This is a genomic window from Franconibacter helveticus LMG 23732 (genome assembly GCF_000463115.2).
Lineage (GTDB): Bacteria > Pseudomonadota > Gammaproteobacteria > Enterobacterales > Enterobacteriaceae > Franconibacter > Franconibacter helveticus.
The window spans coordinates 316,342-371,521 of the sequence record NZ_AWFX01000042.1 but is presented as its reverse complement, the minus strand read 5'-3'; the positions used below and the strand labels follow the sequence as shown (position 1 = coordinate 371,521).

Below are 55,180 nucleotides of genomic sequence, written 5' to 3'. Positions count from 1 at the left end.
TGTATTCCCAGGTCATGTCGACCTGTTTGTTGATCATCGCGTTGCGGGAAATCACCGTTGCGATGTTGGTTTGCGGTTCAACCTGAAAACCTTTCTTTTGCAGGTATTGCACCGTCATGGCGGAAAGAATGTGCTGTTCGGTAAAGCTTTTTGTCGCCAGCACCAGCGGACGGGCGGACGCCGCGCTGCTAAAGAGCATGGTGGCCGCCAGCAGGGCGCACAAACGGGGGAATTTCATCTTAACGCTCCTTATTATCAGGCGGTGTGCGGGCTGAGCAGGCGGCCCAGCGCGGCCAGCGCCATATCCAGAATCAGGGCGAACAGGGCGGTGGCCGCCGCGCCGAGGATAAGCGTCGGGAAATCGTTCAGGTAGATGCCTGGAAAGATAAGTTCGCCGTAGCTGCTTGCGCCAATAAGAAAGGCGAGCGGGGCGGTGCCGACGTTAATGGCGGTGGCGATGCGCACGCCGGAAAGGATCACCGGCCAGGCATTAGGCAACTCGACTTGCAGCAGACGCTGGCGCTTTGTCATGCCGATGCCGTTGGCCGCCTCAATGAGCGACCCGGGTACGGCGCAAAGCCCCGCGTAGGTATTGCGCACGATGGGCAGCAGCGAGGCCAGGAACAGCGCGACGATAGCGGGCTTTTCGCCGATGCCGATAACCACCATCGCCAGCGCCAGCACAGCCAGCGGCGGCAGGGTATTGCCGACGTTAAAAATTTGCATCACATATTCCGCAGAGCGGCGTGCCGCAGGCCGGCTTAGCGCAATCCCGCTTGGAATACCCACCAGCAGCGCGAGCGCCATAGAACTAAAGACCAGTAGCAGATGCTGTTTACCCAGATAAAACAGATCTTCCTGGCGGGTTTTAATCACCTCCGGACCAATGCCCCAGACCAGTAATCCAACAGCGATAAGTAGCCCCGCAACAGCGAGAACCGTACGTTTAGCAAGTGAAGCCGTTTGCATGGCGCGCTCCCTAAAGGCTTATTTATGGCAAAGTGAACGTTGCCTGTTGTTATGCCGTGTTTCACGACGGTGTAAAGTGCTATAGCAACGGGGCGGGAAGGATTCCAGTCAGAGCGGGAGCGGTCCAGGCGCATATTCTTTATGGGAATAAAGGTTATGCCTTACGCCGTCTCGCTTATTTACCCGCAGGGAGAATTATCTTAAAAACGTTTTCCTAAAGTGACACCGTAACAACGACAAAAAAATCGTTTAGATAAGCGATGATAAAGTTGCGGAATAAATGTACAGGAGACAGATTGACGGGCGAATGAAGCAACCCTCTGGAAAGGCTTTCGTTTTCCTGGCGGACGCCGAATATGGTAGTTTCATTTCTCTTACCAATTCGGGCCGGGAAACAGGGCATGGGATTATTAATAAAAGCGGTGCTGGGCGCGGCGGTGGTCGTGCTTATCGGCATACTGGCGAAAACGAAAAATTACTATATCGCCGGATTGATTCCGCTCTTTCCTACCTTCGCGCTTATAGCGCATTACATTGTCGTGACCGAGCGCGGGGTTGAGGCGCTGCGCGCGACGGTGATTTTCGGTATGTGGTCGATTATTCCCTATTTTGTCTATCTGGCTTCGCTGTGGGTTTTCAGCGCAATGATGCGGGTGCCGCTGGCGCTGGGCGCTGCCGTCGCGCTCTGGTGCCTTAGCGCCTGGGTATTAATAGCGCTCTGGACGCGCTTTCATTGATGCGCAGCGAAAACGGCGGGTGGCGTTTATCCGGCATCGTTTAGCGTGCCGGTCCGCCGCCCGCCATGCGTTCAGCGATAAAGCTGCTTTTGCGCCACGGGCATCACTAACTGTTCGCGCCAGTAAGCCAGCGTCTGGCGGGTTAATCTGCCCAGCGAAACGTAAAAAGGGTGCCCGGCGTTTTCAGTGAACACCTCCAGGAAACGATCGGCCCAGGGCAGCAGATGCCACGCCAGCAGTTGCTCAAGCGCGCACGCTTTGCCCGATTCCGCAAGCCACGCGGCCATCAGCAACAGCATGCCGATATGATCTTCCGGCTCGCTGGCGGACGTTTCAAGGGTAATGGCGTTGTCGCGCATCCACTGGCGCAGCGCCAGCGTGGAATCGCCAAATAATACGCTTTCACGATCGAGCCAGACCGAACCCCAGGGCGGCGCGGGAAGCGCCCACGGCCCAATGAACAGCCGCTGCCAGGCCTGCTCCAGCGTCTCTTCGCCATCCGGCTCGCGAAACCCGGCCTGGGTTTGTTCATCTACAGGCAGGGTTTGCGGCCACTGGCCGCGCCACGCTTCCTCGCGAAGCGCCTTAACAAGCGGCGCGGCTTCCGGCGCGCATGGAGAATAGTAAAAAAGCGCGCCGAGCACGCGCGCGCAAAGGGCGATGTCGTTTAGCTTACTGGTCAATTTTAAAGTCCCTTAAGGCAGCGTAAGGGAAAGAAGAATACCGTTTTCGTCGGATGAGGCGTTATCAGCGGTCAAAGAAGGCGCAGTAAAAAGGGCGCTTATGCGCCCGTGGCGGATTATTGCGGTTCGCTGTGCGAGCCATCCTGCGCGGAGTCTGAAGCGGAAGAGGCATTAGCGCTGCTGGTGCGCGTATAAAGGATCTTTTGCGTATCATTAGCGCAGTGTCCGACCACCTGGGCGTCCGGCTTATCCGCCTGATCGTTGGGTACGATGGAAAGCGTAAAGCCCGACTCCGGCACGCCGTTGTTAAGAATACGCTGCTGGATCTCATCCCGCACACGTTCGCAGGAATTTTGCTGCGCCAGCGCAGGCACGGCGGCGAGAAGCAGAAAAGTGCTGACCAGTACAGGGCGTTTCATATTACGTTCCTTTTCTCCTGAACAGATAAACTAAGGATAGCAGACAGAACGTAAATCCTTGTATTAACATGTATGTAACACTAAGGACCTATGGACATTCGCGTGAAAAAAGCCCTGATGACGCTCCCAGCCCTCTGGCTGCTGGCAGGCTGCGACGGCGCATCCGCCCCGCAAGCCTTTACTCCAGAGATGGCGAGCTTTTCTAATGAATTTGATTTCGACCCGCTGCGCGGCCCGGTGAAAGATTTCAGCCAGACGCTGATGAATGAAAAAGGCGAGGTAGCGAAAAGGATAACCGGCACGGTCTCTGAGGAAGGCTGTTTTGATACGCTGGAATTTCATAATCTGGAAGATAACTCCGGCGCCGCGCTGGTGCTGAACGCGAATTTTTATCTGGATGCCGCTTCGCAGGAGAAACGGGTGAAATTACAGGGCAAATGCCAGCTGGCGGAACTGCCTGCGGCAGGGATTACCTACGACACCAACGACAGCGGTTTTGTTGTTAAAGCGCGGGGCAAAGACGCGACGATAGATTATCGCTACGACGCCGAAGGCTATCCGTTGGGTAAAGTCACGGTGGCGGGCCAGACGAAAATGACCGTGCTCGCCACCGTTGCCGACAATCGCAAAAAGCTGGATTACACGGCGGTCAGCACCCTTAACGATAAAACCCTGGGGCGCGTGAAGCAAAGTTGCGATTACGACAGGCATTTCAACCCGGTGAGCTGCAAGCTGGAGATAACGGACGAGAGCGCCAGCCCGCCGGTGCATCACAATTACACCATCAAAAACACCATTGATTATTATTGATACGGCTGGCTCTGCGTGCAGGCAGGCAGCAACAGGCTACCCGCCGCAATAACGCCGCCTTTACTGCGCGGTGGGTTTAAGCAGGCTGCTGCCAGGGGTTTTATGCTCCGCCAGATACTGATGCTGGAAGATACACATGCGGATGGTGGTGCGGTATTCGCCGTTGATAAAGAACTCGTCGATAAGCTCGCCTTCAACCTGAAAACCCAGCTTGCGATAAATATGAATCGCTTTCTCGTTTTCTTTATCGACGATTAAATAGAGCTTGTAGAGATTAAGCACCGTGAAACCGTAATCCATGGCAAGCTTCGCGGCGCGCGACGCCAGCCCCCGGCCCTGGTGATCGGGCGAGATAATTATCTGGAACTCAGCGCGGCGATGCACATGGTTAATCTCAACAAGTTCTACCAGGCCCGCTTTCTCGCCGTTGCATTCCACAACAAAACGTCTTTCGCTCTGATCGTGGATATGTTTGTCATACAGGTCAGAAAGCTCGACAAACGCTTCATACGGCTCTTCAAACCAGTAGCGCATAACGCTGGCGTTGTTATCAAGCTGGTGGACGAAACGAAGATCTTCGCGCTCAAGCGGGCGCAGTTTTACAGTCAGTTCAGACATGACAAATCCTTTGTAGCGAAGAAAAAGGCTTCCGGCGCGGAAGCCTTTGGAAGGAGCGGATTAGGGCGCGACGACGCGGCCGGTGCGGCGGTCAAGACAGCGCAGCGTGTTCGGCTCCCAGTAGGCGTTAAGGTTGGCGCTCTGTTCGCACTTATCGCGGCTGTCGAAAGCGACATCGGCTTTATCCCACTCTTTTTCGGCGCGGGTATTCACTTTATGGCGTAAAGAACGGGTGTCATTCCATTGCTCTTTGTCCATCGCGGCATTCTGGCGGCTTTGCGCGCTGTCACCGGACTCGATAATCAGCTTGCTGGTTTCCGCCTGCGCCGGTAACGCCAGGCTGAATGCGCCAGCGACCAGCGCCATCAGCAGGGTGTGGCGAAGGAGAGTTTTCATTGCGATTTCCTTTAATGTGAAGCAACACTTGCCGGTTAACCGACAGGCTTTACTATATCACCGCCTTTTTAGCGCGCACAGCGCACGACGATGCTCTAATTATCCACGATGGACCTCAATATGATCAAAACGACGCTGCTTTTTTTCGCCACTGCGCTTGCTGAAATCGTGGGCTGTTTTTTGCCCTGGCTGTGGCTGAAAAAAAACGGTACGCCGCTGCTTCTGGTGCCCGCGGCGCTGTCGCTTGCCCTGTTTGTCTGGCTGCTGACGCTGCATCCGGTAGCAAGCGGGCGCGTTTATGCGGCTTACGGCGGCGTTTATGTCATGACGGCGCTGCTGTGGTTGCGGGTGGTGGATGGCGTAAAGCTCAGCCTGTATGACTGGCTGGGCGCAGGCGTGGCACTCTGCGGCATGCTGATTATCGTGGCGGGCTGGGGGCGCGCCTGAGAATAACTCCCCGCAGCCGTTAACGGCATGACCGCCAGCCCGCCTTTTTACTTTGTGAGCCGGGGCGCATTTTTTTGCTTGTTCAACTTGTATGGTAGTTAGGTCAGTTGATTACTATGCATTCAGAAATGTACTGAATACGAAAAAAGAGAAGGATGTGTTCATGAGAATCAGCAAAGCGGAAGTCTTTGTCACCTGTCCGGGCCGAAACTTCGTTACCCTTAAAATCACCACGGAAGAGGGCCTGACCGGGCTTGGCGACGCCACCCTCAACGGGCGTGAGCTCTCTGTGGCGAGCTACCTGCGCGACCATCTCTGCCCGCAACTGGTCGGGCGCGATGCGCAGCGCATTGAGGATATCTGGCAGTTCTTTTACAAAGGCGCTTACTGGCGCCGCGGCCCGGTAACCATGTCGGCCATTTCCGCCATCGACATGGCGCTGTGGGATATCAAAGCCAAAGCCGCCGGTATGCCGCTTTACCAGCTGCTTGGCGGCGCTTCGCGCGAAGGGGTGATGGTGTACTGCCACACCACCGGCCACAGCATTGATGAAGTGCTTGACGACTACGCGCGCCATAAAGAGATGGGCTTTAAAGCGATTCGCGTGCAGTGCGGCGTACCGGGAATGAAAACCACTTACGGTATGGCGAAAGGCAAGGGGCAGGCTTATGAACCCGCCACCAAAGGCGAATGGCCGGAAGAGCAGCTGTGGTCTACGGAGAAATACCTCGATTTCACGCCAAAACTTTTTGACGCGGTGCGTAACAAGTTCGGTTATCACGAACATTTGCTGCACGACATGCATCACCGCCTGACGCCCATTGAGGCCGCGCGCTTTGGCAAAAGCATTGAAGACTATCGCCTGTTCTGGATGGAAGATCCGACGCCTGCGGAAAACCAAGCCTGCTTTCGCCTTATTCGTCAGCACACCGTCACGCCAATTGCGGTGGGAGAGGTGTTTAACAGTATCTGGGATTGCAAGCAGCTGATTGAAGAGCAGCTTATCGATTATATCCGCACCACCATAACGCACGCGGGCGGTATTACCGGCATGCGCCGCATCGCGGATTTCGCCTCGCTCTATCAGGTTCGCACCGGCTCCCACGGGCCGTCAGATTTGTCGCCCATCTGCCACGCCGCCGCGCTCCATTTCGACCTCTGGGTGCCTAATTTCGGCGTGCAGGAATATATGGGGTATTCGGAACAGATGCTGGAAGTTTTCCCGCACAGCTGGCGCTTTGACAACGGTTATATGCATCCGGGCGAAAAGCCGGGACTGGGCATCGAATTTGATGAAAAGCTGGCGGCGAAATACCCCTACGATCCGGCTTATTTACCGGTCGCCCGTCTTGAAGACGGTACGCTGTGGAACTGGTAAACCAATAAACCCTACATCCTGACATCATTTTGAATCTGACACAGGTAGAACATTATGGTTAGCACAACAGATATTAAGAATAATGTTGATAACACCCCAATAATAAAGCGGGTAGCTTCTGCCTCTGCCATAGGCACTGCCGCGGAATATTATGATTTTTTCGCCTATGGCACCGCGGCCGTGCTCTTTTTTGGCCATCTCTTTTTCCCGAGCAGCGATCCGCTTATTAGCACGCTCGCCGCATTCGCCACTTATGCGGTCGGTTTTTTAGCCCGTCCTCTGGGCGGGATCGTTTTTGGTCATATTGGCGATAAGGTCGGGCGTAAAAAAGCGCTGGTTATTACGATCCTGATCGTCGGGCTGGGCACATTCTGTATCGGCCTGTTGCCAACGTATGAAAAGATCGGCATCTGGGCGCCCGTATTATTAATTTTAATCAGGGTATTACAGGGGTTTGGCGTAGGCGGCGAGCAGGCGGGCGCGGTGCTCATGACGGCCGAATACTCCATGCCGGAGCGGCGCGGCTTCTTTTCAAGCTGGGTGCAGATTGGCGCGCCGGCAGGCTTTCTTTTACCCATGGCGCTGTTCGCCTTGTTGAACAGTTTTCTCTCGCCAGAGGCCATGATGGATTACGGCTGGCGCATACCGTTTTTACTCAGCGCGCTGCTGGTGATCGTTGGGTTGTTTATTCGGCTGCGCATTGATGAATCCCCCGTCTTTGCCCAGATAAGAGAAACCAAAGCAGCAGAATCGCGACCGGTTATTGAAGTCATCCGTAATTATCCCGGTATTGTGGTTAAAGGCGTCTGCGCAAAATTAATTGAAGCCTGCACGTTCGCCATGTTTACCGTTATCGTGCTGGCTTACGGCAAAGCAAATAACCTGGACGCCACGATTTTAATGGACAGCATGATCGTTGCGGTCCTGCTGGAAATTATCGCTATTCCGGCGATGGGCGCGTTAAGCGACAGAATAGGGCGCAAGCCTGTTTATATTGCTGGCGCGCTGCTTCAGGTCATCGCCATCATTCCTTTCTTTATGGCTATTAATCAGGATATTTACTGGCTGACGCAAATCGCGATGATTGTCGTTATTACGCTTGGGCATAGCATGTGTTATGCGCCGCAAGCGTCTTACTTTCCTGAACTCTTCCCGACCCATATTCGCTGTAGCGGCATTGCGCTTATCTGGCAAATCGGCTCGCTGGTGGGCAGCGGGGTGCTGGGCCTGATGGCGGTTAAAATCCTGCAAATGACCGGTGGGCATTACTACGGCATGGCGTCCTATGTGATTGTGCTGGGCATTATCTCCGTCATTGGCTTGCTCACCATGCCGGAAACCGCACCGAAGCGGCGCCATGGCGAATACCAGGGCTGGGGACACTAAGCGGGCCGTCAACCGCGCCGTCATCCGCTGCCGGGGTGCGCCCGCATCCCGGCAGCCAGCCAGACATGGCTCGCCCGTTAAACCAACACGTCATGTAAAAGCTGTCACACAACCTGTCAATGATGTTGTACCAATCGGGCAAAGATTAATACAAGTCAAAGTCTACAACCATACAAGATGTAATCTGACCCGGTCTTTTCATTCACCCTGGATCATAAAATGGAAAAGAGTCTCTTAACGGCAAAAGCCATTCTGCCTGCCTATAACCGCAACCGCTTAACTACCCGCATCGTTCACCTGGGCTTTGGCGCATTTCACCGCGCGCACCAGGGCGTGTACGCCGATATTCTTGCCGCCGAACACAATAGCGACTGGGGTTACTGCGAAATCAATCTGATTGGCGGCGAACAGCAGATTGACGACCTGAACCGTCAGGATCGCCTTTACACCGTGGCGGAGATGTCGGCAGAGGCATGGCGCGCCCGCGTAGTGGGCGTCGTAAAAGAAGCGCTCCATGCGCAGGTCGACGGATTTGAGCGCGTCATGGATGCGCTGTGTCAGCCGCAGGTGGCGATTGTCTCACTGACCATCACTGAAAAAGGCTATTGCCACTCGCCGGCAACGGGCGAACTGGCGCTGGATAACCCGTTTATCGTCGCTGACCTGCAAAACCCGCATCAGCCGAAATCGGCGCCGGGTGTTATTGTTGCGGCGCTGGCGAAGCGTAAAGCGGCAGGGCTTAACGCCTTCAGCGTGATGTCCTGCGATAACATGCCGGAAAACGGCCATGTCACCCGCAATGTCGTTCTGGCTTATGCCCGGGCGCTGGACGCAGAGTTAGCGCAGTGGATTGAGCAAAACGTGACTTTTCCGTCGACGATGGTAGACCGTATCGTTCCGGCGGTGACGGCGGAAACGCTGGATAAAATCGAGCGCATCACCGGCGTGCGCGACCCGGCAGGCGTCGCCTGTGAGCCGTTCCGCCAGTGGGTTATCGAAGATAATTTTGTCGCGGGCCGCCCGGAATGGGAAAAGGCGGGCGCAGAGCTGGTAAAAGATGTCGTGCCGTTTGAAGAGATGAAGCTGCGTATGCTTAACGGCAGCCACTCGTTCCTGGCCTATCTCGGCTACCTGGCCGGTTATCAACACATCAACGACTGTATGGAAGATGCGCATTTCCGCCGCGCTGCGCATGCGCTGATGCTGAATGAGCAGGCGCCGACGTTAAAAGTGCAGGGCGTCGATCTGGCGAATTATGCGAACCTGCTTATTGAGCGTTACAGCAACCCGGCGCTGCGCCACCGCACCTGGCAAATCGCGATGGACGGCAGTCAGAAGCTGCCGCAGCGCTGGCTGGACGCCATTCGCTGGCACCGGGCGAACGGCAGCCGTTATGAGCTGCTCACGCTGGGCGTGGCGGGCTGGATGCGCTATGTGGGCGGCGTGGACGAGCAGGGCGCTGCGATCGAAGTTTGCGACCCGCTGCTTGACTCTATTCAACACGCGGTGCGCGCCAGCGAAGAGGGCGATGCGCGGGTTAAAGCGCTGCTGGGGCTGAAAGCGATTTTTGGCGAAGACCTGGCGAAAGAGGCCGATTTTGTGGCGCAGGTGACGGAAGCTTACAAGCTGCTGCTGGCGAAAGGGGCGAAGGCGACAGTGGCGCAGTATGCGCAGCCGCGCGGCTGAAACCGTAAAATGCCGCCCCCGGGCGGCATTCACCACATTAATGTAAACCGAGACGAATCAGCTCAACGGGTTCGAATTTCCCCTCACACCCTTCCACTTCAACCGTTTTGCCACGCCGTACCTGTTCGGCATTCAGGCCTTCGCTGTGAATGGCGGTAATGACGCCGGTTTGGCCAGTACCGCTTACCATAACGCGGCTGCCAGTGGTGATAGGGTTGCGGTTACGATCGTATGTCATCATGGTGGTTTCTCCTCTGAATGAAAGTCAGCAATTCAGACGAGCCCCATTTTAAAAAGCGGACGACGAAAAACGTTAATCTCGATCAAAATCAACGTATTTGTGTGATGAATATCACGCGCGGTTTACTCTTCGCTGAACCAGTCGCGGTTTTCCTGGCGAATCAACTGTACCGACTCGCTAATTTCCTGCAAATGCACGCGCATGGCGTCGTCCGCGGCCTGCGGATCGCGTTTTTCCAGCGCATGAAAAATATCGGCATGCTGGCGCAGCAGCATTTCCGGCGGCGAGACGTGGTCAAGACTCATATAGCGCACGCGGTCGATGGTCGCTTTAATGTTTTCCACCGTATCCCAGGCGAGCTGGCAATCCGCCATCCGGGCGAGTTTCTGGTGGAACTCATCGTCGAGCTGGAAGAAGTCGTTAAGCTGTTTACGATCGATGGCGGTGCGCTGCTGGTTAAGGTTTTGTTCAAGCTGATAAAGATCGGCGTCGGTGATCATCGTTGCGGCCCGCTGAACCACGGCGCGTTCAATGGCCTGGCGGACAAAGCAGCCGTTGCGCACCTGCGCCAGTGAAATCTTGTTAACAAAACTGCCGCGCTGGGGGCGAATCTGGATCAGGCCGTTTTCCGCAAGCTTGATAAAGGCTTCACGCACCGGCTGGCGCGAGACATCAAAGCGTACCGAAACCTCTTTTTCAGACAGCGGCGTACCAGGGGGAATAAGGCAGTGGACAATATCGCGTCGCAGAATGCGATAAATCTGTTGGTTCACCGGTTGAGTCGGGTTGAGCGGGGTTTCAGCAGCCATCGATTTTTACTTTTATCAGCGGGTAACGGTTCAATCTACCATTTTTTTGTTACCCCGCCCATACCCGGCCAGCGCGGCCGGGCAGGAAGGCAAAATCAGGATTTGCGATGAACGCTAAGGCCGGCGTAAGTCTGGCTGACCGGCATCATCTCCAGCGTATTAATGTTCACGTGCGACGGCAGGGTAGCGACCCACCACACCGCTTCGGTCACATCTTCCGGCGTCAGCGCGTTGGTGTTTTCGTAGGTTTTACCCGCTTTATCATCGTCGCCCTTAAAGCGCACGTTCGAGAACTCTGTGCCGCCCACCAGGCCCGGCTCGATATCGGTCACACGCACCGCCGTGCCGTGCAGGTCGGTGCGCAGGTTCAGGCTGAACTGACGCACAAACGCTTTCGTCGCGCCATAAACGTTACCGCCCGCGTAAGGCCAGCTGCCTGCGGTTGAGCCGAGGTTAATAATATGGCCGCGGTTGCGTTCCACCATGCCTGGCAGCACGGCGCGGGTCATATAGACAAGCCCTTTATTATTGGTGTCGATCATTGTCTCCCAGTCTTCCACGCTCGCCTTGTGGGCAGGCTCCAGACCGAGCGCCAGGCCGGCATTGTTAACCAGCACGTCGATTTCACGCCATTCAAGGGGCAGGCTGCCCAGCATCTCTTTAATGGCGGCGCGGTTGCGAACATCAAGCTGCGCGGTATAGAGGTTATCGCCAAGCTCTTCTTTCAGTTCCTGAAGGCGCTCCTGGCGGCGCCCCGTGGCGATAACTTTATGACCATTTTGAATAAACCGACGGGTAATGCATTCGCCAAAACCTGCCGTCGCACCGGTAACCAGAATAATCATCTTGCTGTTCCTCAACGCTTTTTGTGTCGTATTACCTTAGCACGCGCATTCCGCTCCCGGTCAAGGAAGATTGTGGTAGCGCCGGTTTGCGTCTTGTTGGTGCAAATGAGCCGTTAAAGCGCAGGGTAATGGTGCAGCGATCTGCGGGAATGTTAAATCGAAATCGGTTGCTTTCTTTCGCAACCGTTTGCTAGGCCGTTACCGCGGGCTTTTGTTGCGCAACAAGTAACATTTTCATATAACTTATTGTAATTAAAGGTGAAATTAAAAAGTATAAACTGGCATCGTCTTTGCAAAGCTTCTTCATCACATCACCTGCAAAGCGCGCTCAGCGCGCATGATGAGGAATCGCCATGGCGACAACATGGACTACGGCCATTCGCGGCCATTTTTTTGATATCAGCGACGTAGCGGATAGCGCTGAAGAGATTGCGCAACGCGCCCGCAGCCTGGAAGACGGACTGCTGTTTCTTGATGGCGGGCGTATCGTCAGCCTGGTGCCCTGGGAAGAGGGATGCGCTCAGCTTCGCCATGAGAATGACTACCAGGATTACCGCGGCAAGCTCATCGTGCCCGGGTTTGTCGACAGCCATATCCACTATCCGCAAACCGAGATGATTGGCGCCTATGGCGAGCAGTTGCTGACATGGCTTGAAAACTACACCTTTCCGGTGGAAGGGCAGTACCACAGCCCCGATCACGCCGCGCGCATGTCGGCATTCTTTTTGAACCAGTTGCTGGCAAACGGCACGACAACCGCGCTGGTGTTCGGCACTGTGCATCCGCAATCGGTTGATGCCCTGTTCAGCGCGGCGCAGCAGCTGGAAATGCGCCTTATCGCCGGGAAGGTGATGATGGATCGCAACGCGCCGGACTATCTCACCGAAAGCGTAGAGCAAAGCGAGCAGCAGACGCGCGCGCTTATCGACCGCTGGCACAATCACGGCAGGCTGGGGTATGCGCTAACGCCGCGATTTGCCCCTACCTCCTCGCCCGCGCTGTTAGCCGCTGTACAAAAGCTTCGCGAAGCGTACCCCGATACCTGGGTGCATACGCATTTAAGTGAAAACCTGGATGAAGTCGCCTGGGTGCGGGCGCTGTGGCCGGAACATGAAACCTACCTGGATGTTTATCATCATTACCGGCTCACCGGGAAACGCAGCGTTTTTGCTCACGCCATTCATCTTCAGGAGCAGGAGTGGGAATGTTTGCATAAGACCGACTCTTCCGTGGCCTTTTGTCCTACCTCCAACCTCTTTTTAGGCAGCGGGCTGTTTCGTTTGCAGGCGTGCCGGCACAAGCGGGTGCGCATGGGCATTGGCACCGATGTGGGAGCAGGCACGACATTCAGCATGCTGCAAACGCTCGGCGAGGCGTACAAAGTGGCGCAACTGCAAAGCTATAAGCTTTGCGCCAGCGAAGCGTTTTATCACGCCACGCTCGGCGGCGCGCACGCGCTGGATCTGGATAAGCAGATCGGCAACTTCCAGCCGGGCAAAGAGGCGGATTTCGTGGTGCTGGACCCGGCAGTCACGCCGTTACAGACGCTGCGCTTCAACAACAGCCGGGACATTTACGAAAAGCTCTTTGTGCTGATGACGCTTGGCGACGATCGCAACATCTGGCGCACCTGGGTGAACGGTAAATGCGTCTGGCAGCGCGACGCGCTGGAGGTGGCGGCATGATCCGTTTTCTGCAAAACCAGACGTTGATCGCCCTGGAAGAGACCGACCCGAACACCACGGTGCTGAGCTGGCTGCGTGAAACCGCCCGGCGCACAGGCACCAAAGAGGGCTGCGCCTCGGGCGACTGCGGCGCCTGCACCGTCGTGCTTGGCCGCGTGGAGGCAGGACGAATGCGTTATGAAACCGCCAACAGCTGCCTGCTGCTGGTGAGCCAGCTCCATGGCAAGCAGTTGCTGACGGTGGAAGATCTGGCTCACAACGGCGTGCTGCATCCGGTGCAGCAGCACTTTGCGGATAATCACGCCTCGCAGTGCGGCTTCTGCACGCCGGGCTTTGTGATGTCGGCTTTCGCGCTGCAAAAATCGGCCGCAGAAGCCGATCGCCGTACGGTAGAGCGGCATCTTGGCGGCAACCTTTGCCGCTGCACCGGCTACCGACCGATTGTCGAGGCGGCGCAGCGCGCCTGTGAGCAAAATGAAGCCGACAGCTTCACAGAGCATGAAGCGCAAACCGTTGTACGCCTGGAGGAATTAGCTTCGCACGCCGCCGCCGGGCTGAACCAGCGTAACCGTGTTTTAATGCCGCAAACCCTGGACGAACTGGCGGCGCTCTATGCGCAGCATCCCCAGGCGCGGCTGCTGGCGGGCGGCACCGATCTGGCTCTCGCCATCACCCAGCAGCACCAGACGCTGCCGCTGCTGATCTCTCTGGGCGGGGTGGAGGCCCTCAGGCGCATCGAGGTCACTGACGAGACGCTGCGCATCGGCGCGGCGGCCAGCCTTAGCGCCTGCGGCGAGCGGCTTGAGTCGGTTATTCCCGCTTTCAGCCGGATGCTTGAGCGTTTCGCCTCGCAGCAGATCCGCAATCTGGGCACGCCTGGCGGCAATCTCGCGAATGCCTCGCCCATCGGCGACAGCGCGCCGCTGTTGCTGGCGCTGAATGCCACGCTGGCGTTGCGCTGCGGCGAAACCACGCGCCACCTGCCGCTGGACCAGTTCTTTCTGAGCTATCGCAAAACCGCGCTACAACCCGGCGAATTTATTGAAGCTATCATCATTCCGCTGGTGACAGTGTCACCTTCGTTTTCCGCGTGGAAGGTGGCGAAACGGCATGAAGATGATATTTCCACCGTCTCGGCGGCGTTCAATATTGCTGTGAAAGAGGGGGTGATCGCCGCCGCAAGCCTTGCCTTTGGCGGCATGGCGGCGGTGCCTGCCCGCGCAACCCATGCCGAACAGGCGCTCATCGGGCAACCTTTCACCGATGCGACGATAGAGGCCGCCGGGCGCGCGCTGAGTCTGGATTTCCAGCCATTAACTGATTTTCGCGGCAGCGGCGCCTACCGTCTGGCCGTCGCGCAGAACCTGCTTAAACGCTATTACCTGCAACAAACCCAATCCGCCCCGCTGGAGGTTTTCGACTATGTCCACTAATCCCGTAAAACTTTCAGAACAGGCTTTGCTGGAGCAGTTTCGGCGCGAACTCGCGGGCCGGGCCGGGCGCAGCCGCAAACATGAGAGCGCAGATAAACAGGTCGCCGGCCAGGCGGAGTTTATTGACGATAAGCTGGCGCCGCCTGGGCTGCTGCATCTTTGTCCTGTGCTGAGCCAGCATGCGCATGCGCGCATAGTGCGTGTGGATACCTCAGCCTGCTACGCCATTGCGGGCGTAACGCGCGTGTTTAGCTGGCAGGATGTGCCGGGGGAGCTGGATATCGGCCCGCTTGCCCCAGGCGACCCGTTATTCGCCCGGCATAAGGTGGAATATCATGGACAAGTAGTATTAATGGTCGCCGCTGAAACGCCACAGGCGGCAAGAGCAGCGGCGCAGGCGGCGGTCATTGAGTACGAACCGCTGGACGCGGTGCTGGATGTCGAAACGGCGCTGGCGCGGGAAAGTTACGTGGAAGCGCCCCATGTGCAGCAGCGCGGCGATGTCGACGGGGCGCTGAAAACGGCGCCGCGCCGCCTGCAAGGGCAGTTTCACATCGGCGGACAGGAGCATTTTTATCTGGAGGGGCAGATAGCCATGGCGCTGCCGGGTGAAGACAACGCCGTGCAGGTCTTTTCTTCTACCCAGCACCCAACGGAAGTGCAAAAGCTGGTGGCGTCGGTGCTGGGCGTGACCATGAACAAAGTCACGGTTGATATGCGGCGCATGGGCGGCGGCTTCGGCGGCAAAGAGACCCAGGCGGCGGGGATCGCCTGCCACGCGGCGCTGGCGGCAGCCTTAACCGGCAGACCCGCGAAGCTGCGTCTCGCCCGCCGCGACGACATGCGCATCACCGGCAAGCGCCATCCGTTTTTTGTTCGCTATGACGTGGGCTTTACCGACGAAGGGGTGTTGCACGGCGTCAAAATCGATCTTGCCGCCAACTGCGGCTATTCGCTCGATCTTTCCGGCTCTATCTGCGACCGGGCGATGTTTCATGCCGACAACGCCTATTACCTGGGCGATGCGCGGATAACCGGCTACCGCTGCAAAACCCATCTGGCGTCCAATACCGCTTATCGCGGCTTCGGCGGGCCGCAGGGCATGGTGGCGATTGAACAGATAATGGAGCGCATTGCCCGAGAACTGCGCCTCGACCCGCTGACAGTAAGGCTGCGCAACTATTACGCCGAAGGGCGTGACGTGACCCATTACGGCCAGAAGGTGCGGCAAAATCTGTTGCAGACTATCACTGACCAGCTTATGCGCTCCGCTGACTATGCCGCTCGCCGGGAAAAGATCGGGGCGTTCAACGCGCAAAACCCCGTGCTGAAACGCGGCCTGGCGCTTACGCCGGTTAAGTTCGGCATCTCGTTTACCTCAAGCTTTCTTAACCAGGCTGGCGCGCTGATCCTTATCTATACCGACGGCACGGTACAGCTCAACCACGGCGGCACCGAGATGGGCCAGGGGTTAAACACCAAAGTGGCGCAGGTGGTGGCGGACGTATTGCAATTGCCGCTTGAGAAGATCCAGGTAACCGCGACCAGCACCGGAAAAGTGCCTAATACGTCGCCGACGGCAGCCTCGTCGGGCGCCGATCTCAACGGCAAGGCGGCGGAGATTGCCGCGCAAACCCTGAAAACCCGGCTGGTGGAGATGCTCTGTCGCCTGCACAAATGTGAGCCGCAGGCGGTCAGTTTCAACAATGGCGTAGTGTGCGCGGCGGGACGTTATTTCAGCTTCGCAGACGTAGCGAACCTCGCCTGGCTTAACCAGGTGCCGCTCTCCGCCACCGGCTTTTACAAGGTGCCAGGCATTCACTATGACCGGGAAGCGGGGCGCGGCGAGCCGTTTTATTACTTCTCTTACGGCGCCGCCTGTTCCGAAGTGCTGATCGACACCCTGACCGGCGAGTACCGGCTGTTGCGCACCGATATCCTGCATGATGCAGGCAACTCGCTGAATCCGGCTATCGACACTGGACAAATCGAGGGGGGATTTGTCCAGGGCGCAGGCTGGCTCACCACAGAAGAGCTGGTCTGGGACAGCGCTGGCAGGCTGGTGACCGACAGCCCGATGAGCTACAAAATTCCGGCCATCAGCGATGTTCCCCCGGTGCTGAACGTTGAGCTGCTGAAGAACGCCGCCAACGCGCAGGAGACGGTTTATCGCTCAAAAGCGGTGGGCGAGCCGCCGTTTATGCTGGGCATTTCCGTCTGGTGCGCCTTACAGGACGCGATTTCCAGCGTCAGTAGTTACAACATACTTGGTGATATGAATACCCCCGCCACGCCGGAGCGGGTTTTTCTGGCTGTGCAGGCGCAAAAGAAGGAAGGGCATGATGCACTTTGACGACTGGCTGGCCGTTTTAACGGCGCTGCGGGATAAAAGAGAGCCGTGCATTCTGCTGACGCTGCTTGAGGAGAAAGGATCGGTGCCGCGCGCCAGCGGCACCAAAATGGTGGTCACTGCGCGGGAGACGTTTCTCACTATTGGCGGCGGCAACCTGGAGCATCAATGCATCCAGATTGCCCGCGACATGCTGGCGCAGCGTGAAACGCGCCCGCGCAGCGAGCCTTTTCAGCTTGGCGCCAGGGCGGGGCAATGCTGCGGCGGCATGCTCACCGCGCTGTTCGAACCGCTGCTGCGCCCGCAGCCCGAGGTGGTTGTTTTTGGCGCAGGCCACGTGGGCCGCGCGCTGGTCAATCTGCTTTCCACGCTGCCTTTACGCATAACCTGGGTGGATGAAAGGGAGGGCGAATTTAGCGATGTGCCCGCGGGCGTCGTCACTCAACATGCTGAAGAGCCGCTTGACGCCGTAGCGCAAAGTGCGCCAGGCGCCTTTTTCGTTGTGATGACCCATTCCCACCCGCGCGACCTGGAGCTGACCGAAGCCATACTCCGGCGCGGGGATGCGAAATATGTCGGGCTTATTGGCTCGCAGACCAAGCGCCAGCGTTTTGATTACCGTCTTAGCGGCAAGGGCATTAGCGAGGCGCAGCTTGCCCGCCTGCGTTGCCCGGCCGGGTTGCCGGATGTAAAAGGCAAGCTGCCTGCGGAGATAGCCGTCGCTATCGCCGGAGAAATCATTGCTGTTTATCAGGGGGATGCATAAGCTAGCTAAATCTCACTGCATAAACGGGAGTGAACCATGCTGGAGCAAAACCCTTTTCTGGAAACAAGCACGCTGCCTTATGAAGCGCCGCGTTTTGATGTGATAACCGATCAACACTATCGTCCGGCGTTCGACGAGGCGGTACGCCGCAAGCGCGAAGAGATAGCCGCTATCGCCGCTAACCCGCAAACGCCCACCTTTGAAAACACTTACCTGGCGCTGGAGAAAAGCGGCGCCATGCTCGGGCGCGTCACCAGCACCTTTTTCGCCATGACCTCGGCGCACACCAACGACTATCTGCAACAGCTGGATGAAGCGTTTTCCACTGAGCTTGCGGAACTGGCGGATGAGATCCATCTCAACGCTCAGCTTTTTTCACGTCTCGACGCGGTGTATCAACAGCGTCATGACATCGCGCTTGATGCGGAGTCGTTGCGCCTGGTGGAAGTTGTCTGGCAGCAGTTTATGCTGGCGGGCGCCACGCTTGGCGATGAACAAAAAGCGCAGCTGAAGGCGCTGAATAAAGAAGCGGCCCAGTTAACCAGCCAGTTCAACAACCGTCTGCTTGCTGCCACCAAAGCGGGCGGGCTGGTTGTGGATACTGTGCAGGCGCTGGCAGGGCTGAGCGAGGCGGAAATCGCCGCCGCCGCTGAAGCGGCAAAAGAGAAAGGGCTTCAGGGTAAATGGCTTCTTTCGCTGCTCAACACCACCCAACAGCCTGCGTTGCAGTCGCTAACGAACCGTGAAACGCGCGAAGCGCTGTTTAAAGCAGGCTGGACGCGCAGCGAAAAAAACGACGCCAACGACACCCGCGCCATCGTCATTCGCCTTGCCGAACTGCGCGCCGCGCAGGCGCAACTGCTGGGCTTTGACGATTTCGCCAGCTGGAAAATCGCCGATCAGATGGCCAGAACGCCGCAGGCGGCGCTGCGCTTCATGCGCGGCATCGTGCCGGCGGCAACGACGCGCGCCCGTCAGGAGCTGGCGGACATTCAGCAGGTTATCGACCAGCAACAGGGCGGTTTCCAGGTGCAGGCATGGGACTGGGCGTTTTACGCCGAGCAGGTGCGCCTTGCGAAATACGATCTCGATGAAGCGAAAATCAAGCCTTATTTTGAGCTGAACCGCGTGCTCACCGAAGGGGTTTTCCGCGCCGCAAGCGATCTCTTCGGCATCAGCTTCACCGAGCGTTTCGACATCCCGCCGTATCACCCGGACGTGCGCGTCTGGGAGATTTACGACCAGAGCGGCGAGGGGCTGGCGCTCTTTTACGGCGATTTCTTCGCCCGCGACAGCAAAAGCGGCGGGGCGTGGATGGGCAATTTTGTCGAGCAGTCTACGCTGTTCGCCACCCGGCCGGTTATCTACAACGTCTGCAACTATCAAAAACCGGCGCCGGGCCAGCCTGCGCTTATCTCCTGGGACGACGTTATCACGCTGTTCCATGAATTCGGCCATACGCTGCACGGGCTGTTTGCCCGCCAGCGCTACGCCACGCTTTCCGGCACCAATACGCCGCGCGATTTTGTCGAATTTCCGTCGCAGATAAACGAACACTGGGCAAGCCACCCGGACGTATTCGCCCGCTACGCCCGTCATCATCAGACCGGCGAGCCGATGCCGGAGGCGCTGCGGGAAAAACTTTTCCGCGCGGCGCAGTTCAACAAAGGCTACGACATGACCGAACTTCTGGCCGCCGCGCTGCTGGATATGCGCTGGCACGCCATGACGCCGCAGACCAACGTGGACGACGTGGCGACCTTTGAAGCCGCCGCGCTGGAACAAGAGCAGGTGGCGCTGCCTGCCGTGCCGCCGCGCTATCGCAGCAGCTATTTCGCCCATATTTTCGGCGGCGGTTACGCAGCGGGCTATTACGCCTATCTGTGGACGCAAATGCTGGCGGACGACGGTTACCAGTGGTTTGTGGAGCAGGGCGGGCTGACCCGTGAAAACGGTCAGCGTTTTCGTGAAGCGATCCTTTCACGGGGCAACAGCACCGATCTGGAAGCGCTTTATCGCGACTGGCGCGGTCACGACCCGCTTATCGAGCCGATGCTGAAAAATCGCGGGCTGAGCGACCAGTAGGAAAATAAGCCGGGCGATAAGCCCGGTTTTTACGCGGACGTTTTGCTACGCTTCTGGCTCAGGCTCTCTGGCGGTAAAACTTCAGACTCCTTTTTATCTCAAGGCGGCGGCGATGACCATGCTCTCCAGTGAAAGGCTACATACTTTGGCAACGCGCCCTGATGACAGCGAATCCGCTTCTTTGCCTTCACCGGCGGAATGGGCTGCCATGGCGTGTGAACTACTCGAAGCGCGTCAGAAAATAGCGGCGCTTGAGAAACAACTGATGCGGCCTGTTACGCTGCCTTTTACCAGCGCAAGCCCGGTGTGTGAAATTGAAGCGGGCTACGCAGCAGGGGTAAATGACTGTAAAACCGCTATTCGCGCAGCCGGTTTTTTCATTGAAGGGGATGACTAAGCGGGCAGGGCGTGCATAAAAACGGGTAGCTTTCGCTACCCGAGTGGCTGTTAGTCCGTCAGCGCTTCGTTACGTAAATGGTTTAAGTAGTAATCGTAACGCTTAAGGAACCAGGCTTTACCGTCTCTGTCCATATTCCCTGTTATGGCCTCCATGTCTACGCGTCTCCCTTGCGCGTGCATCTGGGCGAAGCTCAGCGCCAGAAAATCAAAGTTTTGCAATGACATCACATCTTGTTCTTTCACAGACTGCATACCTTCCTCCTTCGTTAAAATAGGGTGAAAAGGAAATATGCTGTTTGGACTAAGTATGGTTCATCAGAACAGATCCGGCTTACAGAATATGCTTAAGTTTCAGATAGTCAGCGAAGCGGTAAAGAAAATGACAGGGCCAGAAGAGGTTATCCCCTTGAGATTAATCCTGTTATCAGCGCAGCGGTAAACGGCTGAAAAACAGCGCCTGTCTGGTGGTCTATACTGTGTAAGCGGTTGCATTTTAATGAATAAAGGAATCTACACCGTACTGGCGCATTGATTCTGATGAATAACCAGACGAGGTCAAAATGAACATTGACGATCTAAAACGTCAGGCCGAGGAGGAAATCTCGGCGCTGATCGCTGACAAAATTGCTGAACTACGCAAGCATTCCGAAAAAGAGGTCTCCGAGATAGAGCTTATCCCCCGTGAGACAATGACTGGCCTTGCAGGTTATGACGTCCGGATAAAACTGATCTAGCCGTTACCCCTATCGCCTTTGACAAACGCCGCCTGCGGGTGGCTTTTACGCATTTGCTGCTCCGCGCGCAACGTTATTACCTGGCGGCAGTTGGCTTAATATAAATTTTAAGCATAACCGCCTGTTTTCGGGGGCGGTGGCTTTACCGACAGGCGATAAATCGTGATCTTTATCGTAATACGGAAGTATGAATCTTGTTCGGATTAATCTTATCTGAGATGATGCTTTCACCCCTTACAGAGCTAAGCCACTTAGGTGAGTGCCGGAGATAAGCGCCGGAGGGGGTAAAACCTGAAAACCCGCTGAATAGCGGGTTTTTTTATGGCCTGAAGCGGTATGCAAAAGCGCAGGAAAGCGCCGTTAAGAAAAGTCCCCGGAGCAGTGAAATCCGCCGGCTCCGGGGTATGCAAATGCAAAATCGCTACGAACGCCACTTTATCCTGCCGGCAGAATTAACCTATCCGCCAAAAGTATGAAAATGAAGCACATAAAGCAAAACCGGACATTTAGCCCGGTTTTTGCGCATTTACTTTCAGCAGGCATCGAGCGCGGTATCGCCTCTGGCCTTGTTGTGCCGAAAGTCGCTGTGCTAAGCGTGTAGTATCAAAGCCTTACAAGGCGCTTGCAGCGGCCTGGCGCATCATGCGATTGGCCTCGTCCCATTTGCGGGAGTTACGTTTAGTAATCGCTTCGCGCGCTGCGCGTCGGGCTTTATTCATCAGATGTTGGTTCACCATATTTCACCTCCACCATTGTCGGGATCCTGCCCGGATCCGCTGGTCACATTGCGTTAGTTCATCTTGTTTGCTGCCTGCTCTTCGTTTTGTAGAGATAAGTTTTGGTCAGAGATCACCGCTCTGCTTTAAGACTTTTGCCTAAAAACGCATCGGGCAGGTGACATTGAGACGCGTCTGTGGTTGGCCTGTACAGAGTCTGTTTTTTGGGCTACTCGCGAAAAGTCGCGCGTAAAACCAGCTTTTTCCCGGCTTTAAGAAAAAAGCATTCACACTTTTTTGTTACGAAATTTTTAAGCGCTTCGTTTTAAAAAAAATGGTTATCTATCAGCGATAAAACGCAAAAGCATAACGCCCTAAGGCGGCCGATGTGACCGCTTCGTTAATGAAAATAATTCTCATCTGGATTGATAATTCCCTGTCTGCTTTCCAGGCTTGTGGAGGTGTTTCTCAACCCTTAATCCCCACAGACAGGAGGTAGTATGTTTCATCACTCTTCGAAACTTCAGTATCCCGTTCGCGTGGAAAAGCCCGATCCGGAATTTGCGATGCTCTTACAACAGGCTATTGGCGGCGTGGAAGGTGAAATTCGCGTCGCGATGCAGTATTTCTTTCAGGCGATGGGCGCTCGTGGCGACGCTCGCATTAAAGACTTGCTGATCTCAACGGCTACTGAAGAGCTGGCGCACATCGAAATGCTGGGCCACGCCGTGGCGCTGAACCTGGAGGGCGCGCCGCTCTCTTATCAGGAAGCGTCGGCAAAAGACCCGGTCGTTAACGCCATTCTTGGGGGCATGAATCCTCGCCATGTTCTCTCCTCAGGCCTTGCCGCGCTGCCGGTAAATGCCAACGGCGTGCCGTTTGATATGAGCCATGTTTACGCTTCCGGCAACGTGGCGGCGGATATGCTGGCTAACGTCACGGCGGAAGCCACAGGCCGCGTGCTGGCTACCCGTCTTTACAACATGACGGAAGATAAAGGGATGAAAGATTTCCTCTCTTTTCTCATCGCCCGCGACACCATGCACCAGCAGCAATGGCTGGCTGTGATTGAAGATATGGGCGGGTTATCCGCGTCGCTGCCTATTCCTAACAGCTTCCCGCAGGAACAAGAGGCCAGCGAGCATTCCTACTACTGTCTGAATACGTCGCTGGATAAACCACTGCCGCAGGGTCGCTGGTGCGACGGGCCGGCGTTCGACGGCAAAGGGCAGTTCACCGCCAAAGAGCAGCCGGATCTGCTGGGCGAAGAGCCTGTTTTGGGTAAAGCCCGCCCGGGTTCAGGCGCGCAGGCTGAGCAGATTGGCACGGCGATGTCGTCTACTGCCAGCGCCGGCAACGGCTCTGTGTCCGGCTCATAAGGCGGCGATCCATGGGCCTTCTTTTTGTCGCCTCTGGCTCTGCCGCCAACGTTCCGGGTTTGTCCTACACTTAGGGAACATCGTACAGAGTCAGGAGAGGTTTATGGTTGAACGTGAAAACTCCCCGCAAGGAGAAAAAGAGAAGGCGCCTTCTGCCCCCGAGTCGGTCAAAAACACCCGCGATAACCCAGGGCAGGAGGGAGAGATCCCGCGTAAAAGGGACGACAGCGAAGATGATGAAGTCGACCCGTACAAACACGGTTGACGCTTGCCCCGTCACTGCCGGTGCGTGACGGGGGAACAGCCGGTAAACAGACCCTGCGGGGTCTTTTTTATTGGCTATTTCTTATGCGCGACGATAAACAGCCGGGGGAAGGCAAGCAATAAGCGTCCGTCGCGACGCGGCAGGTAATGCTGAGAAAGCAGCAAACGATAATGTTCGAGAAAGCGCTCTTCGCCTGTCTCGTCCAGCGCGTCGAGGAAAGGGCGCAAACCGGTTGAACGCAACCAGTCCACCACCGCGTCAACCGAAGGCAGCAGATGAAAATAGGTTGTGCGCCAGATATCCAGTTCGCACCCCGCCTGGCTTAGCAGATCGTAATAATTTTCTACCGTCAGCAGCGGTTCGCGCTCTTTTACCGTCATGCCCATCGTCTTCGCAACCGTGCGCATGGCGGCATGGGTTGGCTCCTCCCAGTTGTCCGGCATCTGCACCGCCAGCATGCCCTGCGGTGCCAGCAGGCTGGCGAGCCGGGGAAAGAGCGAAGGGTGATCGGGCAGCCATTGCAGCGAGGCGTTAGCGTAAATCAGGTCTGGCTCGCTTTGTGGCCGCCAAAGCGCTGCATCTTCTTCAATAAAATCGCAATCCGGCAGCGCGCGGCGGGCTTTTTCCAGCATAGCGGGCGACGTATCGATACCGGTTATCTTCGCCTGCGGCCAGGCCTTGCGCAGCAGTTCCGTGCTGTTGCCGGGGCCGCAGCCGAGATCGTAAACCTGGCGCACAGAAGCGCGGGAAGCGATGCGCGCCACCAGCTCCTGCGCCGGGCGGGTGCGCTCCGCGGAAAATTGGAGATAAAGCTCGGGGTTCCAGTCCTGCACAGGGGCCTCCGGTGAACGGGTGTTCAGTTCGTTTAACTGCGGTTAAGAATCGTTGTGTCAGAGTGACGCCACAGAGGTAACAAAGTCACCTCAAACCGTAGTCGATTCACACGGTAATAATAAATTTATCCATGCAAGCATTGCCGCCAGCCCCGCTGGCGGTTTTTTTTTGCGTTAACGGCCCGCGAACCGTTTACGGTAGCCCGCAGGCGAAAGGGCGAACTGACGCTGAAAATGGTAGCGCAGCGTGGTTGCGCTGCCGAATCCCACCTCGCCTGCGATCTGCTCCAGTGAAAAACGGGTCGTCTCCAGCAATTCCCGCGCCCGCAACAGCCTCTCGTTAAGCAGCCAGCGGCCGGGCGTGGTGCCGGTCGCTTCCTGGAAACGGCGTAAAAAAGTGCGCGGGCTCATACCCGCTTTTTCTGCAAGCGTCGCCACCGTGTGGTTATGCGCCAGTCGCTGATGCAAAAAATCAAACAGCAAACCGAGCCGCTGGCTTTCACGGGCGCGCGGCACGGGGCGTTCCACATGCTGCGTCTGACCGCCGTCGCGATGCGGCTGCACCACTAAACGCCGCGCCACGCTGTTGGCCGCTTCGCGGCCAAAATCACGCCGCACCAGATGCAAACAGAGATCGATGCCCGCTGCGCTGCCTGCGGAGGTCAGCAAGTTGCCCTGGTCGAGGTAAAGCACATCGGGCACCACATCCGTTTGCGGATAACGGCGCGACAGGGCGTCGAGATAGCGCCAGTGCGTGGTCGCCTTACGGCCGTTCAGCAATCCGCTCGCCGCCAGCACAAACACGCCGGAGCAAATCGAAATGATTCTGCATCCTCTTTCATGCGCGCGCCGGAGCGCTTCGCACAGCGCCTGCGGCACCGGGGCTTCACTGTCGCGCCAGCCGGGAATGACGATAGTGCCGGCGTTGTCCAGCAAAGGCAGCCCGCCATCGGCCATGATGCGCACGCCGCCCGTGGCGCGAAGCGGGCCTTCCTCAACGCTCGCGACGGCGAACTGATACCACTCAGGACCCATTTCCGGACGCGGCAGCCCGAAGATCTCTACGGCTACGCCAAATTCAAAAGTGCACAGACCGTCGTAGGCTAGCGCCACGACAAGCGAATTGGCTAAAGGCTGGTGCATGATTGTCAAAATCCTTGCGATTTCTGGCAGCGAGCAGGGCGGTCATCGTCGCGCCTGCGGGTTAATGTATTGTTAACACAAACCACAAGGAGCAGACAATGAGCTATGTCACCGAGTTTTCCGCCGCCCCGTCCGCGGTTGCCGAGGCCCACTTTTTAGCAAGATTAAGCGTTGAGACAGACTGCGCCGATGTGCATGCGGCGATGCGGCTGGGGGAGCAAGATTTTGTGCTGCTGCACGTCGTCGGCAGCCAGGAAACCTTTGCCCGTCGGCACATTCCCGGCGCGCAACATCTGCCCTGGAGCCAGATGACAGCGGAGCGCATGGCGCAGTGGCCGCAAGAGACATTGTTCGTGGTTTACTGCGCAGGCCCGCACTGTAACGGCGCAGACCGCGCCGCGCTGACGCTTGCGCGACTGGGTCTGCCGGTAAAGATTATGCTCGGCGGCCTCACTGGCTGGGCGGACGAAGGGTACGCTTTCGCCAGCGAAGAGAGAGCGTCAGCCTGCGTCTGAAATAGCGGTTGTCGCTTCGCTGACGGGCGCTTCGGCTTGCGCCGGAGCGCTAAAGCCGGCGCCGCCGGTGAAAAGCGGGCGTCCTTCACTCTGCCAGTGTTGAACCATCACCTGTTGCAGCGGGGTAAGCGGCGCATCGCTCCAGAGGAAATAGTGCTCAGCCTGAAGCTCGTCGAGATCGGGCTGGGCGACAGGTTCGGCAAGCAGATCGATACGAAACCCCTCCGCTGAAAAGCGAATCGCTTCCAGCCAGATATCCAGCGGGTCCGTCATACTTAGCGGGATCATCACCAGCGAATCTGCCGGGCGTTTACGCAGCCCCTGCAAAACAAAAGCCGCATATTCAATTAATTGGGTGTCAAAACGCGCGCGGCGGGTGAGCTGCGTCGCGTTGACGCCTTCGCGCAGCCAGAGGCGCAGCGGGCGGATCACGTTGTCCAGCAGCGCAGCGGCGGGTAACTCGCGACCAAAACGCCGCAACAGGGCGCGTAGCTTCGCGGTATCAGGATTTTCCAGCGCAGAAAGCAGCTTTTCCTGATAAAGCTCCCACTGGCTGCTGAGCGTGGCGTGTTCGCCTTTCAGCAGACGGGAGACTTCCGCCACCGGCACGCCTTCGTTAAGCCACTTCAGAATAAGCTGGATGCGCAGCAGATGACTGTAATCATAATAACGTTTCCCGCTGGCGTCCCGGGCGGGCTTAAGCAAGCCGTAACGCTGCCAGGCTCGCAAGTTAGGCATGGTAACACCGCACTGATCGGACAACATTTCTATAGTGAAATGCGACATGGCGATTCCTTATTACCGGAAAAATAACAGAAAAGTGTAATACCTTTTTCCCGTGAGGCCAGGAAAAAAGGGCGAGTGGAAAAGGTGGGACTGTTCAGGGAGGACAAGGCAAGCTATCACATAAAGGATAACTTGCTAACTGTTTTCACAAGCGATCAATAAACAATAATGATGAATTAAGTCAACAGATACCGTTTATCAGGGCGCATTTTGGTGGGTTTATGATCGTCATTAATCATTTCACGCAGGTCGATTTCAATGCCGTTGCAAAGCGCGTCGAGCGGCAAATCGTTATCTTCCATTCCAAAAGGATCTTCCAGCTCTTCCGCCAGCGTATCCAGCGAAAGAAAGGTATAGGAGATAAACACCGAAACGAACGGCGTCATGAAATGCAGGTCGGTGACCAGCGCGAAGGGAAGCAAAATACAGAAAAGGTAAACCGTGCGGTGCACAATCAGCGAGTAAGCGAAGGGGAGCGGCGTGTTGGCGATGCGCTCGCAGCCCGCCAGGATCCCTGAAAGCTCGTTGAGATGGTTATCCAGGCTCTGGTACAGAATATCCGACAGCGCGCCGCGGCTGCGCTGTGCGGCCAGCCATTCGCCCATCAGCAGAATAATGCGGTTGCAGGGGGAATGACTGTGCATCACGGCTTCCAGATCCGCTTTGCTGAGATAGCGATCCAGCACGTTATCCAGCTTTTTACGGCGCAGCGTCAGGCGCAGGCAGTGGCAAAAAGCGATTTGCAGGTTAACGAGATGGCGAATCTCCTGCGGGTGCGAAGCCAGCAGCGTGCGGGAAACGCGTAGCAGCGAACGGCTCTGGATAACCAGTTGTCCCCAGATAAGTCGCGCCTCGGTATAACGGGCGTAGCAGGCGCTGTTGCGAAAGCCGAGAAAGATAGCGATGGCCACGCCGAGAATGCTGAACGGCGCGATGGTCAGCTTAATGCCGAGCGCTTCATACCAGGGCAGAAAAAAGATAACGGTTACGGAGAGCGCGACATTCAGCAGCAGTCGCGTGGAAATTTTAGCCAGAACGGAACCATGCCAGACAAACAGACGGGTAAACCAGTGCTGGTGAGGACGAACAATCATAATGGTCACTGTGTTAACAAAAGCGCTACGCATTAAACGAGATAGCGCTTTTGCCTGCAACCCTGAAGAGTGAAGGGGTATTTCTGCAATCAGCCCACCGGAATAAACTTATCCTTCACCCTGTGAAGCCATTCGCGAGAGCGACGCAGCGAGCCGCCTTTTTTGAAAAGCAGGAAAATATCTTTACCAATAGCCATCACCATAAAACAGTCTTTGCGACGCAGCGCGGGGCAACAATACCATTTCTGTTTCATTAATCGCTCCTTTAACGGGAATTAACGTAACCAGATGACGTCCGCATTAATAATAGTCAGTAAGTGACGCGGTAGATAATTAAGATTTCCTTTTAGGAACATTCTTACGAATGGATGAAAATGGATAAAATCTCGTTATTTATCATCACGCGTGAGAAATGCACGGCTGGCAGTATTAGAGAAAAGTCCTGGAAAAAGTTTTCTCATGCTTATGTAACTTGCGAAACGGTGAAGCCACCCTATAGTTATTTCTGCGTTTCGCATTAGTGTTTACGCAATTTAATTCTGATGATCCAGGAGGAGATATTATGACTCAGCATCGTGGTGGTTCAGGTAATTTTGCGCAGGATCGTGAGCGTGCTTCCGCAGCGGGCCGTAAAGGCGGGCAGAACAGCGGCGGGAATTTCAAAAACGACCGTGAGCGCGCCGCCGAGGCAGGCCGCAAGGGCGGTAAGAACAGCAGCCGTTCTTCGTCCTGAGGCATAAGCCGGCAACGGCTTGCCTGACGTACCTCCGGTATGGGGTTGCCCATACCGGAGGCCGTTTGTTTTTCGCCGTACCTTACTGATTAAGACCGTAAAATGATGAAAACTTATTTGCCTCTGTGCGTCGCCTTAGCGTTATTTACCGCTCCGTTTCCTCTGCTTGCAGAAAAGCCAACGCCGCCTGGCGATAATAAAACCACGACAACCCAGGTGCTTGAAGGCGGCGCTGCATTATTACAAAGCAATACGCCACTAAAGGATTTCGATATTTATCTGGTGGGCTTTCACCCGATGAAAGACGATCCCGAAAACCAAATGGAAGCGCACCATTATTGTCATCAGGTCAATCAGGATTTCGCCCAGTGCGTCTTATTTGATGGCAATACTAAAAACGCCAATATGACCGGCGTGGAATATATTATCTCCGAAAAACTCTTTGCAACGCTTCCCCAGGAAGAGCGCCAGTACTGGCATCCTCATAATGGCGAAATTCTCAGCGGCCAGCTGATTGCGCCAGGCATTCCGAAAGTGGCTGAGCACCGGCTGATGAAAGATAAAATGAACAGTTACGGTAAGACCTGGCATGTGTGGCATACCGGCGGGCCGGGTGAACAGGGCGCCACGTTGCCGCTGGGCCCGCCGATGCTCGCGTGGTCGTTCAACCGCGACGGTGAGGCAAAACCGGAACTGGTCAGCGAGCGCGATAAAAAGCTTAACGTTAATACCGATGAAATTCGTCAGTCGCGCCAGGATTTGCAGGCCGACGCCAGGCCGCAGAGCGGCGTGGATGCCCTTAACGGCAAGTTTAAGCGCCCGTCGCAGCCGATTCCCGGCGTCACCGACAGCGACGCCAAACCGAATCCTTAATTTCTCTCGTTATATGCCTGACTTTTTTCCCCACTTCGGTGGGGATTTTTTTTAAATGAATTTTTTTCAACACAGATGAAATTTCCTCGTTTGCTCATGCGCGCTTCTCATGTCATTATTTGGACATATAGCCGTCCAGATGTCTAAAAGTTCACCCAGATAACTATCACCTTGCGCAATTAAGTCAGCAAGGGTCAGGAGAAAAACATGCAACGTCAACACGCCCCGTTTCGCGCCGATGTAGTCGGCAGTTTTCTGCGCCCGGACGCCATTAAGCAGGCGCGCCAGCAGTTTGCCGCAGGCCAGATAGACGCCGCTGCGCTGCGCAAAGCAGAAGACGAGGCCATTCGCGAGAGCGTCGCGCAGCAGTGCGCCTGCGGCCTGCATGTCGTGACCGACGGCGAATTCCGCCGCGCCTGGTGGCACATGGACTTTTTCGCTGCCTTGCAGGGCGTAGAGCTTTATGAAGTGGATCAGGGGATCCAGTTCAACGGCATCCAGACCAAAGCGCAGAGCGTTCGCGTGGTGGGTAAGGTCGGTTTTGGCGATCACCCGATGCTGGAAGATTTTCGTTATCTGAAGAGCGTAAGCGGTAACGCCGAGCCGAAAATGACCATTCCCAGCCCAAGCGTGCTGCATTTTCGCGGCGGCGCCAAAGCTATCGACCGCACGGTCTACCCTGATCTGAACGACTATTTTGACGATCTCGCCACCACCTGGCGCGACGCCATCCGCGCTTTCTATGACGCAGGCTGCCGTTATCTGCAACTGGACGATACCGTGTGGGCCTATCTTTGCTCTGATGAACAGCGCGCAAAAGTGCGTGAGCGCGGCGAAGATCCGGATGAGCTGATGAAGATTTACGCCCGCGTGCTGAACAAAGCGCTGGAAGGCAAGCCGGACGATCTGACCATCGGCCTGCACGTTTGCCGCGGCAACTTCCGTTCAAGCTGGATCTCCGAAGGCGGTTATGAGCCGGTAGCCGAAGTGCTGTTCGGCACCGTAAATATCGACGCCTTTTTCCTGGAGTATGATAACGACCGCTCCGGTGACTTTGCGCCGCTGCGCTTTATTCGTCCGGGCAAGCAGCAGGTGGTGCTGGGCCTTATCACCACCAAAAACGGCGAACTGGAAAACCCGGAGCTGGTGAAAGCGCGTCTTAAAGAAGCCGCGCAGTATGTCGACATTAACCAGCTTTGCCTCAGCCCGCAGTGCGGTTTCGCCTCCACCGAAGAGGGCAACAGCCTGAGCGAAGCGCAACAGTGGGATAAAGTGCGCCTCGTTACCGGTATTGCCAACGAGGTCTGGTAACAATAACGTTTCCCTCCTGCAAAGGAGGAGATATTCCCGGTTTGCAGAGCGGATGGCGAAAGCTGTCCGCTTTTTTTATGGTCAGGAAAAAGGGGAAGGGGCGTTAAACGTGATTATGGCGGGCGCGTTATCAATAGCAAATAGCTGTTACGTTACCCTCAGACCATCATTTTTAATTATCTTTTCACGCGCTGCACATTTATGAAGCGGCTTTGCACCATAGCGGAGAACCATTGCTGTTATTTACGCTTTGTAATAAAGGTGAACCGTCCTTGTTGAATTAAATTTATAATATCCAATTGATATTAAAGGAATTATAAATAGTGGCATCCTAATTGCTAACGCTATTCCATCTTGTATACCAGATGGGATGCCAGCAAATGACGACCGCGCAACCGCTTTTTATGCCATTAACCCTGAGTGAATGGCGCAGGGAGTTTCTTCAGGATCCAAAACGGATCGCCGATATTTATGCCGCGTTCAGCGACGCCCCGGAAAATAACGATCCGGCGTGGATCTTCAAAGCCAGCCGGGCGCTTATCGCCAGCCAAATCGAGCCGCTGTTAACGGCGCTGGCGTCGGGTGAAAAAACGCTGGACGACTTTCCGCTCTTTGGCGTGCCTTTCGCGGTGAAAGACAATATCGACGTGGTCGGCATGCCCACCAGCGCCGCGTGTCCCGCCTTTGCTTACTCGCCGGAACGGGACGCTACCGTCGTGGCGAAGCTCAAAGCCGCAGGCGCCGTTGTCATTGGCAAAACCAATCTTGATCAGTTCGCCACCGGGCTTGTCGGCACCCGTTCGCCTTATGGCGCGGTGCCGAACACCTTCAACCCCGATTATGTCAGCGGCGGCTCCAGCTCCGGATCCGCTTCCGTGGTTGCGCGCGGGCTTGCTGCGTTTGCGCTCGGCACAGATACCGCCGGTTCCGGGCGCGTGCCCGCAGGCTTTAACAATATTGTCGGGCTGAAGCCCACCAAAGGCTGGCTTTCCACCCACGGCGTGGTGCCCGCCTGCCGTTTGAACGACTGCGTATCCGTTTTTGCCCTGACGGTTGAAGATGCGTATACCGTGGCGCGCATCGCAGGCGGATATGACGAACAGGACGCCTATTCCCGCCATAACCCCCGCACGGCGCCTGCTCGCTTCGCTCCCGCGCCGCGTCTGGCCGTGCCGGACGTGCTGGAATTTTATGGCGACAAGAAGAGCCAGGCGGCGTTTGAGAAAAGCCTGGCGCGCCTGGAAGCGCTCGGCGCGCAACTGGTGCCCATTGATTTTTCTGCGTTTCGCGCGCTGGCGGAGCAGCTTTACGCAGGCGCCTGGGTCGCCGAGCGTACCGTGGCGGTGGGCGCTGTGCTGCAAAGCCAGCCCGAGGCGATGGACCCGACGGTGCGCGGCATAGTCGAAAGCGGGGTGCGCTTTAGCGCCTGCGATGCCTGGCGGGCGGAATATGCCCGTGCGGAGCTGGCGCGCCATATCCAGACGCAGCTTGCCGGGTTTGATGCGCTGGTAGTGCCCACGTCGCCCACGATTCACACCCTGGAAGAGATGAAAGCGGAGCCGGTGCGCTATAACTCGCATTTCGGCTATTACACCAACTTCACCAATCTGGCCGATCTCTGCGCGCTGGCGCTGCCTGCGGATTTTCGCGACGACGGCCTGCCGGCGGGCATTACCCTGATTGCCCCGGCATGGCGCGATGGCGCGCTCGCCCGCTTCGGCGCGCTCTGGCAACAGGCCGTCACGCTGCCGCTCGGCGCGACGAACAAGGCGCTGCCCGCACCGCAGCCCGCGTTGCGCAGCGAAGAACACGTTCGCCTGGCGGTGGTCGGCGCGCACCTGCGCGGCATGCCGCTGAATTTCCAGCTCACCACCCGCGATGCGGTGTTTGTCGAGGAGACCACGACAGACGCCCGCTACCGCCTTTTTGCCCTTGCCAATACCACACCGCCGAAACCGGGCCTGGCGCGCATGGCGGAAGGCGCGCCGATTGCAGTGGAGCTGTGGGACATTCCGCTCGCCCGCTTTGGCGAATTTGTGGCGGAAATTCCTGCGCCGCTCGGTATCGGCACGCTTACGCTTGCCGACGGCCGTCAGGTGAAAGGATTTATTTGCGAGCCGCAGGCACTTGCGGACGCGACGGATATCACCTCCTGGGGCGGCTGGAAAGCCTGGCTCGCCCGCCATCAGACCGCCTGAGGAGTGCGCCATGTTTACCACGGTATTGATTGCTAACCGCGGCGAAATCGCCTGTCGCGCCATTCGCACCCTGAAAAAAATGGGCATAAAAAGCGTTGCGGTCTACTCCGACGCCGATCGCAACGCCCGGCACGTAAGCGATGCAGACTGCGCCATTGCGCTTGGCGGCGAGAAGGCGAGCGAAAGCTATCTTGATGTCGATAAAATCCTCAGCGCCGCGCAGGCGAGCGGGGCGCAGGCAATTTTCCCCGGTTATGGTTTTCTCTCGGAGCGGGCGGAGTTCGCCGCCGCGTGTGAAGCCGCGGGGATTGTGTTTATCGGCCCGACGTCGCGGCAAATTAGTGATTTCGGCCTCAAGCACAGCGCCAGGGCGCTTGCCGCCGCCGCGGGCGTGCCCATGACCCCGGGCACCGGCCTGTTGCGTACGCTGGAAGAGGCCTGCGCCGCGGCGCAGGAGATAGGCTACCCGGTGATGCTGAAAACCACCGCGGGCGGCGGCGGCATCGGCCTGACCCGCTGCGCGGACGAAACGGCGCTGCGCGAGGCCTGGGAGAGCGTTAAACGGCAGGGGCAGCAGTTTTTCAGCGACGACGGCGTCTTTCTTGAACGGTTTGTCGACCGCGCCCGTCACCTTGAGGTGCAAATCTTAGGCGACGGCAAAGGCCGCGTGGCGGCCCTTGGCGAGCGCGACTGCTCGCTCCAGCGCCGCAACCAGAAAGTGGTGGAAGAGACGCCGGCGCCCAGCCTGCCGCAGGCGACGCGCGAGGCGCTGCATGCGGCGGCGGTTGCGCTGGGTGAATCGGTCAGCTACCGCAGCGCAGGCACCGTTGAGTTTATCTACGACGCCGCTTGCGACCAGTTCTGGTTTCTGGAGGTCAACACCCGCTTGCAGGTTGAACATCCGGTAACCGAGTGCGTCACAGGCCTTGATCTGATCGAATGCATGATCGCCGTGGCGGCGGGCGAGCCGCTGGACTGGTCAGCCCTCGCCCGCAAGCCGCAGGGCGCGGCTATTGAGGTGCGCCTGTATGCGGAAGATCCGCTGAAAAACTTCCAGCCGAGCCCTGGCGTATTAACCGATGTTTATTTTCCGGCGGATGTGCGGGTGGACGGCTGGGTCTCGACGGGCGCAGAAGTGAGCGCATTTTACGACCCGATGATCGCCAAAATCATCGTGCACGGCGAAACCCGCCAGCAGGCGCTGGAAAAACTCACTATCGCCCTTAACGCCACCCGTTTGCACGGTATCGCCACCAACCTCGACTACCTGCGCCAGATAGTGAAGCTGCCGGAATTTACCGCTGGCGTCATGTGGACGCGGCTGCTGGACGACGTACGCTACGAAGCGCACGCCATTGAAGTGCTGGCGCCGGGAACATGGAGCAGCGTGCAGGATTATCCGGGGCGCACCGGCTACTGGGATATCGGCGTGCCGCCTTCCGGGCCGATGGATGATTTCGCCTTCCGGCTCGCTAACCGTATCGTCGGCAATCATCCGACGGCAGCGGGGCTGGAGTTCACCCTCCAGGGGCCGACGCTGCGTTTTCACAGCGCGGCGACTATCGCGCTGACCGGCGCAGACTGCCCGGCGACGCTTGACGATGAGCCGGTAGCCTTGTGGCAACCGGTAGTGGTGAAAGCGGGGCAGACGCTGAAGCTCGGCCGCGCCCGCGCGGGGTGTCGCACCTACCTTGCCGTGCGTAACGGCATTGACGTGCCGGTTTATCTGGGCAGCCGCTCGACCTTCGCGCTGGGGCAGTTTGGCGGCCATGCCGGACGCACGCTGAAGGTAGCGGATATTCTGGCGATTTCGCGCCCGGAGCTTGCCGCCTGCACCACGCCGCCGCCCATCGCGCTGCCGCAAACGCCGGAACCGGCGCTGTTGCCGCGCTATGGCGATGTATGGGAAATAGGCGTGCTTTACGGGCCGCATGGCGCGCCGGATTTCTTTACCCCGGAATCGATGAACGCCTTCTTCGACGCCGAATGGCAGGTGCATTACAACTCTAACCGGCTGGGCGTGCGGCTTTCAGGACCGAAGCCAGCGTGGACAAGAGCCAACGGCGGCGAGGCGGGGCTGCATCCTTCGAACGTACACGACTGCGAATACGCCATTGGGGCTATCAATTTCACCGGCGATTTCCCGGTCATTCTTACCCGCGATGGCCCAAGCCTCGGCGGTTTCGTCTGCCCGGTGACTATCGCGAAAGCGGAACTGTGGAAAGTAGGCCAGGTGAAGCCGGGCGATCGTATCCGCTTTCATCCCATCAGTTTTGAACACGCCCAGTCGCTGGAGATAGCCCAGCAGGTGGCTGTGACCAACCTGTGCGCGGTCAATGCACTGCCGGACGTGCGCGCAAGCATTGCGCCATCCGCCACCTCAAGCGCGGCGATTTTAGCCGAGACGCCGGCGCGCAACGGCTTGCCCGCCGCCGTATGGCGACAGGCGGGCGATAACTACATTCTGGTTGAGTATGGCGACAACGTAATGGATCTGGCGCTGCGCCTGCGGGTACACCTGCTGATGCAGGCGATCCGCGCAAGCGGCGTGGTGGGCGTGGAGGAGCTTTCGCCGGGCGTGCGCTCGTTGCAGGTGCGCTACGACAGCCAGCGTATCTCGCAGCGCCAGCTGATGGCGCTGCTGCTCAGCCTGGACAAAGAGCCTGGCGACGTCAGCGAGTTAAAAATTCCGTCACGCATTGTCCATCTGCCGATGGCGTTTGAAGACAGCGCGACGCTCGCCGCGGTGGAGCGTTATCAGCAAACGGTCAGGAACGAAGCGCCCTGGCTGCCGAACAATGTCGACTTTATCTGCCGGGCCAACGGACTTGCCAGCCGTGACGACGTGCAGCGCATTATTTTCGATGCCAGCTACTTAATCCTTGGGCTGGGCGACGTTTATCTCGGCGCCCCTTGCGCGGTGCCCGTTGACCCGCGCCACCGCCTGCTCAGTTCAAAATATAACCCGGCGCGCACCTGGACTGCCGAAGGCACCGTTGGTATCGGCGGCATGTACATGTGCATTTACGGCATGGACTCGCCCGGCGGCTATCAGCTGGTGGGGCGAACGCTGCCTATCTGGAACAAGTTCCTGAAGAACGCGCAGTTTGGCGAAGAGCCCTGGCTGTTGAAGTTTTTCGACCAGGTGCGTTTTTACCCGGTAAGCGAAGCGGAGTTAACCGACTTGCGCGACGCTTTCCGCGAAGGGCGCGCCCATATCCGCATTGAAGAGAGCGAGTTTGATTTCGCCGCCTACAACCGCTTCCTGACGGAAAACGCCGGGGATATCGCTGCATTCCGTGAGCGCCAGCAGGCGGCCTTCAGCGCCGAAGTCACGCGCTGGCAGGCGCAGGAAAACACGGCGGCAGAGCAGACGCAGCCGGTGGCCATACAGGAGCAGGAGGAGCAGAGCGGCCAGCTGGTAAGCGCCGACCTCAACGGCAATATCTGGAAAATCCTTGTCGAACCGGGCCAGCGCGTGCGCCAGGGCGAACCGCTGGTCGTGGTGGAGGCAATGAAAATGGAGCTGATGGTGCATGCGCCCAGCGACGGTGTGGTGTCGCGCATCAGTTGCCAGCAGGGGCGGCCCGTTTCACCCGGCGACGCGCTGCTGTGGCTGGGCTGACGGAGAAGATGCCGATGCAGGCAGGCTGGCAAAGGCCAGAACCTCGCGGCAAGCGCCGCGAGGAAGGCCAGGGCGAACGCATTTACCGGCTGCTCAAGCAGGAGATTTTCGATTTCCAGCTGCTGCCGGGGGACCGCTTCAGTGAAAACGACCTTGCGGCGCGCATGGGCGCGAGCCGCACGCCGGTGCGCCAGGCGCTGCATTTGCTGGAGCAGGAAGGGTATCTCGATGTTCAGCCACGCAGCGGCTGGCAGGTGCGGCATGTCGATTTCGACCATCTGGAAGCGCTTTACGACCTGCGCGTGGTGCTGGAGCTGGAAGCGGTGAAACGGCTTTGCGCGTTGCCGACGGATGTGCGCCCGCTGCCGCTGCAAATGCTCAGGCACTTTTGGGTCGACAGCCCGCCGCTTACCGACGGGGCGACGGTGGCAAGCCATGACGAGCAGTTTCACATGACGCTGGTCGACACCGCCGGCAACCCGGAAATGGCGCGGGTGCATCGCGACGTTACCGAGAAAATTCGCATTGTACGCCGCATGGATTTCACCGAAGCGGCGCGCATCAGCGCTACCTACGCCGAGCATGGGCAGATCCTGCTCGCCATTCTTAACCACAACCTGAAGGAGGCCTGCGCCCGGCTGCACGACCACATTGCCCAAAGCCAGAAAGAGGTTCGAAAAATTACGCTCCACGCCCTGCACCAGGCGCGGCGGGAGACGCGAGATTAATCGTACACACAGCACACCTTATCAGGAGACATCGTTATGCATCGTCGTACTTTGTTAAAAGCTTTTGCCCTTTCCGCATCGGTGGTCAGCATGGGGTTCGCCTTCAGCGCGCAGGCCGCAGAGACCATTAAAGTCGGCATTATGCATTCGCTTTCCGGCACCATGGCCATTTCTGAAACGCCGCTGAAAGACGTGGCGCTGATGACCATTGATGAAATCAACGCCAAAGGCGGGGTGCTTGGCAAAAAGCTGGAGCCGGTGGTGGTGGACCCGGCCTCCAACTGGCCGCTGTTTGCTGAAAAAGCCCGCCAGTTATTAACCCAGGATAAAGTCGCCGCCGTCTTTGGCTGCTGGACATCGGTTTCGCGTAAGTCGGTTTTACCGGTGTTTGAAGAGCTGAACGGTTTGCTCTTCTACCCGGTGCAGTACGAGGGCGAAGAGATGTCGCCGAATGTCTTTTACACTGGCGCCGCGCCGAACCAGCAGGCCATTCCGGCAGTGGAATACCTGATGAGCGAAGATGGCGGAGCCGCAAAACGCTTCTTCCTGCTGGGAACCGATTACGTCTACCCGCGCACCACCAACAAGATCCTGCGCGCCTTCCTGCATTCCAAAGGCGTCCAGGATAAAGATATCGAAGAGGTCTACACGCCGTTTGGCTACAGCGACTACCAGACCATCGTCGCCAATATTAAAAAGTTCTCCGCCGGCGGTAAAACGGCAGTGGTCTCTACCATCAACGGCGACTCTAACGTGCCTTTTTACAAGGAGCTGGCAAACCAGGGGCTGAAAGCGACCGACGTGCCGGTCGTGGCGTTCTCGGTGGGCGAAGAGGAGCTGCGCGGCATTGACGCGAAACCGCTGGTGGGCAACCTCGCCGCCTGGAACTACTTTGAGTCTGTCGACAACACCGCTAACCAGAAGTTTGTCGCTGATTACAAAGCCTACGCCAAAGCGCACAAGCTGCCGAATGCCGACACGGTGGTCACCAACGACCCGATGGAAGCCACTTATGTCGGCATCCATATGTGGGCGCAGGCGGTAGAAAAAGCAGGCACCACCGACGTGGATAAAGTACGCGCCGCAATGGCCGGGCAATCTTTCAACGCGCCGTCTGGCTTTACGCTCACCATGGACGCCACGAACCACCATCTGCATAAGCCGGTGATGATCGGCGAAATTGAAAGCAACGGTCAGTTTAACGTGGTGTGGCAGACCGATGCTCCGGTCCGCGCCCAGCCCTGGAGCCCGTATATTGCGGGCAATGATAAAAAACCGGACCAGCCGGTTAAGACCGCCAGCAATTAATTTCCCGCTTAAAGCTGGCGGCGCTCGCCTTTCACCTTAGGCCTCTCCTCATCAGGAGGAGAGGCCCGGCGAACGCCAAAGCGTCTGCATCGCTCATCACGTTTTCTTCCTCTGTTTTTCAGGGAAGGCCGGGGGTAAGGCGGCGCATAAACATGGGCTCACAAGGAGACCGCAATGACATTCACACGCTGGCTGATAATGGTCGTCTCGCTGCTGCTGCCTTGTCTGGCTGGCGCCACGGACGCGGATACTTTCGCCGCCGCCAGCCGCGCTCAGCAGACAGCCTTGCTCGAGCGCTGGGCCGCGGCGCCAGACCCGGCGCGTATTCCTTTGCTGAATGCGCTCTCACGGGAGAGCGTGGTGCTGGATGCGGATAAACACCCTTTCGCGGATGATGGCGCAGCGCTGCATCCGCTTGGCGAGGCGCAAAGCCCGCAGGGCGAAACCCGAAAACTGCGCTTAACGAACCGCCTGCGCAATCTGGTCGCGGGCGCGCTCGCCACCCATCGGCTGGTGAGTGACAACGTCACGCAAAGATGGCAGGCGGCGCGGGCGTTATCACACGACGCCACGCCTGACATGCTGCCGCTGCTCTCTGCGCGCTTCAACGCAGAAACCGACGAGAAGGTGAAAGCTGCGCTGGCGGGCGCGCTCGCTACTTTACAGCTCGCCAGCCCCGACGCGGCGGTGCGCCTCAGGGCCGTCACCTTGCTCGGCACGGCGTCGGAGCCGGAAACCCAGGCGCGGCTGCAACCTTTTACGCAAGCCAGCCATGAGCCGGATGCGCGGGTGCGCGAAGCGGCGGCGGAGAGCCTGAGAAACATTGAGCGGCGTCTGTGGCTGGGCGAGCTGCTCGGCCAGGCGTTTATGGGCGTTTCCCTCGGCTCCATCCTGCTGCTGGCGGCGCTGGGCCTTGCCATCACTTACGGCCTGCTTGGGGTCATCAACATGGCCCATGGCGAAATGCTGATGCTTGGCGCTTACGCCACCTGGCTTGTGCAGAACGCTTTTGCGCAATTCGCGCCGCAATGGCTTTTCCTTTATCCCGTTTTTGCCTTGCCGGTCGCCTTTCTGGCGACCGCCGGGGTGGGAATGGCGCTTGAGCGCACCGTCATCCGCCATCTTTATGGCCGCCCGCTGGAGACGCTGCTCGCCACCTGGGGCATCAGCCTGATGCTTATTCAACTGGTGCGTATGGCTTTTGGCGCGCAAAACGTGGAGGTGGCGAACCCGGCGTGGCTTTCCGGCGGCGTGCAGGTGCTGCCAAACCTTATCCTGCCGTGGAACCGCGTGGCGGTGATCGGTTTCGTGCTGTTGGTGCTCTTTTTTACCTGGCTCATTCTTAATAAAACGCGCCTCGGCATGAACGTGCGGGCGGTGACGCAAAACCGCGCGATGGCCGCCTGCTGCGGCGTGCCCACCGGAAGGGTGGATATGCTGGCTTTTGGGCTGGGGTCCGGCATCGCGGGACTTGGCGGCGTGGCGCTGTCGCAGCTTGGCAACGTGGGGCCGGAGCTGGGCCAGGGCTACATCATCGACTCCTTTCTGGTGGTGGTGTTGGGCGGCGTGGGCCAGCTTGCCGGCAGCGTGGCGGCGGCCTTTGGGCTTGGCATTTTCAATAAAATCCTCGAACCGCAGACCGGCGCCGTGCTCGGCAAGATCCTGATCCTGGTGCTGATTGTGCTGTTTATCCAGAAACGCCCGCAGGGGTTGTTCGCCCTTAAAGGGAGGGTCATCGACTAATGAGCCAGCCATTAACCCTGACGCTTGCGCGCAAGGCGCCGCGTCTTAGCCTCTGGCTTGGCGGCGCGCTGCTGGCGGCGATGCTGTTGCTGCCGTTTCTGGCGCTGCTGCCTGCAAGCCATCCGCTCAGCCTTTCCACTTATACGCTGACGCTGCTTGGCAAAATGCTCTGCTATGCCACCGTGGCGGTGGCGCTGGACCTGGTCTGGGGCTACGCCGGGATGCTCTCCCTCGGCCACGGGCTTTTCTTCGCGCTGGGCGGCTACGCGATGGGCATGTATTTAATGCGCCAGGCGGCGGGCGACGGCCTGCCCGCCTTTATGTCTTTTCTCTCGTGGAGCGAGCTGCCCTGGTTCTGGTGGGGAACGCAGCATTTCGCCTGGGCGATGGCGCTGGTGGTGATGATCCCCGGCGGCCTGGCGCTGCTCTTTGGCTGGTTCGCCTTCCGTTCCAAAATCAAAGGCGTTTACTTCTCGATAATGACCCAGGCGCTGACCTTCGCGGGCATGCTGTTGTTCTTTCGTAATGAAACCGGCTTTGGCGGCAACAACGGCTTTACCGGCTTCACGACGCTGCTTGGCTTTTCAGTGACCGCCACCGGCACCCGCATCGCGCTTTTTATCGCGACGGTGTTGCTGCTGCTGTTAAGCCTGGCCGTGGGACTGGCGCTGGCGCGCAGCAAGTTTGGCCGGGTGCTGACGGCGGTGCGCGATGCGGAAAACCGGCTAATGTTCTGCGGCTACGACCCGCGCGGCTTTAAGCTGCTGGTCTGGACGCTCTCTGCCGTGCTCTGCGGGCTGGCGGGCGCGCTCTATGTGCCGCAGGTCGGCATCATCAACCCCGGCGAGATGTCGCCCACTAACTCAATCGAAGCCGCTATCTGGGTGGCCCTGGGCGGGCGCGGCTCGCTGGTGGGGCCGGTTATCGGCGCGCTGGCGGTCAACGGCGCGAAAAGCGTCTTCACCGTGCTGATGCCCGAATACTGGCAGCTTTTTCTCGGGCTGATTTTTATTCTCGTCACGCTCTTTCTGCCGCGCGGCGTGATTGGCCTGTTACGCAAAGGAGAGAAATAATGCAGCCGGACGAAGGGCTTTTTACCCGACAGCACCTGACGGACCGCTATCGCGAGCAAACCGACCCGGTGCTTCAGCTTGAAAACATCAACGTCAACTTTGACGGTTTTCAGGCGCTCACTAACTTAACGCTCAATATTGGCGTGGGCGAACTGCGCTGCGTTATCGGCCCGAACGGGGCGGGAAAAACCACGCTGATGGATGTCATTACCGGTAAAACGCGGCCGCAGAGCGGCAGGGCGATTTACGATCAGTCCAGCGATTTAACGCGGCTCGACCCGATAACCATCGCGCAAAAAGGGATAGGCCGGAAGTTTCAGAAGCCGACGGTGTTTGAAGCGCTGACGGTATTTGAAAACCTGGAGATTGCGCAAAAGGGCGACAAGTCAGTGTGGGCAAGCCTGCGGGCAAAACTGAGCGGCGAGCAGCGCGATGGCATAGACAGCCTGCTCGCCACGCTTCGCCTGGGGGCGGAGCGGCACCGCCAGGCGGGCGCGCTTTCCCACGGGCAAAAGCAGTTTCTGGAGATCGGCATGCTGCTTATTCAGGAGCCGCACCTGTTGCTGCTGGACGAACCCGCCGCAGGCATGACCGACGCCGAGACGGAGTATACCGCCGAGCTGTTCCGCGAGCTTGCCGGTAAACATTCGCTGATGGTAGTGGAGCACGATATGGGGTTTGTCGAGACCATTGCCGACCGGGTGACGGTGCTGCATCAGGGCCAGGTGCTGGCGGAAGGATCGCTTAACGACGTGCAGGAAAACGAACAGGTGATTGAGGTTTATCTCGGACGCTAAGGGGCCGCCATGTTAGAAGTTAACGAACTGAACCAGTATTACGGCGGCAGCCATATTCTGCGCGGCGTGTCGTTTGAAGCGCGCATTGGCGAAGTGACCTGCCTGCTTGGTCGCAACGGCGTGGGTAAAAGCACGCTGCTGAAATGTCTGATGGGGCTTATTCCGGCGCGCTCCGGCGCGGTGAACTGGCAGGGTAAAACTATTACCCGCGATAAACCGCACCAGCGCGTGCAGGCGGGCATCGCTTACGTGCCGCAGGGGCGCGAGATTTTCCCGCGCCTGACGGTAGAAGAAAATTTGCTGATGGGGCTTTCGCGATTTAGCAGCGCCCAGGCGAAAGCGGTGCCGGAGGAGATTTACGCGCTTTTCCCGGTGCTCAAAGAGATGAAGCAGCGCCGTGGCGGCGATCTCTCCGGCGGACAACAACAGCAGCTTGCTATTGGCCGCGCGCTCGCCTGCCGGCCGCAACTGCTGATCCTGGACGAGCCAACCGAGGGCATCCAGCCGTCGGTGATTAAAGAGATCGGCGCGGTTATCCACCAGCTCGCCTCGCGCGGCGATATGGCCATTCTGCTGGTGGAGCAGTTTTACGACTTCGCCGCCGGTCTTGCGGATAATTATCTGGTGATGTCCCGCGGCGCGATCGTTCAGCGCGGGCAAGGCGCAAATATGGAAGCTGAAGGCGTAAGAAGGCTGGTGGCGATTTGAGAAAATGCCCCTTATGGGGCATTTTCGATTTCTATAAGTCTGCCATTTTTTTTAATATAGGCTGCGTTTTCAAAACTGAATCTGACGTCACCGTTACGATCACGATTAACAGTCATGAGTATATTTTTATCAATGCAATTATAAGGCGGTTTTATATCGTCGAAGCAAAGCCGGTCTTCTCTCGCCAGTTGCTGATAGCCTTTACCAAACGCGTAAATGGTAAAATAATCAGGCCCACCCGCTCCGTGCTCAGGAATGTTATATTTTTTTAATATGCTTTCATTATTATTTTCCCACCATTCAATACGGGCTGCTTTAGAAAAAGGAAAATGGTCAACCACTATTTCCGCCGTCCAGGTATTGTGGTGCGCATCAATGACCTGGACTTGCCGATGATTACTCCAGTAATAAATGCTGACGATAAGCAATCCTGTTATTAATGATATAAGCATTCCCTTTTTCATTAACGGCTTCCTCCCATTTCTATTTCTATATAAATCCATTAATAACAATAAATTACACCAATGCGATCGTTCAAGATAAATGTTTTATACATAGTGAAGGCGCCATCAGGCGCCTCAAAATAGACATTAATTAAGTAAAAATCGGTATTAATCAGCCCGCCTGCATCGCCTCAACCGGTTTTACGCGCATGCCTTTTAACATCATCAGGTATGCCACCCATGAGCAAACCATCAGGGCTACAAACAGCGACCAGGCCGGGAAGGTTGTCAGCATAACGCCGGTAAAAAGCGGGTTAAACGCCGCGCCCAGCCAGCCGAGTGACTGCACGGAAAAGTAGCCTGCTTTCAGTCCGGGCGGCGCGATATTATCGATAAGCATATATTCGCCCGGAACATAAATTACCTCGCCGATGGTAAACACCGCTGCCGCCAGCCCCCACATCCAGAGCGACGTGCCGGAAAAAAGAAACCCGGCCAGACCCAGCATGAAGCAGAGCGTGCCGTAAAACATCAACCGGCGAATGTTGTCGGCGCGGATGCGTTTGCCAACCATATATTGCAGCGAAACCACCAGTATCGCATTCACCGGCAACACGACCGCCACCACCTCCTGAGCGAGCGCGCTGTCGGAAAAAGTTAAAACATACTGAGAAATACAAATGGCGAAGGAACCGGCGACCAGCGAACCCAGAAACGCCGAGCCGGTAAACCACAGCAGCCGCTGGTCACGCCAGAGCAACGAAAGCGGCGGCGCGGCGGCGGATGTCGGGTTGGCGCCCGCCATCGCCGAGACGCGAAGCACAAAGAACAGAATCATCAGCAACGCCATCGTGGCGGTAAACGCCGCCAGCCAGAAAGGCATATTCAGCCCGTAAAGCACAAGCCAGGTAGCGAGCGGCGGGCCGATAGTCCAGCCGATATTCACAAAGGTGTAGTTGAGGGAAAAGATGCGCGCCCGGACGCCAACGCCCAGCGTGTCGGAGAAATAGCTTTTCAGCACGGTGGAAAAAACAGAATAGGCGCAGTTAATAACGGCGAAGAGCAGCACCACCAGCGTGGCGTTATTAACCAGCGGGATCGCGGCGAAGCCCGCAATGAATATCGCGATGGCGATCAGCATATAGCGTTTTTTATCGAAGCGGTCCGCCAGCACGCCGAAGCCCAGGCTGAACAGGACGCCCATGGTCATGGCGAGGGTCAGCGCCGCGCCCACGCCGTCGACAGACATCTGATAGGCCTTTGACAGATAAATCGCCATAAAAGGCAGCGTGGCGCCGCGTCCTGTCGTCAGTAACAGCGAGGAGGCCAGCAGCGTGGCGGTCGATCTTTTTGTTTTCGATAGCATTTTCTTATCTTTTTTGCGTGACGGGGAGGGAACGGCATGAGCCATGATTCGCTTTTTTAAGCAATAACACGCACCCTCCGGGCTTGTACACCCCTGAACAAGTTTCGCAGCTTCTTTTTCGCCCCCATAATTTAGTGATCTGTCTCTCATCATCCGATTCCGGTATGGTGAAGTATTAACAAAATTTTAATAAAGACAGGGGCAGGGTATGACGCGTAAAGACGGGCTGCTGGCGCTGCTGGTGGTGGTGGCATGGGGGTTGAATTTCGTTGTAATAAAAGTCGGGCTACACGCGATGCCGCCGTTGTTGCTGGCAGGGCTGCGCTTTTTGCTGGTGGCGTTCCCTGCGCTGCTGTTCGTGTCGCGCCCGAAAGTGCCGCTTTCGCTGCTGCTGGGGTATGGCCTGACTATCAGCTTCGGGCAGTTCGCCTTTCTCTTTTGCGCCATTCGTTTTGGTATGCCTGCCGGGCTGGCGTCGCTGGTGTTACAGGCGCAGGCCTTCCTCACCATTCTTCTTGGCGCCTTTGTCTTTAAAGAGCGTTTGCAATTTAAGCAGGTAGCCGGCATTACGCTTGCGGTGTTTGGCGTACTGGTGCTGGTTGAAGGCAGCCTGAGCGGCCAGCATGTGGCGCTGTTCGGTTTTATGCTGACGCTCGCCGCCGCGCTGAGCTGGGCGTTCGGCAATATTTTTAATAAGAAGATCATGCAGTTGCAGCAGCCGCCGGCGATCATGTCGCTGGTGGTCTGGAGCGCGCTGGTGCCCGTGGTGCCGTTTTTTGTCGCCAGCCTGATTTTCGACGGCCCGGCGGCAATACTGCAAAGCCTGGTCTCAATCGATATCACCACGGTGCTGTCGCTGGTTTATCTGGCGTTCGTCGCCACTATTATCGGCTACGGGATTTGGGGAACGCTGCTCGGGCGTTATGAAACCTGGCGCGTGGCGCCGCTCTCTCTGCTGGTGCCGGTGGTAGGGCTTGCCAGCGCGGCATTGCTGCTTGGCGAAACGCTGAGCCTGGTGCAGTTGCTTGGCGCGGTGCTGATTATGGCGGGGCTGTATATTAACGTGTTCGGTTTTCGCGTGCGGCGAGCGGCGCGGGCATAACGCAAAAAAAGCCCGGCGACAGCCGGGCAAACGTTTTAGCGAGAGGCGTTGTAATAAGGAACGCCTAACTCGTCGGATTTATCGCTTCCGGCGCCGCGGTGGTTAAAGTCGAAAGGCGACTGATTCGCAGCACCAGGCAGGACCATCGCGTCGCGGTCCGTTTTATGGCTCAGCGCGGCGGTTTGATCCGCCATGGCGCCGCCAGACGCCAGCGCCAGCAAAAACAGAGTAGCGCTTGCAATACGTTTCATGATTTCCTCGGTTACGTCTTTTCAGACGGCGATGATAAAAACGGCAGGCTCGCGCCTGTCGCTGTTAATGATTTAGCGGATGCAGATACTTCGCTTCGCCCGGCATGTTAGTCACGCGATACTTATGCGGCGGCACGGAGAAATAGTTTTTGAACGTCCGGGTGAGCGTCTGCTGCGACTCAAACCCATAGCGTTCCGCCAGATAGAGTATCGGCTCGTTGCTCTGCTTGAGCTTACGGGCGATTTCCGTCAGTTTACGGTTGCGAATGTACTGACCGAGCGAATGGCCGGTCTCTTTCTTAAACATTCTTTGCAGGTGCCATTTGGAATAGCCAGAGCGCTGGGAGACTTTCTCCAGCGACAGCGGGGTTTCCAGATTCTCTTCGATCCAGTCCAAAATGCTATGAATAGTAATGGCATCATTATTGCGTCTGGACATCGTCATACCTCTTTTTTGTTAAGGCAGTACCTTTTTGAGCAGGTATTCAAGGGTTGCCACTTCTTCTGCCGTCAGGTTTTTTGTTAATTCTTGATGCAGGTTTTGCCCAACCAGCTGATGACAAGTCTCGCACAGCGATGCGCCTTCTGGCGTAAGCTTAATCAGCACGCCACGCTTGTCATTCGGGTTGGGCAGGCGCTCAATCCAGCCCTTGCATGCCAGGCGGTCCAGCATGCGGGTAAGCGCCCCTAAGTCTACGGATAACACTTTTTTTAGCTCTACCGGCGTGATGCACACTTCGCAGCGAATGGAGCACAGCACCTTAAACTGCGTGGCGGTGACATCCAGCGGAGAGAGATAATCGTTGAGCAAGCGATCCTTCTTTTGATTCACCATGTGAATCAGACGCCCAAGAGGGATAATGTCGTTAAACAGATCGCCGGTGTTTTTCACGATAGTTGCTCAGGCAAGTAGATTAGTCACGGCAGATATTATTGCCCAGGCAAGCATAAGTCAAATGAATGAATTTGCCGATCACACGATCTGCTAAAACGAGTCAATTTATCGCCGTTTCATGACCGTGAGATGGCACGGTTAAAGCCTTAATGACTGAAAAAATGGGCTTTAATTGGTTTCCTGTATCGCTCTGATAGTTTTTTCCAGTGAATTAAACTGGCGGTTGAGAGGCAGTCACCGCCGGGCGGTTAACCGATAAGAGGAAATAACCATGGTGGACTTATTCAAAGCGCTGGGCCTCGGTCTGGTGGTGCTTTTACCGCTGGCCAACCCGCTGACAACAGTGGCATTGTTTCTCGGGCTTGCCGGTAATATGAGCCGTGATGATCGCAACCGCGAAGCGAAAATGGCCGCCCTCTATGTATTCATCATAATGATGGTTGCGTGGTATGCCGGGCAGCTGGTGATGGACACGTTCGGAATTTCGATTCCCGGTTTACGCATTGCCGGCGGCTTGATTGTGGCGTTTATTGGCTTTCGCATGCTTTTTCCGCCGCAGAAAGGGCATGCCGCGCCGGAAGTGCAGAGTAAAACCGAGGAGCTGGCCCGCGAGCCGGAAGCGAGCATCGCGTTTGTGCCGCTGGCGATGCCCAGCACCGCCGGGCCGGGCACCATTGCGATGATCATCAGCTCCGCCTCAACGGTGCGCCACGGCGAAGGTTTTCCCGCCTGGGTGATTAGCGTGGCGCCGCCGCTGATATTTCTGCTGGTCAGTCTCATCCTGTGGGTCAGCCTGCGAAGCTCCGGCGGCGTGATGCGGCTGGTGGGCAAGGGCGGCATAGAAGCGATTTCCCGGCTGATGGGCTTTTTGCTGGTCTGCATGGGCGTGCAATTCATTATTAACGGCGTGCTGGAGATCATCTCCACCTACCCGTAAGAAGGAGCAGGGATGCGAGCGGTTATCGTTGCTTTTATCGCGCTGGTGATCCTGACGGGGTGCCAGCAGCGCAGCGGGCCGCAGGCGCCGCTCGGACAAGACAGCTTCAGGCGCTACCAGCAGGAGACCCGCGACTGGGTAGCGGCCAGGCGCGCTTTCCAGACGCTGGATAAAAACCAGGAGCTTGCTTGGAATACGCCGCAGGAGTGGCGGCCCGCCGCCGCCAGGCCTGAAAAGGGCATATTGCTCATTCACGGGCTTGGCGATTCCCCCGGCTCGTTCAGCGATATCGGCCCGGCGCTGGCGCGAAAGGGTTTTCTGGTTCGCACCCTGTTACTGCCGGGCCACGGCACGCGCCCTGGCGATTTGCTTTATGTCTCGGTTGACGCATGGCGACGCGTGGTACAGGAGCAGGCGGCGATCCTGGCCCGCGACGCCGGTAAGCTTTACATTGGCGGCTTCTCCACTGGCGGCAATCTGGCGCTGGAATACGCCATGACGCACCCGGACGTTCAGGGAGTGGCGCTCTTTTCACCGGCGATAAAATCCAGCACCCGCTACGATTTCCTCGCGCCTTTCGCCGCCTTGTTCCGCGACTGGCTGCGCCCGCCGGGCAAGGTTTTTCCACAGCAGATCGCCACCCGCTATCTGCGCGTGCCGACCAACGGTTTCGCGCAGTTTTATCACACCAGCGCCGCCGTGCAGCGTTTGTTAAACGAGCAAACCTGGAACCGGCCGGTAGTAATGGTGCTTGCGGAACATGACTCGGTGCTGGATACCGGCTGGATTGTCGACAATTTCGATAAGCGTTTTACTCATCCTGCCAGCCGCGTTATCTGGTACGGCTCGCCGCGCCGCGAAGTGGCAGGCGTTTCCCGCGTGCTGGTGAAGCCGGACTTTATGCCCGAAGCGCGCATCAGCCAGTTTTCCCATATGTCGGTATTGTTCGCCCCGGACAACCCTTATTACGGGCGCGAAGGCAAAGAGATAATTTGCGCTAATGGCCAGGGAGAGGCAGAGGCGCAGCGCTGTTTAAAAGGCGAAACGGTCTGGTATTCGGACTGGGGATATCGTGAGGAAGGAAAAGTGCACGCCCGCCTGACATGGAACCCGTGGTTCTTCTGGCAGGAGGGCGTAGTCAGCGAGGTGCTGAACGCAGGCTGATCAGCTCGCGCTGTGGCTGTGCTGCGGCGCTTCTTCCAGTGCCACCGGCCAGCGGCGGAAAATCACCACCGCCCAGACCAGCGCCGCCAGCGCCGGAATGGCGCCCACATACCCGACTGAAGACATCGAGAGATGCAGGCTCACCTGGTTGCCCAACAGCGCGCCCGCGCCGATGCCGATGTTAAAGATACCTGAAAAGAGCGACATCGCGACGTCGGTAGAGTCCGGCGCCAGCGCCAGCACTTTTACCTGCATGCCAAGGCCAATCAGCATAATCGCGATCCCCCAGAAGGCGCTCAGCACCGTCAGGTTTACCGCGCTGGTGGCCGCAGGCAACAGCAGCAACAGGCAGATAACCAGCACGCCGATGGCGCTGCTGATGAGCGTGGAGGCATGCAGGTTGCCAAGCTTGCCGAAAATCACGCTGCCGATAATCCCTGCGCTGCCGAGCACCAGCAGCAGGAAAGTGGCGAAGTTCTCGCTCAGCCCGGCAATGTTCTGCACAAACGGCTCAATATAGCTGTAGGCGGTGAAGTGCGCCGTCACCACCACGGCAGTAAGCACATAGATGCAGATCAACGCCGGACGGCGGAACAGCACCGGCAGGCTTTTCAGCGAACCGGAATGCTCGCTCGGCATTTTCGGCAATAGCTTCATCAGGCAGACCATGGTGACAAGCGCGCCAAGACCGATGGCGAAGAAGGTGGTGCGCCAGCCGAAATACTGTCCGATGATGCGCCCGAGCGGCAACCCCAGCACCGAGGCCAGCGCTGTACCGGTAGCTATCAGGCTCAGCGCCTGGGCACGCTTGCCCGCCGGCGCCAGCCGAATGGCGAGCGACGCGGTAATCGACCAGAAAATAGCGTGCGCGAAGGCGATGCCGATACGGCTAATCACCAGCACCGTGAAGTTCCAGGCGAGGAACGACAGCAGGTGGCTTGCGACAAAGACCGCAAACAGCGCAAGCAGTAGCTTGCGGCGCTCGACCTGGCTTGTCAGCAGCATAAACGGCAGCGACATCAACGCCACCACCCACGCATAGATGGTCAGCATGATGCCCGCCTGCGCGGACTCCATGCCGAAGCTGTGCGCAATGTCAGAGAGCAGACCCACTGGCACAAACTCGGTGGTGTTGAAGATAAAAGCCGCGACAGCGAGCGTAACCACGCGCAGCCACGCGGTTTTGCGTGAAACTGTGTTGTTCATCGTCATAGGAAATATCGCGCTGGTTGAAGTTAACAAAGAAGAGGAAGCGATCTTAAAACCTTCGTGGCGGGCAATACAATGTTTTTGTGACTCAGGTCTCAATTTTTTACCCTGGGCGAAGCGGCGCCGAACGGCGTTTCGCTGCTGGATCCAGGAGACCCAAGAATCTTTTGCCATGCGCCGGGCGGCGTGTCATGTTCAGTGGGCAACGAGAATAACAACAGGAGAAGACTATGCAGGCAATTGACTTTTATATGGTGGACGCGTTCAGCCAGAAAACCTTTGGCGGCAACGCCGCCGCGGTCTGTCCGCTGGTGGAATGGCTGCCGGATGAAACGCTACTGGCGATGGCGCAGCAGCACAACCAGTCGGAAACCGCTTTTTTTGTGCGTACCGACGACGGCTTTGAACTGCGCTGGTTCACCACCCGCTATGAAATTAACCTTTGCGGCCACGCCACGCTTGCCGCCGCGCACGTCATTTTCGAGCACCTTGACTACCCGCACACAGAGATTCGTTTCTCCACCCGTTTTGTGGGCGAGCTGAAGGTCACGCGCAACGGTGAATGGCTGACGCTCGATTTTCCTGCCTGGGAGACGCAGCCTGTCGTTGCGCCGCCGCCGCTGCTGCTTGATTCCCTTGGCATCAGCGAATACGAAGAGGTGCGGCTCGGACGCGACTATCTGGTGGTGTTGAAAGAGGAGGCGCAGGTGCGCGACCTTCGCCCGGACATTCACGCCATGTTGCCGCTCAATAAAATGGTCTGCGTCACGGCGCGCAGCGAACAGTATGATTTCGTCAGCCGCTTTTTTTGCCCGGGCGAAGCGGTGGCGGAGGATCCGGTAACCGGCTCCGCCCACAGCATGCTCATTCCTTACTGGGGAGCAAAGCTTGGCAAAACCACCATGCTGGCGAAGCAGGTTTCCGCACGCGGCGGCGAACTGCGCTGCCAGTGGAACGCAGAGCGCGTGCTGATAGGCGGCCAGGCGGCAACCTATCTTATCGGCAAGGTAATGTTGCGCTAAACAAAAGGCCCCGCGCCGTGGCGGGGCCTTTCTTCAGGGCAGGCGGGCGATATTCGCTTTGATGACATCCACCGAATGACGAAACTTTTCTTCTTCATCCGCAGCAAGCTTCAGCTCAATGATTTGCTGAACGCCGCTCTGCGCCAGCACCGCAGGCACGCCGGTTGCGACCTCGTCCACGCCATATTCCCCCTGTAACACGCACGAGACGGCCAGCGCCCGGTGGCTGCCGGTGAAAATATTACGGCAAATTTCCGCAATGGTGCCGGCGATGCCGAACTCGGTACAGCCTTTACGGGCGTATATCTCAAAGCCTTTACGGCGCACGTAATCCGCCAGCGCCGCTTTATCCAGCTCCGTGCCGGTTTTGCGGCGATAAACATCCGCGATGGGCGAGCCATACACGGAAGAGTGGCTCCAGACCGGGAACTGCGAGTCGCCATGCTCGCCGAGAATAAAAGCGTCGATAGACTGCGGGCCTATTTCCAGCGTTTCGGCAAGGGTGCGGCGCAGGCGGGTGGTATCGAGCCAGACGCCGGTGCCCAGCACCTGGCCGCGCGGCAACCCGGAGAGTTTCCATACCTGCCAGGTGATGATATCGCAGGGGTTGGTGGCGATAAGAAAAATGCCGTTGAAGCCGTTTTCCATCATGGGCGGCACAATGTTTTTTATGATGCGCGCGGTGTTAGTCAGTTCATCAAGCCGCGTCTGGCCAGGCTTGAGCGGCCCGCCGGAAACCGTGATGACGGCGATATCCACATCCTGGCAATCGCTGGCGTCGCGGGTGGAAACCGTGATCATGCCGGGCATGTAGGCGGCGGCATCGCTTAAATCCTGGCGGTGGCCTTCAACCCGCTCTTTGTCGAGGTCGACGAGGATCAGCTCCTCGCAGATAGTCTGGTTAAGTAAAGCCCAGGCGGCGGCGGTGCCGACATTGCCCGCGCCGATAATCATTACTTTACGGGGTTTTGTGTTCATGGCAGTTCCTGATCAGGTGGCGTTTCCGCTTAGAGTAACGCTTACGCCAGCGCAGGAAAAACGCGGATTGCGCCTTGCGGGAAAAGATAAGAAAACGCTATGTCCGGGCCGTTGCCGCAAGGGGAGAGATGTTCGTAATCTGTTGAAAAAAAGGAGATCCCATGTACCGCATTCATCATGCAGACCCGTCACACTCTGAAAGCCTGGCGCTTATCGCCGCCCTGGACGCCTGGCAAACAGAGCTTTATCCGGCCGAAAGCAACCATCTGACCGATCTCAGCGCAGAAGAGTCCCGCATTTTTATGCTGATCCGCACACCGCAGGGCGATGCGGTAGGGTGCGGGGCGGTGGTCATCGCACCGGCTGGGTTTGGCGAAATCAAACGGGTTTACATCGACCCCCGCCATCGGGGGCAGCGGCTGGGCGAGAAACTGCTCGCGGCGCTTGAGCAAGAAGCGGCGGCGCAGGGTTGCCATACGCTGCGTCTGGAGACGGGCATCAGGCAGCCCGCCGCTATCATGCTTTATCGCCGCTGCGGTTATGTGCTGACAGACGCCTTCGCCCCTTATCAGCCCGACCCGCTGAGCCTGTTTATGCGCAAAACGCTTAATCACAACGAGGCAGCAGCGCTGTAAACGCCTCCAGTTGGCGGGTTTTGGCGCCGCGCCGCCAGATAAGCCAGGTGTTGATCCAGCGCCATTTCTCGCCAAGCGGCCATGCCTGCACCTGGTGGCTGCCTGGCATGCTTTCCAGCATCCGGCGCGGCATCATCGCCAGACCCGCGCCTGCGATGACGCAGGCCAGCATGCCGTGGTAAGACTCCATCTCATGAATTTTGCCAGGCATGGCGTGATCTGCCTGAAACCAGCTTTCGAAATGGCGGCGGTAAGAGCAGTTCGCGCGAAAGGCGTAAATGCTCGCGCCGTTTACCTGTTGCGCCCGCGTGACGGCGTCGTGACCGGCGTGGGCGACAATCATCATCTCCTCGCGGTAGACCGGCATTCCCTCAAGGCTCGGGTGCGCTACCGGGCCATCGACAAACGCGGCGCTCAGGGTTCCCTCCAGCACGCCGTCAATCATGGTGCCGGAAGGGCCGGTGGCGAGATCAAACTGTATTTTCGGGTAGCGCTGGTTAAATTCAGCCAGCACTTCGGGAATGCGCACCGCCGCCGTGCTTTCCAGCGAACCAAGAGAGAAGATGCCCTGGGGTTCGTCGCCGGAAACCACCTCGCGCGCCTCGGCCACCAGCTCAAGAATGCGTTTGCTGTAGGCCAGAAAACTGTGTCCGGCGGGCGCAAGACGCAGGCGCTGGTTCTCGCGGATAAACAGCTCAACGCCTAAATCCTCTTCCAGCTGGCGAATGCGGGTAGTGAGGTTGGATGGCACGCGATGCACCCGCTGGGCAGCGGCAGTGATGCTGCCAGCTTCGGCGACGGCGTTAAACATCTCAAGCTGCGTAAGGTCCATGGTGTTCTCGTTTTGTGAAAGGGGTGGTTAATATTATTCACTTTTCAGAAATAACGGAAGCGGTCAGGATATAACCACACCGATGATAAAAACGAGGTACCTATGACCATTTCACCTGCAACCCATGCGATTTCCGTTAACCCGGCCACCGGCGAGACCCTGGCGGCTTATCCGTTCGCAACCGCTGAACATGTTGAACACGCCATTGCCCGCGTGGCGGAAGCCGGGCGCTACTGGCGCACCGTAAGCGTTGAGCACCGCGCGCAAAAACTGCGCGATCTGGGCGCTGCGCTGCGCGCCCGCGCTGAAGAGATGGCGCAGATGATCACCGCCGAGATGGGCAAACCGCTTGCCCAGGCGCGGGGCGAAGTGGCGAAGTCCGCAGGCCTGTGTGACTGGTATGCTGATAACGGCCCGGCGATGCTGGTCGCTGAACCGACGCAGGTTGAGAACAACAAGGCTGTTATCGAGTACCGTCCGCTGGGGCCGGTGCTGGCGGTTATGCCCTGGAACTTCCCGCTGTGGCAGGTGATGCGCGGCGCGGTGCCGATTATTCTCGCAGGCAATACTTACCTGCTGAAGCATGCGCCAAACGTAATGGGCTGCGCGGCGCTGATTGGCGAAATTTTTGAAGACGCGGGTCTGCCGGATGGCGTGTTTGAATATGTGAACGCCACCAATGAAGGGGTAAGTACGGCGATTAACGATAGCCGTATCGCCGCCGTGACGGTGACAGGCAGCGTTCGCGCTGGCGCAGCGATTGGCGCGCAGGCGGGCGCGGCGCTGAAAAAATGCGTGCTGGAGCTTGGCGGCTCCGACCCCTTTATCGTGCTCAATGACGCCGACCTGGATGAAGCGGTAAAAGCGGCGGTAGCAGGGCGCTACCAGAACACCGGGCAGGTGTGCGCTGCGGCTAAGCGTTTCATTGTTGAAGCGGGCATTGCCGACGCGTTCACGCAAAAATTTGTCGCTGCGGCGCAGGCGCTGGTAATGGGCGCGCCGACGGATGAGAAGACCTACCTTGGCCCGATGGCGCGTTTCGATCTGCGCGACGAGCTGGACCAGCAGGTGCAGGCAACGCTTAAAGAAGGCGCCACCTTGCTGCTGGGCGGCGAGAAAGTGGCGGGCGCAGGCAATTACTACGCGCCTACGGTGCTTGCGAACGTTACGCCAGAGATGACGGCGTTTCGCCAGGAGATGTTTGGCCCGGTTGCGGCGATTACCGTTGCCCGCGATGCGGAGCATGCGCTGGCGCTGGCTAACGACAGCGACTTTGGGCTTTCCGCTACGATCTATAGCGCTGATGAAGCCAGAGCGCTGGAGCTGGCTGCGAAGCTTGAGTGCGGCGGGGTATTTATCAATGGCTATAGCGCCAGCGACGCCCGCGTGGCCTTTGGCGGCGTGAAGAAAAGCGGCTTTGGCCGTGAGCTTTCGCACTTCGGCCTGCATGAGTTTTGTAATGTGCAGACGGTGTGGAAGGATCGGCGTTAAGTGTTTGTTCCGTTCGCCGGAGTGGCTGTTGATTAAGTCTATGTGAGGGTGGTGAAGGGTTCCGTTCGCCGTGGCGGTTGCTGTTCGGCTCTATATGAGGGTGGTGAAAGGTTCCGTTCGCTAAGGCGTTGTTTTTATATGTACCCTTCCT

57 protein-coding genes (1 of these 57 cut by a window edge) are annotated in these 55,180 nt (G+C 57.7%); 33 read left to right on the top strand and 24 right to left on the bottom strand.

Features of this window, described 5'->3' with window-relative positions; translation table 11 throughout:
• Both DW56_RS12010 and DW56_RS12005 read right to left on the bottom strand, forming a co-directional pair.
• Positions 1–238, bottom strand: the start of a protein-coding gene (locus DW56_RS12010) for a glycine betaine ABC transporter substrate-binding protein (protein ID WP_024554620.1). It extends 662 nt beyond the left edge of the window; the window shows 238 of its 900 coding nt (coding positions 1–238); its start codon is at positions 236–238; the stop codon falls past the left edge of the window.
• A 17-nt stretch (positions 239–255) separates the two neighbouring features.
• Complete coding sequence (locus tag DW56_RS12005) at positions 256–969, bottom strand: ABC transporter permease (protein ID WP_024554621.1); 714 nt, start codon at positions 967–969, stop codon at positions 256–258.
• 401 nt (positions 970–1,370) lie between these two features.
• Here DW56_RS12005 and DW56_RS12000 point away from each other — a divergent pair, with 401 nt between their 5' ends.
• Positions 1,371–1,706 (top strand): GlpM family protein, encoded by a 336-nt coding sequence (locus DW56_RS12000; protein WP_024554622.1) that lies wholly within the window; start codon positions 1,371–1,373, stop codon positions 1,704–1,706.
• A gap of 71 nt (positions 1,707–1,777) precedes the next feature.
• Here DW56_RS12000 and dmsD read toward each other — a convergent pair whose 3' ends face one another.
• Both dmsD and DW56_RS11990 read right to left on the bottom strand, forming a co-directional pair.
• Positions 1,778–2,389: a Tat proofreading chaperone DmsD gene (gene dmsD, locus DW56_RS11995; RefSeq protein WP_024554623.1), complete on the bottom strand. Its 612-nt coding sequence runs from the start codon at positions 2,387–2,389 to the stop codon at positions 1,778–1,780.
• Between the two features lie 116 nt (positions 2,390–2,505).
• Positions 2,506–2,808 (bottom strand): DUF1161 domain-containing protein, encoded by a 303-nt coding sequence (locus tag DW56_RS11990; RefSeq protein ID WP_024554624.1) that lies wholly within the window; start codon positions 2,806–2,808, stop codon positions 2,506–2,508.
• Between the two features lie 90 nt (positions 2,809–2,898).
• On the opposite strand from DW56_RS11990, the gene DW56_RS11985 reads away from it, so the two are divergent.
• Complete coding sequence (locus DW56_RS11985; protein WP_029697399.1) at positions 2,899–3,618, top strand: YnfC family lipoprotein; 720 nt, start codon at positions 2,899–2,901, stop codon at positions 3,616–3,618.
• Positions 3,619–3,678: 60 nt separating this feature from the next.
• Here the strand turns inward: DW56_RS11985 and speG are convergent, their stop codons facing one another.
• Together speG and DW56_RS11975 are read right to left on the bottom strand one after the other, a co-directional pair.
• Entirely contained in the window at positions 3,679–4,236 is a 558-nt protein-coding gene (gene speG, locus DW56_RS11980; protein ID WP_024554626.1) for a spermidine N1-acetyltransferase, read from the bottom strand.
• Positions 4,237–4,296: 60 nt separating this feature from the next.
• Positions 4,297–4,632 (bottom strand): DUF1283 family protein, encoded by a 336-nt coding sequence (locus DW56_RS11975; RefSeq protein ID WP_024552561.1) that lies wholly within the window; start codon positions 4,630–4,632, stop codon positions 4,297–4,299.
• A 120-nt stretch (positions 4,633–4,752) separates the two neighbouring features.
• Between DW56_RS11975 and DW56_RS11970 the strand changes: the two genes are divergently transcribed.
• From DW56_RS11970 to DW56_RS11955, 4 genes are all read left to right on the top strand, one after another.
• On the top strand, positions 4,753–5,079 hold the full coding sequence (locus tag DW56_RS11970; RefSeq protein ID WP_024552560.1) for a YnfA family protein: 327 nt from the start codon (positions 4,753–4,755) through the stop codon (positions 5,077–5,079).
• A gap of 163 nt (positions 5,080–5,242) precedes the next feature.
• Positions 5,243–6,457: a D-mannonate dehydratase ManD gene (gene manD / locus DW56_RS11965; protein ID WP_024552559.1), complete on the top strand. Its 1,215-nt coding sequence runs from the start codon at positions 5,243–5,245 to the stop codon at positions 6,455–6,457.
• Positions 6,458–6,511: 54 nt separating this feature from the next.
• Positions 6,512–7,843: an MFS transporter gene (locus DW56_RS11960; RefSeq protein ID WP_024552558.1), complete on the top strand. Its 1,332-nt coding sequence runs from the start codon at positions 6,512–6,514 to the stop codon at positions 7,841–7,843.
• Between the two features lie 219 nt (positions 7,844–8,062).
• Positions 8,063–9,529, top strand: a complete 1,467-nt coding sequence (locus DW56_RS11955) for a mannitol dehydrogenase family protein (protein ID WP_024552557.1) — start codon at positions 8,063–8,065, stop codon at positions 9,527–9,529.
• A gap of 37 nt (positions 9,530–9,566) precedes the next feature.
• Here DW56_RS11955 and ydfZ read toward each other — a convergent pair whose 3' ends face one another.
• The 3 genes from ydfZ to ydfG all read right to left on the bottom strand — a co-directional run bounded on the left by ydfZ (position 9,567) and on the right by ydfG (position 11,424).
• Entirely contained in the window at positions 9,567–9,770 is a 204-nt protein-coding gene (ydfZ, locus tag DW56_RS11950) for a putative selenium delivery protein YdfZ (RefSeq protein WP_024552556.1), read from the bottom strand.
• 122 nt (positions 9,771–9,892) lie between these two features.
• A complete protein-coding gene (locus DW56_RS11945) occupies positions 9,893–10,579 on the bottom strand; it encodes a GntR family transcriptional regulator (protein WP_024552555.1) in 687 nt (228 codons plus the stop codon).
• A 95-nt stretch (positions 10,580–10,674) separates the two neighbouring features.
• Positions 10,675–11,424, bottom strand: coding sequence for a bifunctional NADP-dependent 3-hydroxy acid dehydrogenase/3-hydroxypropionate dehydrogenase YdfG (gene ydfG / locus DW56_RS11940; RefSeq protein ID WP_024552554.1), 750 nt, complete (start codon positions 11,422–11,424; stop codon positions 10,675–10,677).
• Between the two features lie 353 nt (positions 11,425–11,777).
• On the opposite strand from ydfG, the gene guaD reads away from it, so the two are divergent.
• The 6 genes from guaD to DW56_RS11910 all read left to right on the top strand — a co-directional run bounded on the left by guaD (position 11,778) and on the right by DW56_RS11910 (position 20,140).
• Entirely contained in the window at positions 11,778–13,109 is a 1,332-nt protein-coding gene (gene guaD, locus DW56_RS11935) for a guanine deaminase (RefSeq protein WP_024562108.1), read from the top strand.
• Entirely contained in the window at positions 13,106–14,542 is a 1,437-nt protein-coding gene (gene xdhA, locus DW56_RS11930) for a xanthine dehydrogenase small subunit (protein WP_024554279.1), read from the top strand. The genes guaD and xdhA overlap by 4 nt, the downstream gene beginning before the upstream one ends.
• Positions 14,532–16,895 (top strand): xanthine dehydrogenase molybdopterin binding subunit, encoded by a 2,364-nt coding sequence (gene xdhB, locus DW56_RS11925; RefSeq protein WP_024554280.1) that lies wholly within the window; start codon positions 14,532–14,534, stop codon positions 16,893–16,895. Before xdhA ends, xdhB begins: the two co-directional genes overlap by 11 nt.
• A complete protein-coding gene (xdhC, locus tag DW56_RS11920; protein WP_024554281.1) occupies positions 16,885–17,658 on the top strand; it encodes a xanthine dehydrogenase accessory protein XdhC in 774 nt (257 codons plus the stop codon). The genes xdhB and xdhC overlap by 11 nt, the downstream gene beginning before the upstream one ends.
• A gap of 36 nt (positions 17,659–17,694) precedes the next feature.
• Complete coding sequence (gene dcp / locus DW56_RS11915) at positions 17,695–19,743, top strand: peptidyl-dipeptidase Dcp (RefSeq protein WP_024554282.1); 2,049 nt, start codon at positions 17,695–17,697, stop codon at positions 19,741–19,743.
• Positions 19,744–19,855: 112 nt separating this feature from the next.
• Positions 19,856–20,140: a hypothetical protein gene (locus DW56_RS11910; RefSeq protein WP_024554283.1), complete on the top strand. Its 285-nt coding sequence runs from the start codon at positions 19,856–19,858 to the stop codon at positions 20,138–20,140.
• Between the two features lie 50 nt (positions 20,141–20,190).
• Here the strand turns inward: DW56_RS11910 and DW56_RS11905 are convergent, their stop codons facing one another.
• Complete coding sequence (locus DW56_RS11905; protein ID WP_029697398.1) at positions 20,191–20,394, bottom strand: hypothetical protein; 204 nt, start codon at positions 20,392–20,394, stop codon at positions 20,191–20,193.
• 308 nt (positions 20,395–20,702) lie between these two features.
• Here DW56_RS11905 and DW56_RS21705 point away from each other — a divergent pair, with 308 nt between their 5' ends.
• Positions 20,703–20,876: a GnsA/GnsB family addiction module toxin gene (locus DW56_RS21705; protein WP_024554285.1), complete on the top strand. Its 174-nt coding sequence runs from the start codon at positions 20,703–20,705 to the stop codon at positions 20,874–20,876.
• A gap of 611 nt (positions 20,877–21,487) precedes the next feature.
• Here the strand turns inward: DW56_RS21705 and DW56_RS22990 are convergent.
• Positions 21,488–21,613, bottom strand: coding sequence for a hypothetical protein (locus DW56_RS22990; protein ID WP_267879867.1), 126 nt, complete (start codon positions 21,611–21,613; stop codon positions 21,488–21,490).
• Between the two features lie 479 nt (positions 21,614–22,092).
• Between DW56_RS22990 and DW56_RS11900 the strand changes: the two genes are divergently transcribed.
• A complete protein-coding gene (locus DW56_RS11900) occupies positions 22,093–22,971 on the top strand; it encodes a manganese catalase family protein (RefSeq protein ID WP_024554286.1) in 879 nt (292 codons plus the stop codon).
• 103 nt (positions 22,972–23,074) lie between these two features.
• A complete protein-coding gene (locus DW56_RS22690) occupies positions 23,075–23,236 on the top strand; it encodes a hypothetical protein (RefSeq protein ID WP_159102102.1) in 162 nt (53 codons plus the stop codon).
• A 74-nt stretch (positions 23,237–23,310) separates the two neighbouring features.
• Here the strand turns inward: DW56_RS22690 and tam are convergent, their stop codons facing one another.
• The gene (tam, locus tag DW56_RS11895) at positions 23,311–24,069 is read right to left on the bottom strand and encodes a trans-aconitate 2-methyltransferase (protein ID WP_024562107.1); all 759 of its coding nucleotides are present in this window, start codon (positions 24,067–24,069) and stop codon (positions 23,311–23,313) included.
• 174 nt (positions 24,070–24,243) lie between these two features.
• Positions 24,244–25,212 carry a transcriptional regulator FtrA gene (gene ftrA, locus DW56_RS11890; protein ID WP_081711355.1) on the bottom strand — a complete coding sequence of 323 codons (969 nt, stop codon included), beginning with the start codon at positions 25,210–25,212 and terminating at the stop codon, positions 24,244–24,246.
• Between the two features lie 98 nt (positions 25,213–25,310).
• Between ftrA and DW56_RS11885 the strand changes: the two genes are divergently transcribed.
• Complete coding sequence (locus tag DW56_RS11885; RefSeq protein ID WP_024554976.1) at positions 25,311–25,727, top strand: rhodanese-like domain-containing protein; 417 nt, start codon at positions 25,311–25,313, stop codon at positions 25,725–25,727.
• On the opposite strand, the gene DW56_RS11880 is transcribed toward DW56_RS11885, so the two are convergent.
• From DW56_RS11880 to DW56_RS22725, 3 genes are all read right to left on the bottom strand, one after another.
• Positions 25,713–26,513 carry a MerR family transcriptional regulator gene (locus tag DW56_RS11880; protein WP_029589818.1) on the bottom strand — a complete coding sequence of 267 codons (801 nt, stop codon included), beginning with the start codon at positions 26,511–26,513 and terminating at the stop codon, positions 25,713–25,715. The two genes, DW56_RS11885 and DW56_RS11880, sit on opposite strands and share 15 nt — an antisense overlap.
• Before the next feature lie 176 nt (positions 26,514–26,689).
• Positions 26,690–27,607, bottom strand: a complete 918-nt coding sequence (locus DW56_RS11875) for a bestrophin family protein (protein ID WP_024554978.1) — start codon at positions 27,605–27,607, stop codon at positions 26,690–26,692.
• Positions 27,608–27,696: 89 nt separating this feature from the next.
• Positions 27,697–27,861, bottom strand: a complete 165-nt coding sequence (locus DW56_RS22725; protein ID WP_162838667.1) for a hypothetical protein — start codon at positions 27,859–27,861, stop codon at positions 27,697–27,699.
• Between the two features lie 308 nt (positions 27,862–28,169).
• On the opposite strand from DW56_RS22725, the gene DW56_RS11870 reads away from it, so the two are divergent.
• From DW56_RS11870 to urtE, 11 genes are all read left to right on the top strand, one after another.
• Positions 28,170–28,340, top strand: coding sequence for a con-10 family general stress protein (locus DW56_RS11870; protein WP_024554979.1), 171 nt, complete (start codon positions 28,170–28,172; stop codon positions 28,338–28,340).
• Between the two features lie 102 nt (positions 28,341–28,442).
• The gene (locus DW56_RS11865; RefSeq protein ID WP_139152856.1) at positions 28,443–29,213 is read left to right on the top strand and encodes an OBAP family protein; all 771 of its coding nucleotides are present in this window, start codon (positions 28,443–28,445) and stop codon (positions 29,211–29,213) included.
• 207 nt (positions 29,214–29,420) lie between these two features.
• A complete protein-coding gene (locus tag DW56_RS11860; RefSeq protein ID WP_024554981.1) occupies positions 29,421–30,524 on the top strand; it encodes a cobalamin-independent methionine synthase II family protein in 1,104 nt (367 codons plus the stop codon).
• Positions 30,525–30,904: 380 nt separating this feature from the next.
• Positions 30,905–32,722 (top strand): allophanate hydrolase, encoded by a 1,818-nt coding sequence (atzF, locus tag DW56_RS11855; RefSeq protein WP_024562106.1) that lies wholly within the window; start codon positions 30,905–30,907, stop codon positions 32,720–32,722.
• A 10-nt stretch (positions 32,723–32,732) separates the two neighbouring features.
• Positions 32,733–36,347 (top strand): urea carboxylase, encoded by a 3,615-nt coding sequence (gene uca, locus DW56_RS11850; RefSeq protein WP_024562105.1) that lies wholly within the window; start codon positions 32,733–32,735, stop codon positions 36,345–36,347.
• 14 nt (positions 36,348–36,361) lie between these two features.
• Positions 36,362–37,075 carry a GntR family transcriptional regulator gene (locus DW56_RS11845; protein WP_029697395.1) on the top strand — a complete coding sequence of 238 codons (714 nt, stop codon included), beginning with the start codon at positions 36,362–36,364 and terminating at the stop codon, positions 37,073–37,075.
• A gap of 36 nt (positions 37,076–37,111) precedes the next feature.
• Positions 37,112–38,383 carry an urea ABC transporter substrate-binding protein gene (urtA, locus tag DW56_RS11840; RefSeq protein WP_024555248.1) on the top strand — a complete coding sequence of 424 codons (1,272 nt, stop codon included), beginning with the start codon at positions 37,112–37,114 and terminating at the stop codon, positions 38,381–38,383.
• Between the two features lie 174 nt (positions 38,384–38,557).
• The gene (gene urtB, locus DW56_RS11835) at positions 38,558–40,126 is read left to right on the top strand and encodes an urea ABC transporter permease subunit UrtB (RefSeq protein ID WP_024562103.1); all 1,569 of its coding nucleotides are present in this window, start codon (positions 38,558–38,560) and stop codon (positions 40,124–40,126) included.
• Positions 40,126–41,199 (top strand): urea ABC transporter permease subunit UrtC, encoded by a 1,074-nt coding sequence (urtC, locus tag DW56_RS11830; RefSeq protein WP_024555060.1) that lies wholly within the window; start codon positions 40,126–40,128, stop codon positions 41,197–41,199. Before urtB ends, urtC begins: the two co-directional genes overlap by 1 nt.
• Entirely contained in the window at positions 41,199–41,996 is a 798-nt protein-coding gene (gene urtD / locus DW56_RS11825; RefSeq protein ID WP_024555059.1) for an urea ABC transporter ATP-binding protein UrtD, read from the top strand. Before urtC ends, urtD begins: the two co-directional genes overlap by 1 nt.
• A gap of 9 nt (positions 41,997–42,005) precedes the next feature.
• A complete protein-coding gene (gene urtE, locus DW56_RS11820) occupies positions 42,006–42,704 on the top strand; it encodes an urea ABC transporter ATP-binding subunit UrtE (RefSeq protein WP_024555058.1) in 699 nt (232 codons plus the stop codon).
• An 11-nt stretch (positions 42,705–42,715) separates the two neighbouring features.
• On the opposite strand, the gene DW56_RS11815 is transcribed toward urtE, so the two are convergent.
• Together DW56_RS11815 and ydeE are read right to left on the bottom strand one after the other, a co-directional pair.
• The gene (locus DW56_RS11815) at positions 42,716–43,168 is read right to left on the bottom strand and encodes a DUF943 family protein (protein WP_024555057.1); all 453 of its coding nucleotides are present in this window, start codon (positions 43,166–43,168) and stop codon (positions 42,716–42,718) included.
• 151 nt (positions 43,169–43,319) lie between these two features.
• Positions 43,320–44,513, bottom strand: coding sequence for an efflux MFS transporter YdeE (gene ydeE / locus DW56_RS11810; RefSeq protein ID WP_024555056.1), 1,194 nt, complete (start codon positions 44,511–44,513; stop codon positions 43,320–43,322).
• 208 nt (positions 44,514–44,721) lie between these two features.
• On the opposite strand from ydeE, the gene eamA reads away from it, so the two are divergent.
• On the top strand, positions 44,722–45,615 hold the full coding sequence (eamA, locus tag DW56_RS11805) for an O-acetylserine/cysteine exporter (protein WP_024555055.1): 894 nt from the start codon (positions 44,722–44,724) through the stop codon (positions 45,613–45,615).
• 35 nt (positions 45,616–45,650) lie between these two features.
• Here the strand turns inward: eamA and marB are convergent, their stop codons facing one another.
• The 3 genes from marB to marR form a co-directional block, all read right to left on the bottom strand.
• Complete coding sequence (gene marB, locus DW56_RS11800) at positions 45,651–45,866, bottom strand: multiple antibiotic resistance protein MarB (RefSeq protein WP_024555054.1); 216 nt, start codon at positions 45,864–45,866, stop codon at positions 45,651–45,653.
• 64 nt (positions 45,867–45,930) lie between these two features.
• The gene (gene marA / locus DW56_RS11795) at positions 45,931–46,305 is read right to left on the bottom strand and encodes an MDR efflux pump AcrAB transcriptional activator MarA (protein WP_024555053.1); all 375 of its coding nucleotides are present in this window, start codon (positions 46,303–46,305) and stop codon (positions 45,931–45,933) included.
• Between the two features lie 18 nt (positions 46,306–46,323).
• The gene (marR, locus tag DW56_RS11790; RefSeq protein ID WP_024555052.1) at positions 46,324–46,758 is read right to left on the bottom strand and encodes a multiple antibiotic resistance transcriptional regulator MarR; all 435 of its coding nucleotides are present in this window, start codon (positions 46,756–46,758) and stop codon (positions 46,324–46,326) included.
• A gap of 274 nt (positions 46,759–47,032) precedes the next feature.
• On the opposite strand from marR, the gene DW56_RS11785 reads away from it, so the two are divergent.
• The gene (locus DW56_RS11785) at positions 47,033–47,698 is read left to right on the top strand and encodes a MarC family NAAT transporter (protein ID WP_024555051.1); all 666 of its coding nucleotides are present in this window, start codon (positions 47,033–47,035) and stop codon (positions 47,696–47,698) included.
• 12 nt (positions 47,699–47,710) lie between these two features.
• Positions 47,711–48,862: an alpha/beta hydrolase gene (locus DW56_RS11780; RefSeq protein WP_024555050.1), complete on the top strand. Its 1,152-nt coding sequence runs from the start codon at positions 47,711–47,713 to the stop codon at positions 48,860–48,862.
• On the opposite strand, the gene DW56_RS11775 is transcribed toward DW56_RS11780, so the two are convergent.
• A complete protein-coding gene (locus DW56_RS11775; RefSeq protein ID WP_024555049.1) occupies positions 48,863–50,074 on the bottom strand; it encodes a sugar transporter in 1,212 nt (403 codons plus the stop codon).
• Positions 50,075–50,301: 227 nt separating this feature from the next.
• On the opposite strand from DW56_RS11775, the gene DW56_RS11770 reads away from it, so the two are divergent.
• Positions 50,302–51,093, top strand: coding sequence for a PhzF family phenazine biosynthesis protein (locus DW56_RS11770; protein ID WP_024555048.1), 792 nt, complete (start codon positions 50,302–50,304; stop codon positions 51,091–51,093).
• Positions 51,094–51,126: 33 nt separating this feature from the next.
• Here the strand turns inward: DW56_RS11770 and DW56_RS11765 are convergent, their stop codons facing one another.
• Positions 51,127–52,071, bottom strand: coding sequence for an L-lactate dehydrogenase (locus tag DW56_RS11765; protein ID WP_024555047.1), 945 nt, complete (start codon positions 52,069–52,071; stop codon positions 51,127–51,129).
• A 161-nt stretch (positions 52,072–52,232) separates the two neighbouring features.
• Here DW56_RS11765 and DW56_RS11760 point away from each other — a divergent pair, with 161 nt between their 5' ends.
• Positions 52,233–52,706: a GNAT family N-acetyltransferase gene (locus tag DW56_RS11760; RefSeq protein ID WP_024555046.1), complete on the top strand. Its 474-nt coding sequence runs from the start codon at positions 52,233–52,235 to the stop codon at positions 52,704–52,706.
• Here the strand turns inward: DW56_RS11760 and ptrR are convergent.
• Complete coding sequence (gene ptrR, locus DW56_RS11755) at positions 52,678–53,538, bottom strand: putrescine utilization regulator PtrR (RefSeq protein WP_024555045.1); 861 nt, start codon at positions 53,536–53,538, stop codon at positions 52,678–52,680. The genes DW56_RS11760 and ptrR overlap by 29 nt on opposite strands.
• 102 nt (positions 53,539–53,640) lie before the next feature.
• Here ptrR and sad point away from each other — a divergent pair, with 102 nt between their 5' ends.
• Positions 53,641–55,029, top strand: coding sequence for a succinate-semialdehyde dehydrogenase (gene sad / locus DW56_RS11750; protein WP_024555044.1), 1,389 nt, complete (start codon positions 53,641–53,643; stop codon positions 55,027–55,029).
• Positions 55,030–55,180 lie beyond the last annotated feature (151 nt).

Excerpts from the sequence above, each read along its gene's own strand:
- DW56_RS11785 (WP_024555051.1), top strand. The coding sequence starts at position 47,033 with ATGGTGGACTTATTCAAAGCGCTGGGCCTCGGTCTGGTGGTGCTTTTA.
- DW56_RS21705 (WP_024554285.1), top strand. The coding sequence starts at position 20,703 with ATGAACATTGACGATCTAAAACGTCAGGCCGAGGAGGAAATCTCGGCG.
- atzF (WP_024562106.1), top strand. The coding sequence starts at position 30,905 with ATGACGACCGCGCAACCGCTTTTTATGCCATTAACCCTGAGTGAATGG.
- DW56_RS11900 (WP_024554286.1), top strand. The coding sequence starts at position 22,093 with ATGTTTCATCACTCTTCGAAACTTCAGTATCCCGTTCGCGTGGAAAAG.
- ptrR (WP_024555045.1), bottom strand. The coding sequence starts at position 53,538 with ATGGACCTTACGCAGCTTGAGATGTTTAACGCCGTCGCCGAAGCTGGC.
- DW56_RS11970 (WP_024552560.1), top strand. The coding sequence starts at position 4,753 with ATGATCAAAACGACGCTGCTTTTTTTCGCCACTGCGCTTGCTGAAATC.
- DW56_RS11910 (WP_024554283.1), top strand. The coding sequence starts at position 19,856 with ATGACCATGCTCTCCAGTGAAAGGCTACATACTTTGGCAACGCGCCCT.
- guaD (WP_024562108.1), top strand. The coding sequence starts at position 11,778 with ATGGCGACAACATGGACTACGGCCATTCGCGGCCATTTTTTTGATATC.
- speG (WP_024554626.1), bottom strand. The coding sequence starts at position 4,236 with ATGTCTGAACTGACTGTAAAACTGCGCCCGCTTGAGCGCGAAGATCTT.
- DW56_RS11990 (WP_024554624.1), bottom strand. The coding sequence starts at position 2,808 with ATGAAACGCCCTGTACTGGTCAGCACTTTTCTGCTTCTCGCCGCCGTG.
- ydeE (WP_024555056.1), bottom strand. The coding sequence starts at position 44,513 with ATGCTATCGAAAACAAAAAGATCGACCGCCACGCTGCTGGCCTCCTCG.
- xdhA (WP_024554279.1), top strand. The coding sequence starts at position 13,106 with ATGATCCGTTTTCTGCAAAACCAGACGTTGATCGCCCTGGAAGAGACC.
- marB (WP_024555054.1), bottom strand. The coding sequence starts at position 45,866 with ATGAAACGTATTGCAAGCGCTACTCTGTTTTTGCTGGCGCTGGCGTCT.
- urtC (WP_024555060.1), top strand. The coding sequence starts at position 40,126 with ATGAGCCAGCCATTAACCCTGACGCTTGCGCGCAAGGCGCCGCGTCTT.
- DW56_RS11760 (WP_024555046.1), top strand. The coding sequence starts at position 52,233 with ATGTACCGCATTCATCATGCAGACCCGTCACACTCTGAAAGCCTGGCG.
- DW56_RS11870 (WP_024554979.1), top strand. The coding sequence starts at position 28,170 with ATGACTCAGCATCGTGGTGGTTCAGGTAATTTTGCGCAGGATCGTGAG.
- DW56_RS11875 (WP_024554978.1), bottom strand. The coding sequence starts at position 27,607 with ATGATTGTTCGTCCTCACCAGCACTGGTTTACCCGTCTGTTTGTCTGG.
- DW56_RS12005 (WP_024554621.1), bottom strand. The coding sequence starts at position 969 with ATGCAAACGGCTTCACTTGCTAAACGTACGGTTCTCGCTGTTGCGGGG.
- DW56_RS11955 (WP_024552557.1), top strand. The coding sequence starts at position 8,063 with ATGGAAAAGAGTCTCTTAACGGCAAAAGCCATTCTGCCTGCCTATAAC.
- DW56_RS11860 (WP_024554981.1), top strand. The coding sequence starts at position 29,421 with ATGCAACGTCAACACGCCCCGTTTCGCGCCGATGTAGTCGGCAGTTTT.
- urtA (WP_024555248.1), top strand. The coding sequence starts at position 37,112 with ATGCATCGTCGTACTTTGTTAAAAGCTTTTGCCCTTTCCGCATCGGTG.
- urtB (WP_024562103.1), top strand. The coding sequence starts at position 38,558 with ATGACATTCACACGCTGGCTGATAATGGTCGTCTCGCTGCTGCTGCCT.
- DW56_RS11815 (WP_024555057.1), bottom strand. The coding sequence starts at position 43,168 with ATGAAAAAGGGAATGCTTATATCATTAATAACAGGATTGCTTATCGTC.
- manD (WP_024552559.1), top strand. The coding sequence starts at position 5,243 with ATGAGAATCAGCAAAGCGGAAGTCTTTGTCACCTGTCCGGGCCGAAAC.
- DW56_RS11765 (WP_024555047.1), bottom strand. The coding sequence starts at position 52,071 with ATGAACACAAAACCCCGTAAAGTAATGATTATCGGCGCGGGCAATGTC.
- uca (WP_024562105.1), top strand. The coding sequence starts at position 32,733 with ATGTTTACCACGGTATTGATTGCTAACCGCGGCGAAATCGCCTGTCGC.
- DW56_RS22725 (WP_162838667.1), bottom strand. The coding sequence starts at position 27,861 with ATGAAACAGAAATGGTATTGTTGCCCCGCGCTGCGTCGCAAAGACTGT.
- xdhB (WP_024554280.1), top strand. The coding sequence starts at position 14,532 with ATGTCCACTAATCCCGTAAAACTTTCAGAACAGGCTTTGCTGGAGCAG.
- ftrA (WP_081711355.1), bottom strand. The coding sequence starts at position 25,212 with ATGCACCAGCCTTTAGCCAATTCGCTTGTCGTGGCGCTAGCCTACGAC.
- ydfG (WP_024552554.1), bottom strand. The coding sequence starts at position 11,424 with ATGATTATTCTGGTTACCGGTGCGACGGCAGGTTTTGGCGAATGCATT.
- DW56_RS11885 (WP_024554976.1), top strand. The coding sequence starts at position 25,311 with ATGAGCTATGTCACCGAGTTTTCCGCCGCCCCGTCCGCGGTTGCCGAG.
- DW56_RS11985 (WP_029697399.1), top strand. The coding sequence starts at position 2,899 with ATGGACATTCGCGTGAAAAAAGCCCTGATGACGCTCCCAGCCCTCTGG.
- DW56_RS22990 (WP_267879867.1), bottom strand. The coding sequence starts at position 21,613 with ATGGTGAACCAACATCTGATGAATAAAGCCCGACGCGCAGCGCGCGAA.
- dcp (WP_024554282.1), top strand. The coding sequence starts at position 17,695 with ATGCTGGAGCAAAACCCTTTTCTGGAAACAAGCACGCTGCCTTATGAA.
- DW56_RS11905 (WP_029697398.1), bottom strand. The coding sequence starts at position 20,394 with ATGCAGTCTGTGAAAGAACAAGATGTGATGTCATTGCAAAACTTTGAT.
- DW56_RS11775 (WP_024555049.1), bottom strand. The coding sequence starts at position 50,074 with ATGACGATGAACAACACAGTTTCACGCAAAACCGCGTGGCTGCGCGTG.
- DW56_RS11880 (WP_029589818.1), bottom strand. The coding sequence starts at position 26,513 with ATGTCGCATTTCACTATAGAAATGTTGTCCGATCAGTGCGGTGTTACC.
- DW56_RS11960 (WP_024552558.1), top strand. The coding sequence starts at position 6,512 with ATGGTTAGCACAACAGATATTAAGAATAATGTTGATAACACCCCAATA.
- DW56_RS12000 (WP_024554622.1), top strand. The coding sequence starts at position 1,371 with ATGGGATTATTAATAAAAGCGGTGCTGGGCGCGGCGGTGGTCGTGCTT.
- urtE (WP_024555058.1), top strand. The coding sequence starts at position 42,006 with ATGTTAGAAGTTAACGAACTGAACCAGTATTACGGCGGCAGCCATATT.
- DW56_RS11845 (WP_029697395.1), top strand. The coding sequence starts at position 36,362 with ATGCAGGCAGGCTGGCAAAGGCCAGAACCTCGCGGCAAGCGCCGCGAG.
- xdhC (WP_024554281.1), top strand. The coding sequence starts at position 16,885 with ATGCACTTTGACGACTGGCTGGCCGTTTTAACGGCGCTGCGGGATAAA.
- DW56_RS22690 (WP_159102102.1), top strand. The coding sequence starts at position 23,075 with ATGGTTGAACGTGAAAACTCCCCGCAAGGAGAAAAAGAGAAGGCGCCT.
- DW56_RS11975 (WP_024552561.1), bottom strand. The coding sequence starts at position 4,632 with ATGAAAACTCTCCTTCGCCACACCCTGCTGATGGCGCTGGTCGCTGGC.
- DW56_RS11945 (WP_024552555.1), bottom strand. The coding sequence starts at position 10,579 with ATGGCTGCTGAAACCCCGCTCAACCCGACTCAACCGGTGAACCAACAG.
- DW56_RS11865 (WP_139152856.1), top strand. The coding sequence starts at position 28,443 with ATGATGAAAACTTATTTGCCTCTGTGCGTCGCCTTAGCGTTATTTACC.
- marA (WP_024555053.1), bottom strand. The coding sequence starts at position 46,305 with ATGTCCAGACGCAATAATGATGCCATTACTATTCATAGCATTTTGGAC.
- sad (WP_024555044.1), top strand. The coding sequence starts at position 53,641 with ATGACCATTTCACCTGCAACCCATGCGATTTCCGTTAACCCGGCCACC.
- ydfZ (WP_024552556.1), bottom strand. The coding sequence starts at position 9,770 with ATGATGACATACGATCGTAACCGCAACCCTATCACCACTGGCAGCCGC.
- eamA (WP_024555055.1), top strand. The coding sequence starts at position 44,722 with ATGACGCGTAAAGACGGGCTGCTGGCGCTGCTGGTGGTGGTGGCATGG.
- DW56_RS11780 (WP_024555050.1), top strand. The coding sequence starts at position 47,711 with ATGCGAGCGGTTATCGTTGCTTTTATCGCGCTGGTGATCCTGACGGGG.
- DW56_RS11770 (WP_024555048.1), top strand. The coding sequence starts at position 50,302 with ATGCAGGCAATTGACTTTTATATGGTGGACGCGTTCAGCCAGAAAACC.
- urtD (WP_024555059.1), top strand. The coding sequence starts at position 41,199 with ATGCAGCCGGACGAAGGGCTTTTTACCCGACAGCACCTGACGGACCGC.